The organism is uncultured Psychroserpens sp. (genome assembly GCF_947492715.1).
In the GTDB taxonomy this organism is placed as follows: domain Bacteria; phylum Bacteroidota; class Bacteroidia; order Flavobacteriales; family Flavobacteriaceae; genus Psychroserpens.
In genome coordinates this window covers 288,357-346,027 of record NZ_CANLNS010000003.1, presented here as the reverse complement: position 1 = coordinate 346,027, position 57,671 = coordinate 288,357, and the positions used below count along the sequence as shown (strand labels likewise).

At 32.1% G+C, this 57,671-nt stretch carries 53 protein-coding genes and 1 other RNA gene (2 of these 54 cut by a window edge); 47 read left to right on the top strand and 7 right to left on the bottom strand.

Annotated features, from left to right (window positions below):
* Positions 1-649: the beginning of a translational GTPase TypA gene (gene typA / locus Q0787_RS10925; RefSeq protein WP_298902664.1), read on the bottom strand. It extends 1,151 nt beyond the left edge of the window; 649 of the gene's 1,800 nt are visible here — the first part of the coding sequence; its start codon is at positions 647-649; its stop codon lies beyond the left edge, outside the window.
* A gap of 324 nt (positions 650-973) precedes the next feature.
* On the opposite strand from typA, the gene Q0787_RS10920 reads away from it, so the two are divergent.
* From Q0787_RS10920 to Q0787_RS10910, 3 genes are read left to right on the top strand one after another with little or no spacing between them, the layout of a single operon-like run.
* A complete protein-coding gene (locus tag Q0787_RS10920; protein WP_298902663.1) occupies positions 974-1,333 on the top strand; it encodes a hypothetical protein in 360 nt (119 codons plus the stop codon).
* Between the two features lie 48 nt (positions 1,334-1,381).
* Positions 1,382-2,200, top strand: a complete 819-nt coding sequence (gene kdsA, locus Q0787_RS10915) for a 3-deoxy-8-phosphooctulonate synthase (RefSeq protein WP_298902662.1) — start codon at positions 1,382-1,384, stop codon at positions 2,198-2,200.
* A gap of 3 nt (positions 2,201-2,203) precedes the next feature.
* Positions 2,204-2,677 (top strand): GNAT family N-acetyltransferase, encoded by a 474-nt coding sequence (locus Q0787_RS10910; protein WP_298902661.1) that lies wholly within the window; start codon positions 2,204-2,206, stop codon positions 2,675-2,677.
* Positions 2,678-2,726: 49 nt separating this feature from the next.
* Here Q0787_RS10910 and Q0787_RS10905 read toward each other — a convergent pair whose 3' ends face one another.
* Together Q0787_RS10905 and Q0787_RS10900 are read right to left on the bottom strand one after the other, a co-directional pair.
* Complete coding sequence (locus Q0787_RS10905) at positions 2,727-3,086, bottom strand: DUF1801 domain-containing protein (RefSeq protein ID WP_298902660.1); 360 nt, start codon at positions 3,084-3,086, stop codon at positions 2,727-2,729.
* A 6-nt stretch (positions 3,087-3,092) separates the two neighbouring features.
* On the bottom strand, positions 3,093-3,449 hold the full coding sequence (locus Q0787_RS10900; protein WP_298902659.1) for a hypothetical protein: 357 nt from the start codon (positions 3,447-3,449) through the stop codon (positions 3,093-3,095).
* Positions 3,450-3,498: 49 nt separating this feature from the next.
* Between Q0787_RS10900 and Q0787_RS10895 the strand changes: the two genes are divergently transcribed.
* From Q0787_RS10895 to Q0787_RS10840, 12 genes are all read left to right on the top strand, one after another.
* Positions 3,499-4,479 (top strand): transglutaminase domain-containing protein, encoded by a 981-nt coding sequence (locus Q0787_RS10895; RefSeq protein WP_298902658.1) that lies wholly within the window; start codon positions 3,499-3,501, stop codon positions 4,477-4,479.
* A 50-nt stretch (positions 4,480-4,529) separates the two neighbouring features.
* The gene (locus tag Q0787_RS10890; RefSeq protein WP_298902657.1) at positions 4,530-5,159 is read left to right on the top strand and encodes a hypothetical protein; all 630 of its coding nucleotides are present in this window, start codon (positions 4,530-4,532) and stop codon (positions 5,157-5,159) included.
* 45 nt (positions 5,160-5,204) lie between these two features.
* Complete coding sequence (locus Q0787_RS10885; protein WP_298902655.1) at positions 5,205-5,498, top strand: transcriptional regulator; 294 nt, start codon at positions 5,205-5,207, stop codon at positions 5,496-5,498.
* Positions 5,499-5,548: 50 nt separating this feature from the next.
* On the top strand, positions 5,549-6,313 hold the full coding sequence (locus Q0787_RS10880) for an oxygenase MpaB family protein (RefSeq protein WP_298902653.1): 765 nt from the start codon (positions 5,549-5,551) through the stop codon (positions 6,311-6,313).
* Positions 6,314-6,372: 59 nt separating this feature from the next.
* Positions 6,373-7,770: a DUF4173 domain-containing protein gene (locus tag Q0787_RS10875; RefSeq protein WP_298902651.1), complete on the top strand. Its 1,398-nt coding sequence runs from the start codon at positions 6,373-6,375 to the stop codon at positions 7,768-7,770.
* A 372-nt stretch (positions 7,771-8,142) separates the two neighbouring features.
* The gene (locus Q0787_RS10870) at positions 8,143-8,634 is read left to right on the top strand and encodes a Coq4 family protein (protein ID WP_298902650.1); all 492 of its coding nucleotides are present in this window, start codon (positions 8,143-8,145) and stop codon (positions 8,632-8,634) included.
* A gap of 1 nt (position 8,635) precedes the next feature.
* Entirely contained in the window at positions 8,636-8,926 is a 291-nt protein-coding gene (locus Q0787_RS10865; RefSeq protein WP_298902649.1) for a hypothetical protein, read from the top strand.
* 4 nt (positions 8,927-8,930) lie between these two features.
* Positions 8,931-9,560 (top strand): ElyC/SanA/YdcF family protein, encoded by a 630-nt coding sequence (locus Q0787_RS10860; RefSeq protein ID WP_298902647.1) that lies wholly within the window; start codon positions 8,931-8,933, stop codon positions 9,558-9,560.
* Positions 9,557-9,940 (top strand): DUF2809 domain-containing protein, encoded by a 384-nt coding sequence (locus Q0787_RS10855; protein ID WP_298902646.1) that lies wholly within the window; start codon positions 9,557-9,559, stop codon positions 9,938-9,940. The genes Q0787_RS10860 and Q0787_RS10855 overlap by 4 nt, the downstream gene beginning before the upstream one ends.
* Positions 9,928-10,605, top strand: coding sequence for a DUF1361 domain-containing protein (locus tag Q0787_RS10850; RefSeq protein WP_298902645.1), 678 nt, complete (start codon positions 9,928-9,930; stop codon positions 10,603-10,605). The genes Q0787_RS10855 and Q0787_RS10850 overlap by 13 nt, the downstream gene beginning before the upstream one ends.
* Positions 10,592-11,110, top strand: coding sequence for an exosortase K (gene xrtK / locus Q0787_RS10845; protein ID WP_298902643.1), 519 nt, complete (start codon positions 10,592-10,594; stop codon positions 11,108-11,110). Before Q0787_RS10850 ends, xrtK begins: the two co-directional genes overlap by 14 nt.
* Positions 11,094-13,904 carry an MSEP-CTERM sorting domain-containing protein gene (locus tag Q0787_RS10840; protein WP_298902642.1) on the top strand — a complete coding sequence of 937 codons (2,811 nt, stop codon included), beginning with the start codon at positions 11,094-11,096 and terminating at the stop codon, positions 13,902-13,904. The genes xrtK and Q0787_RS10840 overlap by 17 nt, the downstream gene beginning before the upstream one ends.
* 6 nt (positions 13,905-13,910) lie before the next feature.
* Here the strand turns inward: Q0787_RS10840 and Q0787_RS10835 are convergent, their stop codons facing one another.
* Positions 13,911-15,116: an NAD(P)-dependent oxidoreductase gene (locus Q0787_RS10835; protein ID WP_298902640.1), complete on the bottom strand. Its 1,206-nt coding sequence runs from the start codon at positions 15,114-15,116 to the stop codon at positions 13,911-13,913.
* Between the two features lie 217 nt (positions 15,117-15,333).
* On the opposite strand from Q0787_RS10835, the gene ssrA reads away from it, so the two are divergent.
* From ssrA to Q0787_RS10815, 4 genes are all read left to right on the top strand, one after another.
* Positions 15,334-15,728, top strand: a transfer-messenger RNA (tmRNA) gene (gene ssrA / locus Q0787_RS10830).
* 284 nt (positions 15,729-16,012) lie between these two features.
* The gene (locus Q0787_RS10825; RefSeq protein ID WP_298902638.1) at positions 16,013-16,879 is read left to right on the top strand and encodes a hypothetical protein; all 867 of its coding nucleotides are present in this window, start codon (positions 16,013-16,015) and stop codon (positions 16,877-16,879) included.
* Positions 16,880-17,040: 161 nt separating this feature from the next.
* Complete coding sequence (locus Q0787_RS10820) at positions 17,041-18,087, top strand: TlpA disulfide reductase family protein (protein ID WP_298902636.1); 1,047 nt, start codon at positions 17,041-17,043, stop codon at positions 18,085-18,087.
* Positions 18,088-18,263: 176 nt separating this feature from the next.
* Positions 18,264-19,508, top strand: a complete 1,245-nt coding sequence (locus Q0787_RS10815; RefSeq protein ID WP_298902635.1) for a hypothetical protein — start codon at positions 18,264-18,266, stop codon at positions 19,506-19,508.
* Between the two features lie 245 nt (positions 19,509-19,753).
* On the opposite strand, the gene Q0787_RS10810 is transcribed toward Q0787_RS10815, so the two are convergent.
* Both Q0787_RS10810 and Q0787_RS10805 read right to left on the bottom strand, forming a co-directional pair.
* On the bottom strand, positions 19,754-20,152 hold the full coding sequence (locus tag Q0787_RS10810) for a DUF6678 family protein (protein WP_298902633.1): 399 nt from the start codon (positions 20,150-20,152) through the stop codon (positions 19,754-19,756).
* A 29-nt stretch (positions 20,153-20,181) separates the two neighbouring features.
* Entirely contained in the window at positions 20,182-20,784 is a 603-nt protein-coding gene (locus tag Q0787_RS10805) for a hypothetical protein (protein WP_298902632.1), read from the bottom strand.
* A gap of 337 nt (positions 20,785-21,121) precedes the next feature.
* Between Q0787_RS10805 and Q0787_RS10800 the strand changes: the two genes are divergently transcribed.
* The 28 genes from Q0787_RS10800 to Q0787_RS10670 all read left to right on the top strand — a co-directional run bounded on the left by Q0787_RS10800 (position 21,122) and on the right by Q0787_RS10670 (position 57,660).
* Positions 21,122-21,817, top strand: coding sequence for a hypothetical protein (locus Q0787_RS10800; protein ID WP_298902631.1), 696 nt, complete (start codon positions 21,122-21,124; stop codon positions 21,815-21,817).
* Positions 21,818-21,957: 140 nt separating this feature from the next.
* Positions 21,958-22,956, top strand: a complete 999-nt coding sequence (locus tag Q0787_RS10795) for a helix-turn-helix domain-containing protein (protein WP_298902630.1) — start codon at positions 21,958-21,960, stop codon at positions 22,954-22,956.
* A gap of 409 nt (positions 22,957-23,365) precedes the next feature.
* Positions 23,366-25,687 carry a TonB-dependent receptor family protein gene (locus Q0787_RS10790; RefSeq protein WP_298902629.1) on the top strand — a complete coding sequence of 774 codons (2,322 nt, stop codon included), beginning with the start codon at positions 23,366-23,368 and terminating at the stop codon, positions 25,685-25,687.
* Positions 25,688-25,698: 11 nt separating this feature from the next.
* Positions 25,699-26,382 carry a hypothetical protein gene (locus Q0787_RS10785; protein WP_298902628.1) on the top strand — a complete coding sequence of 228 codons (684 nt, stop codon included), beginning with the start codon at positions 25,699-25,701 and terminating at the stop codon, positions 26,380-26,382.
* 7 nt (positions 26,383-26,389) lie between these two features.
* Complete coding sequence (locus Q0787_RS10780) at positions 26,390-27,397, top strand: sensor histidine kinase (RefSeq protein WP_298902627.1); 1,008 nt, start codon at positions 26,390-26,392, stop codon at positions 27,395-27,397.
* The gene (locus tag Q0787_RS10775) at positions 27,394-28,080 is read left to right on the top strand and encodes a LytTR family DNA-binding domain-containing protein (protein ID WP_298902626.1); all 687 of its coding nucleotides are present in this window, start codon (positions 27,394-27,396) and stop codon (positions 28,078-28,080) included. Before Q0787_RS10780 ends, Q0787_RS10775 begins: the two co-directional genes overlap by 4 nt.
* A gap of 240 nt (positions 28,081-28,320) precedes the next feature.
* Positions 28,321-28,725: a hypothetical protein gene (locus Q0787_RS10770; RefSeq protein ID WP_298902624.1), complete on the top strand. Its 405-nt coding sequence runs from the start codon at positions 28,321-28,323 to the stop codon at positions 28,723-28,725.
* A gap of 397 nt (positions 28,726-29,122) precedes the next feature.
* Positions 29,123-29,245: a hypothetical protein gene (locus Q0787_RS19360; protein ID WP_366915887.1), complete on the top strand. Its 123-nt coding sequence runs from the start codon at positions 29,123-29,125 to the stop codon at positions 29,243-29,245.
* A gap of 125 nt (positions 29,246-29,370) precedes the next feature.
* The gene (locus Q0787_RS10765) at positions 29,371-29,949 is read left to right on the top strand and encodes a hypothetical protein (protein ID WP_298902623.1); all 579 of its coding nucleotides are present in this window, start codon (positions 29,371-29,373) and stop codon (positions 29,947-29,949) included.
* Positions 29,950-30,109: 160 nt separating this feature from the next.
* Positions 30,110-32,692 carry a T9SS type A sorting domain-containing protein gene (locus tag Q0787_RS10760; protein ID WP_298902622.1) on the top strand — a complete coding sequence of 861 codons (2,583 nt, stop codon included), beginning with the start codon at positions 30,110-30,112 and terminating at the stop codon, positions 32,690-32,692.
* Positions 32,693-32,887: 195 nt separating this feature from the next.
* Positions 32,888-33,319, top strand: coding sequence for a hypothetical protein (locus Q0787_RS10755; RefSeq protein ID WP_298902621.1), 432 nt, complete (start codon positions 32,888-32,890; stop codon positions 33,317-33,319).
* Between the two features lie 486 nt (positions 33,320-33,805).
* Positions 33,806-34,021, top strand: a complete 216-nt coding sequence (locus tag Q0787_RS10750) for a hypothetical protein (RefSeq protein ID WP_298902620.1) — start codon at positions 33,806-33,808, stop codon at positions 34,019-34,021.
* Between the two features lie 418 nt (positions 34,022-34,439).
* A complete protein-coding gene (gene nrfH, locus Q0787_RS10745; RefSeq protein WP_298902618.1) occupies positions 34,440-35,036 on the top strand; it encodes a cytochrome c nitrite reductase small subunit in 597 nt (198 codons plus the stop codon).
* 14 nt (positions 35,037-35,050) lie between these two features.
* A complete protein-coding gene (gene nrfA, locus Q0787_RS10740) occupies positions 35,051-36,550 on the top strand; it encodes an ammonia-forming cytochrome c nitrite reductase (RefSeq protein ID WP_298902617.1) in 1,500 nt (499 codons plus the stop codon).
* 72 nt (positions 36,551-36,622) lie between these two features.
* Positions 36,623-39,760, top strand: a complete 3,138-nt coding sequence (gene ccsA / locus Q0787_RS10735) for a cytochrome c biogenesis protein CcsA (RefSeq protein WP_298902616.1) — start codon at positions 36,623-36,625, stop codon at positions 39,758-39,760.
* 411 nt (positions 39,761-40,171) lie between these two features.
* Complete coding sequence (locus Q0787_RS10730) at positions 40,172-40,834, top strand: succinate dehydrogenase cytochrome b subunit (RefSeq protein ID WP_298902614.1); 663 nt, start codon at positions 40,172-40,174, stop codon at positions 40,832-40,834.
* Between the two features lie 7 nt (positions 40,835-40,841).
* Positions 40,842-42,752 (top strand): fumarate reductase/succinate dehydrogenase flavoprotein subunit, encoded by a 1,911-nt coding sequence (locus Q0787_RS10725; protein WP_298902612.1) that lies wholly within the window; start codon positions 40,842-40,844, stop codon positions 42,750-42,752.
* A gap of 6 nt (positions 42,753-42,758) precedes the next feature.
* A complete protein-coding gene (locus tag Q0787_RS10720) occupies positions 42,759-43,502 on the top strand; it encodes a succinate dehydrogenase/fumarate reductase iron-sulfur subunit (RefSeq protein ID WP_298902611.1) in 744 nt (247 codons plus the stop codon).
* Between the two features lie 123 nt (positions 43,503-43,625).
* The gene (locus tag Q0787_RS10715) at positions 43,626-44,045 is read left to right on the top strand and encodes a hypothetical protein (protein ID WP_298902610.1); all 420 of its coding nucleotides are present in this window, start codon (positions 43,626-43,628) and stop codon (positions 44,043-44,045) included.
* Between the two features lie 16 nt (positions 44,046-44,061).
* On the top strand, positions 44,062-45,363 hold the full coding sequence (locus Q0787_RS10710; protein ID WP_298902609.1) for an anaerobic C4-dicarboxylate transporter: 1,302 nt from the start codon (positions 44,062-44,064) through the stop codon (positions 45,361-45,363).
* Between the two features lie 26 nt (positions 45,364-45,389).
* Positions 45,390-46,808 carry an aspartate ammonia-lyase gene (aspA, locus tag Q0787_RS10705; protein WP_366915886.1) on the top strand — a complete coding sequence of 473 codons (1,419 nt, stop codon included), beginning with the start codon at positions 45,390-45,392 and terminating at the stop codon, positions 46,806-46,808.
* A 23-nt stretch (positions 46,809-46,831) separates the two neighbouring features.
* A complete protein-coding gene (locus Q0787_RS10700; protein WP_298902608.1) occupies positions 46,832-47,971 on the top strand; it encodes a porin in 1,140 nt (379 codons plus the stop codon).
* Between the two features lie 177 nt (positions 47,972-48,148).
* Positions 48,149-49,642, top strand: a complete 1,494-nt coding sequence (locus Q0787_RS10695; protein WP_298902607.1) for a tetratricopeptide repeat protein — start codon at positions 48,149-48,151, stop codon at positions 49,640-49,642.
* A 104-nt stretch (positions 49,643-49,746) separates the two neighbouring features.
* Positions 49,747-52,071 (top strand): T9SS type A sorting domain-containing protein, encoded by a 2,325-nt coding sequence (locus Q0787_RS10690; RefSeq protein ID WP_298902606.1) that lies wholly within the window; start codon positions 49,747-49,749, stop codon positions 52,069-52,071.
* 107 nt (positions 52,072-52,178) lie between these two features.
* A complete protein-coding gene (locus Q0787_RS10685) occupies positions 52,179-53,480 on the top strand; it encodes a T9SS type A sorting domain-containing protein (RefSeq protein ID WP_298902604.1) in 1,302 nt (433 codons plus the stop codon).
* Between the two features lie 241 nt (positions 53,481-53,721).
* Positions 53,722-55,008 (top strand): acetyl-CoA hydrolase/transferase C-terminal domain-containing protein, encoded by a 1,287-nt coding sequence (locus tag Q0787_RS10680; RefSeq protein ID WP_298902603.1) that lies wholly within the window; start codon positions 53,722-53,724, stop codon positions 55,006-55,008.
* Between the two features lie 21 nt (positions 55,009-55,029).
* Complete coding sequence (locus tag Q0787_RS10675; RefSeq protein WP_298902602.1) at positions 55,030-56,850, top strand: pyruvate kinase; 1,821 nt, start codon at positions 55,030-55,032, stop codon at positions 56,848-56,850.
* A gap of 81 nt (positions 56,851-56,931) precedes the next feature.
* On the top strand, positions 56,932-57,660 hold the full coding sequence (locus tag Q0787_RS10670) for a hypothetical protein (protein WP_298902601.1): 729 nt from the start codon (positions 56,932-56,934) through the stop codon (positions 57,658-57,660).
* Positions 57,661-57,668: 8 nt separating this feature from the next.
* On the opposite strand, the gene Q0787_RS10665 is transcribed toward Q0787_RS10670, so the two are convergent.
* Positions 57,669-57,671, bottom strand: the 3' portion of a protein-coding gene (locus Q0787_RS10665; RefSeq protein WP_298902600.1) for a hypothetical protein. Its footprint extends 648 nt past the window's final position; the window shows 3 of its 651 coding nt (coding positions 649-651); the start codon falls outside the window, past its right edge; its stop codon occupies positions 57,669-57,671.

Here is a 57,671-nt window from a genome sequence, read left to right as displayed (position 1 = left end):
CAGTAAATGAAGAGAAATCTAAAGATGTAATTAACATTTGTGTTGTTCCTTCTTCAATTTTAGGTTCTGGAATGTGTTCAATAACCATATCCAAAAGTGGCTCGATATTTTCAGTTTCATTTTGCCAGTCATCACTCATCCAGTTGTTCTTTGCAGAACCATATACCGTTGGAAAATCTAACTGCCATTCTTCTGCACCTAATTCAAACATTAAATCAAATACCTTTTCATGAACTTCGTCTGGCGTACAATTTTCTTTATCAACCTTATTAATAACCACGCATGGTTTTAATCCTAAATCGATAGCTTTTTGCAATACAAAACGTGTTTGTGGCATTGGACCTTCAAAAGCATCAACCAATAACAAAACACCATCAGCCATATTTAATACACGCTCTACCTCTCCTCCAAAATCGGCGTGACCAGGCGTATCAATAATATTGATTTTTGTGTCCTTATATATTACAGATACATTTTTAGATGTAATAGTAATCCCTCGCTCTCGCTCTAAATCGTTATTATCTAAAATTAAATCTCCAGTATTTTCGTTCTCACGAAATAACTGGCAATGATACATGATTTTATCAACCAATGTTGTTTTTCCGTGATCGACGTGTGCAATAATTGCAATATTTTTAATTGTAGCCATAATGATGCCTTATTTTAAGCGTGCAAAGGTACGTTAAATTCCGCTTAAATACTCAATCTTAAGGAATAATTCGAAATCCACTATTTTTATTATTGACAGAAGTCGATAGAAGCACCTTAAATTTAGCTAAAACACTGATAATTAATACTATTGAATTTAGGCGTTTGCGTTGTTAAAATTTTCGAAACTTTAGTTAATTAAATGTTATTCTGATAAAAGAATATAATTTCAGTACGTATCTTACGTTATCAAATTGATTAATAGTAAATAGCCTCCCAAACCAACCAAAATATTGGGCGATTTACATCTGAAAAACTCTAACAGATGCAAACGATTAGCAAATATTCAAAATTTGTGCCTTACCTCTATTTTTTAGCGGTAATTGCCTATTGGTTCACCAACGTTAACAAAAGCGAAGGTCTTACAGCGTATCCTATTCTTTTATTTGGAATTCCATTTCTTTGGCAGTTAATTAAACCTAACAAAAGATTAAATTTCACCCTAGGAATTACATTTGTGTGCTTATCATCGTATTTAATTTTGGCTTACTTATCTGATATGTTCAATATTGTAAATGTGTCGAATCTTGCTAAACAATTTATGGTATATGGTGGAATATTTGTGATTGCTAACTTCATTATGGCCTTATGGATGATAAGAAATAGTCTTAATAGAAGCTTTTAAACCATTCGTGATTTGTATCTTTGCGCTGAAATTTGAAATTTTAAGCAGATGCAATTATCAGACGTTCCAAAACTGAAACACACTAATTCTAACAACTTTTTTTTACTTTGTGGTCCTTGTGCCATTGAAGGTGAAGACATGGCCTTACGCATTGCCGAAAAAGTGGTTACAATAACCGATAAATTAGAAATTCCTTATGTGTTTAAAGGAAGTTTCAAAAAGGCTAATAGAAGTAGGATAGATAGTTTTACAGGTATTGGAGACGACAAAGCACTTAAAATTCTTCAAAAAGTTTCTCAAACATTTGACATTCCAACTGTAACCGATATTCATGAAGCTTCAGATGCAGCTAAAGCAGCAGAATTTGTTGATGTGCTTCAAATTCCTGCGTTTTTAGTACGTCAAACAGATTTAGTAGTTGCAGCCGCTAAAACGGGCAAAGTAGTAAATCTTAAAAAAGGACAGTTTATGAGTCCTGAAGCTATGAAACATGCCGTTCAAAAAGTAAAAGATTCAGGGAGCAACAAAGCATGGATAACAGATCGCGGAACCATGTTTGGCTACCAGGATATGATTGTAGATTTTAGAGGTATTCCAACCATGAAAGCTATTGCTCCAACTGTTTTAGATGTTACACATTCATTACAACAGCCTAACCAAAGTGTTGGTGTAACAGGAGGTCGTCCAGATATGATAGAAACTATTGCCAGAGCTGGTGTTGTAAATGGCGTAGATGGTTTATTTATTGAAACCCATTTTGATCCAGCTAACGCTAAGAGTGATGGGGCTAACATGTTACATTTGGATAATTTAGAGCAACTATTAGCTAATCTTGTTGCCATTAGAAAAACGGTTAATCAATTATAGACCATGATAGACGATATTGAAATTAGAGAAGCAACTCTAGATGATATCCCAGAAATTACTGCAATTTTCAGAGACACTGTAAGAGCTGTTAACAGTAGAGATTACAATGAGAAACAAATTGAAGTTTGGTCGTCTGGCGCAGATGATATTGAAAAATGGGAAGAGCGTATTAAAAAATTCTACTTTCTCGTTGCCGAAGTTGGAACAACCATTGTTGGTTTCTCATATTTAACTAAAGGCTATTATTTAGATGGTCTATTTGTTCATAAAGACTTCCAAAGGCGTACCATTGCATCAAAACTACTGCGCATAATGGAATCTCGTGTGTCGTTAAATGGTTACGATACCATCAAATCTGATGTCAGTATAACGGCTCTTGAGTTTTTTGACTCTCACTTTTATGAAGTTGAAAAAAAGCAAAAGAAATCTCATAAAGGGCAAGTATTTGAAAATTATATCATCTACAAAGACCTATAGGACAATTCCAGTTACTAATTTAAGATTGTTTAAATAAAACCCTATAAAATCACTTCAAAAACGACTTGTTTTTATGGGTCTCAACCTCTTTTAAAATTCCAATAAAAATTATATCGTCAATGTCATCTAAAGTTTTATAACGCATAGATTTTACAACTTTACGATTTTCAGACACCATATATTCGGTGTATTTGGTTAAGTGCGCCGAATGCCAAAACCCAACATCCACATAGTCTTTACTTTGATTGAGATAGCAAATAGGACGTGTTCCAAGGTAATAACACGGAATACGCCATTTATATTTCATTTCAGCATTTGGAAACGTATGCTCAATGAGTATCTGCACATGCAAAAGAATCGATTTGTATGGCTCGGGTTGTTTAAGGATATACGCTTCGGCAGGATTCACATCAATTTAAAAAATTCGAAGAATTCCAACCACTAAAAGTCCAATACCAATAATGGCTTTAAATGGCATTAATTTATCAGACAATTTCTTCAAACTATCACCAAAGGCTGGTGCCTTACCAATAACATGTGTTAAGAGTAAAAACCCACCAACGATGCCAACAGTATTATAGATAGGAGCACTCCAAAACTTTAAAATAGCCAATACTATTAATCCACCTCCAATAACCGTTTGAAAAGGTGCTAAAACACCAGCAATTTTGTTAAAGAAGTTACTCTCTCCATCCCATTTATCTAAAGTTGCAAGCCCTAATAATAGTCCTCCAGAAATAAAGGCAATAGTCAATAAAAATCCAGTCATCATTTAAAAATATTAATTGTTATCCCATAAATATAATTATTATCTTTAGTTAATGAGATACATTTTTTTAACATTATCGTTGTTGATGACCACTTTTGTCTATTCGCAAAACTATGAATGGATAGATAACAAAGTAAAACAATACCCTAATTATGGTACTCTTGAAGTATTGGTTGACAGGGTTTCCAAAGACTTCAATACTGAAGAAGAAAAGGTAAGAGCCTATTATACTTGGATAGCACATAATATTACTTATGATCTTAATCGATACTATAGTTTTAATCCACCTGAAATGCGAATCACTTTTGACTCTGAGCGGCTCAATAGAAGTATTCAAAAGCAGCGCAACGCGAAATTGGTAAAAAGAATATTAACGTATAAAAAAGCAATGTGTATAGAATTTAGTACGTTGTTTAACGAACTCTGTTTACGCTCTGGAATTCAATCCCAAATTATAAAAGGCATTACTAAATTGTCTACGAACGAAATTAACACAACTCGAAACATAAAGAATCATGCTTGGAATGCTGTAAAAATCAACAATAAATGGCAACTTATAGACGTCACATGGTCTACAGGTTATGAAAATATGAAAACAAAATCTTGGATTCAGCGCTTTAATGATTTTTACTTTTTCACAGATCCTTATGAATTTTTAAGTTCTCACCTTCCCCAATATCAACATTTACAATTTGTATCGCATCCCATAAGTATAAAGTCATTCTTTGAAACACCAGTATTTTACTCTAAATATTTTGAAAGTGGCGTTAGAATCGCTAATAATCAAAAAGGCCTTATCGAATTGAAAGAGAAAAACAATACCATTACAATTGTGTTTAAAGAAAAAGCCAAGGCTTCAAAAATTTATTACAAATTTGAAAACAAAAAACACTCTAAAGAGCTGCACTTCAAAAAAAACAAACACAATCTTTATGTGGCTTCGCTAAATTACAAATCAAACACCTCCTCTTCAGATGTGCTGAGTCTTTATTTTGAAAACGAGAAGATTCTAGATTTTAAAATAGAAAAATAGTTGCGTATTTCGCTTTATTTTTTTTACTTTGTATTTCAAAGTACTTTATTATGGAATCAAAAGATTATCTTAAAGATATAAGTGATATTAAAACTATGATGAGCAAATCATCTCGTTTTTTATCCATTAGTGGTCTCTCTGGAATACTCGCAGGTATCTATGCATTGATAGGGGCTTACATAGGCTATGGCATCATTTACGCAGACAACATGGTAACTGTTGACGGATACAGAACCTTACTCATAACTGAGGAAAGCACGATGTACATTTTTCTGGTCGCTATCACTGTGGTTGTCATGTCTATACTTACAGGTATTGTTCTAAGCTATGCAAAAGCCAAGAAGCAAAACGAAAGTATGTGGGATTCAACATCAAAACGGCTGATTATTAATTTTTTAATCCCGTTGATTACTGGAGGCATCTTTATCATGTTGCTATTAGAAAAAAATGTATACGCCCTTGTTGCTCCTCTAACGATGATTTTTTACGGCTTAGCTTGCGTTAATGCCAGCAAGTATACTTTAGGATATATTAGATATTTAGGAATCACAATGATTATTATTGGATTAATCTCTACTTACTTTTTAGGCTATGGCTTGTTTTTTTGGGCCTTAGGATTTGGAGTTTGTCATATTTTCTATGGAACTATTATGCATTTTAAGTACGATAGAATGAAATAAGTTTTGCTTTGCATAACTTTGAATTATGAATCTGAAACCAGAAGCGTGAGTATAATTAACAACATAAACAAAGCATTTGACCATCGCATTAGATTAGGCATTATGTCTATTTTAATGGTTAATGAATATGCAGATTTCAATATGCTAAAAAACCTACTAGGCGCAACAGATGGAAACCTTGCAAGTCATACAAAAGCTTTAGAAAAAGCAGATTATATAAAAGTGGAAAAACAATTTATTGGTAGAAAACCAAATACGCGCTACTCTGCCACTAAATTAGGTAAAGCCGAATTTAAAAAACACATAGAAGCGCTCGAAAAATTAATTAATAAACAATAAAAAAATTTATAAATCTACTTTGAATTTCAAAGTAAAAAAACACAAACAAAATGGCATACTTTGTAGATAAAAACTCAATAGTTAGAGAAATTTGGGGCAAAAGCGACACCATACTCTTGGTTTTTGCAGGTGCTTCTGCCGAGTTTGCCCTCAATAAAGCCGTAGATTGGCTCTATTTTACCGGACAACTTCCCAAGGATCCCTTAGGACGTCTATTTTCTACGGTTTCTTACGCCCGAAAAATTGTTTTTTCTGAAAAAGAAAAGGCGCACAAAGCTATTGATACCATAACAAGCATACATCATGCTATAGAACAACAACGCGGGCAAGCCATTCCAAATTGGGCTTATAAAGATGTATTGTTCATGCTCATAGACTATTCGATTCGATCTTTCGAAATTTTAGAACGACCACTTGATATTCTAGAAAAGGAAGAGGTTTATAAGGTCTTTTATAAGGTAGGAAAGCGCATGAACATACAAGAATTACCCAAAGATTATGTGCATTTTAAACACATGCGCTCATTACATATTACGGAGAATTTGCATAATAGCAGCTATACGAAAGATCTCTATAAACAGTATAGGAAACATTTGGGGTTTATGAGATATAAACTGTTACTAGAGTCTCAGCGACTCATTTGCCCAAAAATGGTTAATGCTTATTTAAATAAGAGAAAAGCATCACTATTAAGACCTCTTATTTATCTATATAAATTATGTAGATCCATAAGGCTAGACGCCCTACTTAAAAACATGCTATTGCCATCAAATTATAAAAAAGAAATCAAATCATTAAACCATATAAACGCCTAGATAACGTCATTTTTTTTAATCTTAAACTTTGAAATTCAAAGTACTTTAAAACAAGCATTATGAAACATATAATAACCATTATTGCCTCCTTAGCATTCAGTACACTTTTTTATGAAAAGCATATAGGACTAAATCTTTCCATTTTTTCTATAATAACGATTGGTGTATTGGCATTTTACAATCTAAGCGCCTTTAAAAACAAACAAACGATACTGCATACGTTTATTTATTTGGTAACGGCTGTAATTGTATTCATGCAACACTCTTACCTTTCAATTATTGCCAATTGCGCCGCATTTTTCACCTTAATAGGTGTAGTTTCACAACGTGATACTTCGGTGTATATCTATTGGCTAAATGGTCTTTACACTTCTATTGCTGGATTTTTTCACAGAAATTTTGAAGCTAGCCAGACGAAAGAACAAGTTAAACCTAAAAAAGAAATAGATTGGATTCACCTCACTAAACTTGTTGGTATTCCGTTGGTGTTTATTATCGTTTTTGTAATGCTCTATAAAAATGGAAATCCAATGTTCAATAATTTAGTCTCTCAAATTAATTTCAACTTTATCAATATACAATGGGTACTATTTTCTGTTTTAGGCTATTATTTATTCAGCAACATTTCTAAACCTATTCAGGTAGAACAGGCAACCTTGGCCGATTTAAAAACAACTAACCATTTAAACAAATCAGAGCACATTTCCGAAGAAAAATTAAAAAAGGAAAAACAACTTGGAACCTTATTGCTTGGATTGCTAAATCTTTTAATTGTAATATATATCATTACCGATATTCTGTACTTAAAAACGCATGATATCACTAAAGCATCTACCCTTTCTTATCAAGTACACAATGGCATTAATACGCTTATCGCTTCTATTATTATTGCCATAATTATCATTCTATATTTCTTTAGAGGCGATCTCAATTTTTACGTCAATAATAAAAACCTTAAAGCCGTTACTTACCTCTGGATTATCTTAAACATTGTCCTTATTGCACTTATTGCTATCAAAAATCAAAATTATATTAGTTCATTTGGACTTACCTATAAACGTATTGGTGTACATGTTTATATTTTCCTTACCCTTATTGGCCTGGTTACGACATTTATTAAAGTCTTGAATATAAAAAACCTCATTTTCTTGTTTCGAAAAAATGCACAAATAGCCTTTGCTCTGTTGGTTATTTTAAGTGCCATAAATTGGGATTATACCATCACCAATTATAATCTTACAAAGGCAAAAGCATATGACATTGATTATCTCATAAAACTCACAAATAGGAATGCTGTTCTACTCCACAACAAAAAAGATGATATCATCATTTCAAATGCCAATAGACTTAGAATCGAAAATAAATACCGGAATTATCTAAGTACGGTGAGACAGCGGGATTGGCAAGAGTGGAGTTATGACAACATTGCATTAGACCATAATACTAGAACTAAATAATATGAATATTCGAAATAACCTTGCAAAATCTTGTGTTTTGGCAGCGCTTGTCTTTTGGATAATCACTGGATTAGGCTTTGAAGAAAGCAATATGGTTCTTCTTGTATTGGTGTCTTTTATACCCATATTTTTTATAGCGTCGCTAGTTATTTTAAGTACAATTTGCTCTGTGTTTTGGATAACAGAAAAAAACGGTTTAAGCAAAACACAAGTTTATAAAAGGTATTTCCCCTACTATGCTATTTTTACTTTTGGGATTGCGGCATTTGGAATCATATCTACCAATTTTAGCATTTTCAGCATCGCATTTTTTTCGTCCGCTTTTATAACCACAAGCCAATCATGGATTTGGTTTGCTAAAAACAAACAGGTATGAAAAACATACGAAAACAATTTATAGAATGGTTATTTGAGCACTCTCAAAACCTTTACACCAAACTATTTAAAAATCATGAAGCCTGGGGTATTTATAGGGCAGAACTCCTCAATTATCCTAAATCTTCATTTGGTAGACATCTAGGTGAGTTTTTAGACACTAACGATTTTGAACTCATTGCCAAAGTAGAACGCCATGATGCCTATCACACCTTAACAGGCTATGGCGTAACAGTAGAAGATGAAATTGCTTTACAATGCTTATGTTTTGGTAACGGAAAACGTAGTCCCTACCTCTATGGTGCCATGATTTTAGGCATTGTTATACTACCCGATTATTACAACTATTACTACCGCTCTTATCATATTGGAAAACAGGCTAACACGTTTCATCACTTTGATTACAAACACCTGCTTCATGTAGATATTAACGACTTAAGACAGGCTATTTTTTCGAGATCACAGCGTAAAACTCTTATACTCAATTAAAATGGATAGACTACAATTTGTGACAAAAGCAGCATTAACATTTTTTAGTATTGGAACCTTACTTTTAATACTACAACTTTGTTTTAAAACCGAATCTGGGATTGCAATAATTGACCTATACTATCTGTTATTTGCTATAGTGATCAATAGTCTGATCCTCTTGGTTTTGATTGGATACTTAATTATTAAAGACAATAAACTAAAAACTTTAAAATCTATAGGCATTTTAATCACTAATATACCCATCGCAGATGGTTATTTCTATGTGGTGATTTACTATAACTTATTTTAATATTATGAAGAAACTTAAACTTTTAGCGCTCCTCGCTGTATTTCTCTTATTTGGTCTCATTATCACCAACTATATGGTAAGTTATCAAGCTAAAGATTATATATATAAGTCGACAAGCTCTATACCAAAAAATAAAGTTGGTTTACTTCTTGGGACAGCTAAGTTTTTATCTAACGGAAATATCAACTTGTATTACAGTTATAGAATTAATGCTGCCGTAGCGCTATATAAGTCTGGTAAAATTGAATATATACTGATAAGTGGTGATAACGGAAGTAAAAGTTATGACGAACCTACAACATTTAAAACCGATTTGATTGCCAGAGGTATTCCCGAAAACAAAATATTTTTAGATTATGCTGGGTTCAGAACATTAGACTCTGTCATACGTGCCAAAGCAATTTTTGGTCAGGATTCTATAACAATTATATCTCAGCAATTTCATAACGAGCGTGCCATTTATCTCGCCAAACATAATGAGATTAATGCCGTTGCATTTAATGCTAAAAATGTTCAAGGGCGTTACGGACTTAAAGTACAGCTCAGAGAATATCTCGCACGAGCAAAAGCATCAATGGATGTATTGTTTAATGTAGAACCGAAATTTTTAGGACAACAAATAGAAATCAAATGACCATCAAATTCAACAAATCCTTTTTTGCATCCAGTCTGTTGCTATTTCTTGTAGAAGTATGTATAGCAATATTTTTATCTGAAGGTTTTATAAGACACACCTTTGGAGATTTCTTGGTGGTCATTTTGATCTATTGTTTTTTCCGCAGTTTCATTCAAACCAAACCCATCTATATCGCTATTGTCGTATTCTTTATTGCTTATACCATAGAGTTTTTACAACTTTTTAATCTGTTAGATTATTTAAACTTGAGGCATAGTGAATTAGCAGTTATCATACTTGGTAGCACTTTTGAAGTTACCGATCTTATTGCCTATACCTTGGGCATTCTAGTCATTTTATTAATCGACATAAATATTAAAAACTCATGGAATCTATAAAAACACTCATTTTTACCCGATTTAAGATCTTGTCTTTACTCACAATCTCAATGGCTTTGAGTATCGTTTTACTCATGATTAGAATGAAAATGCATCAGTCTTTTTATTTATTATTTTTAGTCTGGAATTTATTCTTAGCCATCATTCCATATGCCATTACAATTGGGCTTATAAGTACTCCTAAAACAAACAAATTGGTATTCGTAATATGGTTTAGCATTTGGTTGCTCTTCTTACCAAACGCACCTTATATTGTTACCGATTTACTGCACCTCATAAACTCTAAATCGCATTTAATGTGGTTAGATATTCTTGTGATTCTATCTTTCGCATTTAACGGATTGATTTTATTTTTCCTTTCACTGTCAGATATGGAAAAGCGTATAAAACAGTATGTGCCATCAAGGTATATCTTTCCTTTGATGCTTAGTATTTTTGGTCTCACTGCCTTTGGTATATACTTAGGGCGTTTTTTACGCTATAATTCATGGGAAATTATAAACGAACCATTGCAAATATTCTCGGATATTTTCAGAATTATATTGGAACCTAATACCGAAGCTTGGATTTTTACATTAACTTTTGCTTCCTTTTTAGCCATTTCTTATTGGATGCTCAAAGCATTTACAATACCAAAAATAGATCTCGCAGATGATAAAAAATAGTATGTATTACCTTATTGCTTTTGTTTTAGTGGTGATTCTAAAATTCATGTATGCTCATGCAGATAATGATATGGTTTTATTTATGCTAAAACCTATTAATGGTGTCGTCGAAACCATTGCAAATCAGAATGCCACTTACACAAGCGCTATTGGATTTTATTTTGAAAATTTAAACATCATTATAGACAAATCCTGCTCTGGAGTGAATTTCTGGCTTATTAGCTTTATGCTTTTCATGTTTTCATTATTAAAACATACACGCACTCTTTTTGAAAACATAATTGTCTTTCCTATCGCTTTTGCAGTTACTTATCTCTTAACCTTATTTGCAAATATATCTAGAATACTTATATCAATTTTCATTGAAAAAAACACAAGTTTTGACTATACATGGATGCATCAGGCCCAAGGTGTTTTTGTATACCTCACGTTTTTAATTCTGTTCTATTTACTAACCAATCATTTTATTTCTAAATCCAATATACGTCATGCGAAATTTGCTTAACCCAAAATGGCTATTAGCTATAAACACACTTCCAGTAGTGCTTCTAATACTAATTGTATATAGCGATTTTAGCATTATTAAAACCTTATTGTCTGAAGAAAATCTATCGTTGTGGAAAGGGTTTGGCCTAACCTTAATTATCTTAACCCTTTTACATTTAGGATATACAATTACATGTATTGTTAGGAAGCAAAATATCTCCATGTATTATGCTTATATAAGTTTGGTTGTTTATATCGCTTATATATACATCTATAGTTTATATACCCAAGACATATTGCCTTGGAGTATCCCACGATGGATGTTGTCTGGAGACATACTATTGTATGTTGGTACTTTTTTAATGCCTACGTTTGCACATTCCTTGTTTATTATTGTCATTAAATTAACATCAAAAGATAAAGATTATAAAGCTTGGCAGAATATTTTGGCTGCAGTAGCCATTCCCATAATTTGCTATCTTTTCTTCCAAATTATTTTACCACTATGGAATTTTACAACTTCGGGGTTTGGATCACACGTGATGGTCGTTTTATCTATTGTAGCTGTTATTTTATTCTTATTCTTCTTAATTCGAGGCATCTATATTCTAGCCACAAAAAAAGGAAAGGCTTGGAAAAAATATCAGTTCTTATGGAAAATACCCATAGCCATTCTTTTCCCTTTATTGGGACTTGCCGTTAACAGTGGATTTCTAATTGACCATTTTAGCGGTACACATACTGGTATTTTTGGAGATTTCAGTCATTACTGGTTTTATGTTTTGGCACTTGTAAATGGTATTTTAATTTGCTTACCTAGCGGCTCAAATACAACTCAAAGGCTTTTTTTATTTATTGCGCGTAGCATTACATTTGCCTATACGCTGTACTTTTTTATTGTATTCTTACCCTATTTACCACTTTCGGTATTTGCTATTATTGCCATTGGTGTAGGGTTTTTAATGCTAACGCCATTGGTACTTTTTGTTATTCACATCCAAGAATTAACCTCAGATTACAACTTTCTAAAAGCACACTTCTCGAAAGCTCTTCTCATAACTTTCGCCCTTTTAGGTTTCTTAGTCATTCCAGCATGCATTACAGCATCATACACCAAAGACAGAGTGGTTTTACATGAGGCGTTAGATTATCTCTATAGTCCAAATTATTCTGAGCGTTATGCTATTGACAAACAATCGCTGCAAAACACATTAAATGTGGTTCGTCATAATAAAGATCGAAATGATGATTTCTTTTCTTCGAGTCAGAAACCATATTTGTCTAAATTTTTTAATTGGATTGTTCTTGATAATTTAACGTTATCTGATGGCAAAATAAATACCATAGAGCGTGTCTTTTTTAACAAAGAATCTTTTGGTATTATGCCAGAAAACATAAGAAATACTGATGTAAGCATCACCAATGTTTCATCATCAAGCACCTATAATACTGTTGATAATACATGGACGAGCTGGATTGATTTAGAAATCACGAACGCCAATACCGAGCGTTTATTTTCAGAATATGCAACAACCATAGATTTGCCAAATGGTGCATGGATTAACAATTATTATCTCTATGTTGGAGATAGAAAGGAAATGGGCATTTTGGCCGAAAAGAAATCGGCTATGTGGGTGTTTTCACAAATACGAGGTGAAAATCGAGATCCAGGACTATTACATTATCTCACAGGTAACAAGGTTTCATTTAGAGTGTTTCCGTTTAGTGAAAGTGAGGTTAGGAAAACAGGAATTGAGTTTATTCATAAAGAACCTATGGTTATTGCTATTGACAGCCATAAAGTTCAATTAGGTGATTCACTAACTCAAAAAAGCGTAACATCTGTTGAACAAAATGATGTGGCTTACATATCTTCAAAAACAAAAGAGGGATTAACTACAGTAAAACGACAACCATATTACCATTTTATAGTTGATATTTCCGCAGAAAAACAAAACCTTATAGACAATTATATATCTACATTAGACTTGTTTTTAAAGAACGATGCGTTAAAGACTCCGCATAAAATAAGTTTCGCCAATACTTATACCAATACGATAGATTTAGATGACGACTGGAAAACAGCATTAAAAAACCAACAATTTGAAGGCGGTTTTTATCTCGAAAGAGCTATTAAAACTGTTTTTTATAACACGCAGCAACAGATATCTAATACGTATCCAATAATTATTGCTATTACTGATACAATGAACAGCTCGATTATTTCTAAAGACTTTAAGGATTTTAAATTTGCATTTCCTGAAAACAACCTCTTTTATCATCTTAATACAATGAGTTATCTCGCATCTCACGATTTGACTAAAAATCCGAAACAATGGATTGATGATGACACTACAGTACGACTTAACGATTCTGTATTGGCCTGGCCAAACGCAAACAAGACTTTAGCGTATTTACCCAATAACACCAAACCAGATGTTGTTTTAAAAACGTCTAATTTTCAATTGGATGAAGCTGAAATAGAGCCAAACAAATGGACATCTGGGTTAGTCATGGAAGGACAATTTAGATCAAATGTTTTACATCCTGAACATGCCGAACGCGATTGGCACAGCCTTGTAAAATATAGTTTTATGTCGCAAATAATGACACCACACACCTCTTATATTGTAGTTGAAAATGAAGCACAAAAGGCTATTTTAAAGAAAAAACAAGAGGCTGTACTTTCAGGTAAAAAATCATTAGACTTAAATGAAGATACGCAACGTATGTCTGAGCCAGAATTTTATGTATTACTTATTCTAGTGGGCCTATTTTTAGTGCTAAAGCAGAAAAAGTTCAGGTGGTTTTAATAGTTATTAATTACCATCTACATAATCTTGTAAGTACTTAAAGCGCTCTGTAAGTTGGCCATCTGGAGTTGTGATTTTAGCACGTTTCAAGATACCACGTTGGTCATCATTAAAAAATGCAGGAATGACATGTTCTAAAAACATCTCTCCAAAACCTTCACTAGCATCTTTAGGCAACTCGCAAGGCAAATTATCTACAGCCATCATAGTAATAGCGCCTTTAGCATCAAATGCGACCTCACTTTCTGACATCGGGTCATAACCATAAAATGGATCTGCTATAGTAGACGGTCTAATGGTACTTGCTACTGGACCATCAATATCACATGAAATATCGGCTACAAGATTAATTCTAAAATCTGGATGCTTGGCATCTTCTCGTGTAAAAATGAAAGGAGCGCCATCACCATAAAAATGACCTGCAATAAAAACGTCTGACTCTTTTGCGTAAGGCATAAAGTTGCTTTCGTAACCGCTTGGATCTTTATAGAAGGCATACTTATCTCCTACTTTCCCATCTTTACGTTTGGCATATTCCATAACATCTGCCATGACATAAACAGGTTCTGTAAATTGTGAGGTTAGATAGAGTGCATCACTCACTTGCTTTATTTGAAGGTGATCTAAAATCTCTTTGGCTCCTAGGGCTACTTTACCCGTTCCTGTTAAGACTATTTTTATATTTGGCAATGTGATCTTATCGAGTTCGGTCTTTACTTCGTCTAAGTCGGCTAAATGCTCCACCTTAGGTAGTTCGAACAATCCATCACGTAATCCTAAAGCTCTAAATCCGTTATAAGCACCTACCAAACCTGCATAACGTCCAAAACCTATAAGTCTTGCGCCACTTTGCTTAACAATGGTTTCGTGGTCATACATTTCGATATGCTTGTTAAGCATGTCTACTAAGAGCTTTCTATTGTAAGGTTGTTTTTTTATAGTATGGGAGAAGTAGAAATATTTTTTACTAGGAATAAGTGCATCTAATGGCACTTCTTTTACACCAATCATGACATCACAATCAGACACATCATCGGTAACAGTAAATCCTTGAGCGCGATAGGCATCATCTGAAAATACGCGAATATCTGATGATTCTACGACAAATTCTGCTTGCGGGAATTGTGCTCTGGCTTCGGCTAGTTTTTCTGGTGAAAATACAACACGTCGATCTGGTGGATTTTTACGTTCTTTAATAATAGCGAATTTCATAGTGTAAAGGAATTATGACATCAAAACTGACAAGTTTGCCAGAATTGGGATTGGTACAAAATTTGCACGAAAATAACAGTAAATGTAGGGTTATACAAACTTTTTGATAACTTTGCATGCTGCGTTAAGGATGGAACGGTTTGTTTGAGCTCCTCGTAGAGAGCGAGTAGTGAGAGCCTGACCTGAAAGGGAACGCCAACATAAATATTACTACAATGGGGTCGACTGGTTTTGACAGCGAGACTCATTAAACGGTAAGCACGTCGTGTAATGGCATTGAAACACGTTAAAGGCTAGACCAAATTTTAAACGGCGAGAATAACTACGCTTTAGCTGCATAATCTGAATTATAGTAAGATTAAGCCTCGTCCTACTAGGTAGGAAAGCTAAATGTCTCCAGAAAGCCTTGGTTAATGGCGTTCTATTTAGAGGCATCGTAAATATTAACTAAGATGATGTAGCGCTTTGATGCATTTTCGAGATTAAAAAGCTAAGTTGTAAGTAGGTTGTCTTTTGCCAGCTTACAGTCGAAAATCTAATAATAGAATAAGCGTGTAGAAAGCTCTTTAATAGCTTGTTTGGACGAGAGTTCGATTCTCTCCGACTCCACTATAAACGCTCTAAAGTGTTGATTTTAGAGCGTTTTATTTTAAAGGTGTAAAAAAAGGTGTAAGTAGCTTGTGTTTTATTCATGTTTTACAATGTATATTATTTTTGTAAGATGAATTAATCTAAGCTTGTATTACTCAGATAATATACAATGATATATTAAAACGATAACCTTTTATATTATTAGTTTTTTCATCTTAAAGCTTCAAGGAAGATAAATTTGTATTTAAACACATAATGTGGATATAATCAATAACTATATCCAATTGTTGGCAACCATTTGAAAAATGAAAGATAAATCTAAAGACATGACAGATGGACAAGCAAAGGATTTAATTCTAAAATCTATTATAAGAAAGGAAAATAACCTTACAACTTTGTATGGATTTCACTCAGAATTATTTCCGGAAAAATCAAAAAGTTATGTCAAATCACTTATAATTGAAATTGAGAAATCAGGTTTTGAATTAGCAAATTTCCATCACTCTTCTGCGGGAAACATACTTGTAACAAGAATAGGTATTATAGAACCTTTTTTGGAAAAAGGTGGATTTGAAAAAATTGAAAAGAAAGAGAAACGAAAAGAACAAAAGGAAAAATTTGATTTTAACATTTCAAAATGGAAATATCATACATTTTGGTGGTTTTTTGCTCTAGCTATTTTTGGTGGAGGATATAGTGCATATGATTTTATTAATGGTCTCAATAACAACGATAAAACAGAAGTAAATGTTAATGAAAATGTTCCAAATACTGAACAATCAACTAATTCTCAAAATGAAAAAAAATGGACTGATTCTAATGGAAATGTTTTCATCGAAGAAGGAAATGAAATTTCCATAATTCCTGCTAACTACAACAAAAACGGAAAAACATATAAAGTGTTTATTTACAATGAAACATCTGATGAAATTGGAATTATTGAAAACCTAAAAATAAGACCGAGTGAGTTCAAAATTTTTAACTTAAAAGACACAGACACGCTTGAGTTAGACAATGGAGTAAAATTCATGTTTGGAGAGACTTATGGGCTTGAGGTAGCAGACAAAAAATCTCAAGTTAACGGACTTGGAGGAAAATTTTTAGATGAATACAAAGTTCCTGACGAAGTTGAATGGGCTTTTGTAATAGTACCAGCTGGTAAAGGTGATTAAAAAAACAGTTGCCAACAACGTGTATAATTAATCGCTTGGTTTGTGTGTACTCGGAAAATCCTTCCAATTTTCCGATGGTTCGTTTTCTTTTATTAACTTAGTTCTTGTCTACGTAACTAACCATTCACAAACATGTTACCTACAAGCTGAAAAACCAACTTATGAAAAATATTTTCGCAATTCTAATTATCTGCCTTCTTATTAATTGCAAAGAAAACCCCAAAAAAGAAAGAACAAAAAAAGAATCATTTAGCCTTAAAGGAACAATAAATGGTGATTATTCAGACTATATATATTTGAATTATCGAAATGCAAAAGACAGTACAGAAGTCTTAAATAACAGTTTTGAATTTAAGGGTAAAGTTGACAAACCAATTCAAGGCTCATTAAACTTAAAACCGTATGCGAATATTGTTCCATTATATATCGAGAATAGTAAGATTACAATACAAGCCAATTATGAAGAGTTAATTCGAAATGAAAAAAAATACAACATACTCAAAATAAACAATATTGAAGGTTCTTATTCTGCTAAAATTCAAGAAGAATATAAAGAGTTTTATCAAGCTAATCAGAATAAAGAAAATTTCAGAGCTCTATTATTTGAAAAACTCACATCGTTCATTGAATTAAATAAAAATCATCCGATTAGTGGAACAATCTTAGGAGAAAATGCATTAATAGAACCTGTTTTAACAAAAAGGGAACTTATTGAACTGTACTCAAAAATCGATACAACTCAACAAAGTAAGGACGATTTGGAAATGTTTAAAATGGGAATCGCAAACCTTGAAAAATATGGAATAAATAAACCGTTCTTGAAATTTATTTTACCAAATAATAAAGACAAAGATATTGATATAACAACATTTTTAGGCAAAATAACATTGGTTGACTTTTGGGCTTCTTGGTGTGGACCTTGTAGAATAAAACATCCAGAACTGGTAAAACTCAAAAAGAAATTTGAAAATGTAAATTTTGATATCGTGAGCGTATCTATTGACGATAATAGAAAAAGCTGGATTAAAGCTATCGAAAAAGATAATCTGACTTGGACTAATTTAATTGACATTGACAAACAAGTAAACAATGAACTCGGAATAGAAGCAATTCCATTCAATTATTTGATAGACGAAAATGGAATTGTGATTGGGGTAAACTTATCACTTGAACAAATTGAAAATGAACTAAAAAAAGTCAGCAAGTAACATCGTGTATAATTAATGGCTTTGGTCATTGCTTATTTTTAAAATTCCTTCAAAACTTTCTCTGGCACATTTTTGTTTACTAAATTACTTACTTAAACGCGCAACTAAACATAAACAAGACCGATGGAATACATTGTTAAAACTCAAACATTAAAAATATTTATATAAATTATTAAATGAAACAATTGATTTCTATAATGCTTATTTTTCTTACTTGTTCTTTTTGTAATAATGAAGGAAAAATCGAGAATAAAAACAGAAACGAAGTTGGTTTTTCACTGAATCAGATAAATGCAAATACTAAAAACTCTCTTTTAGTAAATCATTTTGATCGTCAGAAACGAATCAATTTACTTATATCCTATAATTTTAAAAATGGAATATTACATTCAGTAGATACAATACATACATCTGAGAGAATAAAAAACAATGTTTTGGATAATAAGTATTTGCTAATTAATAATAAGAACATTATTAATATAAAATCAAAAAGTGAATTAAGTACTAGCAATCCACCTTTATATTTTATAAAAGGAGATTCTATCATATTTAAGTTAGATAAATCCGACAAAGAATTGGGTTTATACAATGTCGAAAAAAACACATACAAAGAATACCAAGACCCGTTTTTAAACACCAATGGTGTTATAAAATATTATTATTCAAACAAAGTTGATTATAGATTATTTGTTAAAAACCAAAAAAAACATAAATCAGGTACCGAAGCATTTACAACCCTAAATGAAATAGAAGAAGAAATACAAGCAACAAAGAGTTCAAAAAAATATGAGTATTTAAACGCTAATAATTTCGAATCTAAAGAGATTATGTTAGAAACACGTTCTGGAACTCTAAAAAAAGTTGTGGCAAATGCAGGCATTGGAACACTCTTACATGAAATGGCAAATGTAAGATTAGATGTTCCCATCATATGGATTGATAACGAAACATTTATTTACAGTTATATTCACAAGAATACTGCAAAGATTAAATCCATAAATATTAAAAACGGGAATCAACGTACAATCTGCCAAATTGATGAAATAAAGGTATCAATGCGTAACGCCTTTTTTTATAAAGATTTTCAGAATCATATAATTTATTCATGTGAAAAAGGAGACTTCAAAATTAATACTTTAGATAGGACGTATTCTGAATATCAATATATTGATCTTGGTTATGATTTTCAAAAACAAGTGAACGGAAGAACCGTTTTTTATAACAATAAAGTCATTGGGGAATTGCCGCAATACCAGCGTTCGTTTTCTTCAAATAATTATTTAGCTGTACACGATATTTCAAATAAATACAAGGCTGTTGATATTAGGATATGGAGTACTATACAAGAAAAATGGATCGACATAAAAAAATCAAATCAAATGATTTCAATGACTATAATTGGGTGGTTAGAGAATCCATAAAATAACGAAATACCAACAACGTGTATAATCTTTTAATTTTAGAGTTATTAACTAGAAAGAGCAAAAGAGCGAGTTAAAACTTCGACAACATTTACTATTCTTTCTCTTTTCCTACTTAAATATCGTTCAGTTCTTTTTTACAGTTAGTTTTTACATGAAGTATGGCATTATCATATAACCTTCAGTCGGGTTAATATTCGTTGATTTTCAATTTGTCAGTTGCTGTTATAAATTGTTGTGTAAGGTTATTTATATCCATACAATTTTAAAGTTTTATCACCTCTTTCCAAATCAAAAATTCCAATTTCATTAATCAAATTTTCAATTTCAGTAATATCTTGGCTATGTTCAGAAATTGTCTGTCGTGAAACTCGTCTATTTTTAATTATTAGCATTTTCTCAGGAAATTGAATCCATTCAATTTCATTGTATAAAATTGGTTCCATAAAATAAGGGGTGAAATCAACCATATCAAATTCAGTTTCCTCAATTTTTTCACGTCCAACTAGTTTAAACCTAATAAATACAGAATCAAATTCCTCAATTAGGTTTTCAAACAGTTTTTCCCATTTTGTATTATTCATGAATGAAGAAAAATTACTTTCACGAATTATGTTCTCAATATTCTTTTTAGTTAAATTCATTTTTTTCTTTTAAGACCAAATCAAGCTAATTACGCTATATAGTGTTTTGAGCTGACGTTTTCACTCAGTTTATATTTTTTTTGCGCTTCATTGGAGAATAAAATTGTAAGATGGTCAGCCCAATAATAATTATCAGATTCATCTTCCGTTATTTCAAATGTAGCAATCCAAACTTTATTTTTGCCGAATGTTAATTCCCAAGTTTGTGGCAATTTGATAACTGCATTTTTGCAGTTAATTACTTGATTATCTTTGTATTCGATTGTAATCCCGGAACTAATATCCCATAAAACACCGATTCCAGATATTTTTTCTCCAATCAATTTTTTCCAGTTTTCACTTTTAGAAACATTTAAGATTTTAAATCCTTCTTTTTCTTCATCTAATTTGTCAATAACTGCAAATCCAACACCATAACTATAAAATTCACTATCCCATAGTATCTGGATTAACTTTCCGTTTTCCAATCGAAATATCACACTCATATCTACGGAGTGGATATCAGCTGAAAAACTCCAAAATTCGGAGTCATCAGTTTCCCAATTAATTTCTTGATAATAAACTCCAGAAATTTTTTGTCCCATAAGTTCATTTTTTATTCTATCGTAATATTTTCTTTCCTTTTCAGTCATTCTTGATTGCTAACGATAATTTTGTTTACTCATATTTAAATATTGTTAGTTTTAGTTTTACTTCAAAGAATAAATCAATACCAGTAGTATCTTTTTGTATAAACCATCCGCCTTGAATAAAATGACAATGATATTCTATAAAGAAACCTTTTCCATTATAATTATGCAAAAGTGCAAATAACTATGCACAACTTAACTAGTACAACGTTGAGAATACTATAATTTCATGTGTATTCTAGTACGAATACTGTATACGAACGCTTTAACTATTTAGATTCTTGCGTGCTAAACTCTAATATTAGTGCTTTGCCTTTATAAACTTTAAATTTTTATAATTATGAAATTAAAAACAATCGCATTCGTATTTTTTTCTTTTGCCATTTTCAATTGTAATGCCCAGAGCAAAAAACTTATATCTTTTAGCTTTAAAAAGGGTGAAGTGATGGATATTATGTTGCTAACTACAGCTCCAGATTCTGAAACAAAATACGAAAGGTATAGAAAGATAATTTTTCCTGTGGCTTTTGAATATTCATACCAACCGCAAAATGGTTTTAGAATTTCAAAACTTACCCTTGGAACTCATCACCCTTCTAGTATTATATTTGGAAAATGGGAAAATAAACAAAAAAGAGAAGGTTTTTTGGCTAATATCTCTAAAAGAGTCCCAGGTTTCCATGAGCAACGCAGAGAATTATTCCCATATTTTGACCTCACTTATTACGAAGTACAAAAAGATTTAAATTTCTCAATAAATAGAGAGAAATATAATGTGGTAACTTCCTTTTGGAAGAATGATTCAAAAAAGTTTGAAAGATTCATATCAAAATGGGAAGGAGATATCAAAAAAGCTGGAGGTAAGATTATTTTACAATTAAATATAGGAAATTCCCCTACTGGATATGTATATAATCCAGATCAATTTTATATTATTGAATGGAATAATGAATCAGCTTTTGATGCTTTTGCTAAAACACATAAAATGTCAAGTTATGATGATTTAAAAAATGTACATCAATTTAAAATTGATTAATTTATATCTAAAAGAAATATTAGCAATTATCTATGCAAATACTACTCAATCAACTTATTTACTTTGGTTTTTTTCAAAGCATTATTTTATTATTAGTGTATCTTTTTTCGCCAAGAAAGAGAAGACATATAAATGGATATATGGCATTTTTAGTGGTTACACTTTTAATAGGTTTATTGGGTAGGACATTGCACAGTGCTGGAGTTTGGAACAGCAACTTTAGGCTCATTTCTTTTTCAGAATTTTCGGTATTATTATTTGGACCAACAGTGTACTTATTTACTTGCTCTATACTGTTAAAAAAGAAATACTCACATAAAGATTTAATTCATTATTTACCCGGATTAATATACTCTATTTTTATAGTTATTTATTTTATAATTCCTACAGATGCTGTTATAAGTGCAAGAATTAAAACTGGGGAATTATTTCGTATGATACATATTTGCTTGGGGTTTGGTTTAATGGTAAATACTATATATTGGATATTAAGTTGGAATGTTTTGAAAACCTTTTCAAGAGAAATAAAAAATGAGATCTCGTATGAGTTACACATACAATTTATTGTGAATTTTTTAAGAGTTATAGGAGGTTGCTTATTGTTTTGGATTGTCACCTATTTTATAAGCCTATCTGGTTTTCAAGATATAGAACGTATAATTCGTTCTTATATATGGGTTTTTTTAGCATTGATAATTCTTTTCATTACTTATTATGGAATGATTTCGCCAAGTGTCATGCAAGTTCTTCCAGAAAATCAATTAAAAAAATATACACAATCTAAATTGAGTTTCGAAGATATGGATCGTTTAAAAGAAGAGCTCGACCAAATTATGATTAATAAAAAACCATATTTGAACAATAAATTGCTTAAAACAGAACTTGCTCAACTCCTGGGTGTTAGCAACCCAGAACTAGCCAGATTACTTAACGAAAATATTGGCATGAATTTTTTTGAATATGTCAATTATTATCGCGTAAAAGAATTTGTTTTTTTAGCGAAATCAGATAAAGCCAAACAGCTAACTTTTTTTGGACTTGCTCAAGAAGCAGGATTCAATTCTAAAACTACTTTTAACAAGTCGTTTAAAAAACTTATGGGAACGTCGCCATCTGCTTATTTTAATAATAAACTGTAAAAGAAATAAGAGTTTAATAAATAATTATAGATAGAACAAGTAGCTTTCCAAAGAAGTAATTGGGGCTAAAGAATTTCAACCAAAAAGTATGATTTATGATAGAACTAATAAATCAATCGGATTTTGGTATAATAACATTAATGAGCATTTTAATTCACAAAATGTGGAATTTGGCTCTCTAAAATCATTTGGTAAAGCTAATACTGGGACAGCCCTACGGATTTCCCCTTTAGTTTGTTTTCTATTACTAACTTAGTTCTAGCTAACGCACAACTGTCTATACACGAACATTTCTAAAATACTACAAAAAAAATATTAAACTCCATTTAACAGGATAAAAAACAACGCTAACAGAATAAAATTTTACAATACATAATGATGCATCATATTTGTTTATATGATTATTTCTATGTTTAAAATACTAAAGATAATACCCTTATTTCTAATTACAGTTTCTTCTTATGCACAGCAAAGTAATACTTTTAAAGGTACTGTTCTAGACTCATCCACCCAAGAACTTATCCCATTTGCAACAGTAATAGCATATAATAACACCAAGCTAATTAATGGTGTCTCAACAGATAATTATGGAGAGTTTATTTTAAATACACGCCAACCAATTTCTCATTTAGAAATTACTTTTATTGGTTATAAGAATGAGATTATTAAGATTGAAGACATCGTAGACAGTAATTTCATTACAGTAAAATTAAAAACTTCGCTTGAGGAATTAGATGCCGTTGTTATAAATACTGAACAAACTACATCCAAGCTAAAACTTGATCGAAAAATAATTAATATTGGTAGAGATTTGCAACAAGCAGGCGCAACTGCATTGGAAGCTTTTGATCAAATCACAGAGATACAAACCGATCTTGGCACAGGTAGTTTAACACTACGTGGCAGCCAAAATGTGCGTTTATTAGTTAATGGCAAACCGTCTAGCCTAAGCCCTACAGAATTATTAGCGCAAATACCCTCTTCTACAATACTTCGGGTAGAATTGATTACCTCGCCATCTGCTAAAAACCAAGCAGACGGGCTTTCGGGCATTATTAATGTCATTCTTAAAAAGAACACTTTAAAAGGACTGAACTCAAATTTGAATGCTGGTTTTGGCACAAAACGGTACAACTATGGCTTAGACGGAAACTATAATTTTTCATTTCTGAATTTCAGATGGAATTTATCTCAGTCTGGCAGAGAAATGGATAGCAAACAACAAATTTCGCAAATTTATAACAATGGAAATACAAGAGATTTTTTTGCGCCACACGACTTTAGTGGTCTTGTAAGAAAAATAGACACAGGATTAGATCTTTTTATTGATGATCAAAATGAACTTTCAATCGGTTTTGATTATACAGATGATGCTCACAGTTTTTACAATGATACTTTTTATACTAACGTAATAGGAAGAGATGATTTTATCTATACTCGCAATTCATCTCACCATCACAAAACCACAAATATAAACGCCAATTATAGAACACAATTCAAAAAAGAAAATCACTTTTTAGAAATAGATTATCAGTTTTCTAAAAATAACAATCTGCTACCAGCTATAGATTTTGAAGAAGGTGTTTTATTATTTGAAGAAAAAAGAACAAATAACAATAAACTTAATGCATTAGCATTAGATTATTCTTTCCCTGTTACTGAAAATATTCTTATTGAAACAGGTGCATCTTGGAACAAAAGACTATTAGAAAGCTCTAATGTAGTAAGAACTGTAAATGAACCTGAAACTTTGGCCGTATTTAACTACGAAGAAATACTGCTCGGCATATACGGTTTAACCAATATAAAAACTGGCAAACTAACTTGGCAACTAGGATTAAGGTATGAAAACTTAACATCAAATTCTATTAACAATTCAAATAGTGAAACAACAGATTTAAAATTTTCAAACTTCTTTCCGTCACTACATGCCTCCTATACTATTAACGATGCAAACACTTTCAACTTAGGGTTTAGTCGACGCGTATCGAGACCAAATTTTAGAAATATCAACCCATTTCAATCTAGAAATCAATACTTTGAATGGGTTGCAAACCCTGCTCTAAAGCCCGAGTTTAGTTACAATTTTGAAACTAATTATCAATATCATGGTAATAAATTAACTGCTTCATTAGCGCTATTCTACAGACACAGAAAAGACGTGATAGAACGTTTGCAATCTATTGACTCTAATGGTGTATTAATGATTACGTTTGACAATATTGGAAAAAAACATTCCTATGGAATAGAAACAAGTACTACTTATAAATTAACTGATTTTTGGAACAGTCAACTCTCTGCAAACTATTATCACACCAATGTAAATCAAGATGTCCCTTTGACCTGGAATGAGCTATATTCTTCTAATTTAATCTTTAAAAACACCTTTAAAATCAATAGGTCTTTAGGTATAGATATTAGCTATAGGCATAATTTTAAAACTCAAAATGCCTTCAATTTCATTGAACCAAGAAGCCGTATTGATTTGGCAGCTCGCTTAAATCTTTTGGAAAACAGACTCAGTATAAGTTTACGTATTGTAGACCTATTAGATAATAATTTAATGCACAGAACTACTGCTACTCAAAATGTTATACAACATGAAGTCTGGCGCTTTCAATCACAAACTTTTGGATACCTCTTTAGCATGAATTATAAACTCTTTCAGAATAAACAAAAACTAAGAAATAGAAAAAATCGAAATTATAATTACGGCGGCACCACCGATTAAACCAATATATTATGAAAAAACAAATACTAAAACTAACGTTAATTATTACTATTGTATTTTTCAATTGCGAAAAAAGAGTTACAGAAGAAAAAATAACACCTCAAGAGCTAGTCAATTGGCAGACTTTAGATAAAGGCAAAACCACAATCAATGGAGACGAGCTTATCATAGAAGAAACTGAAGGCTCTGATGGTTTCTTTCTTATCAGTCCCAAATTATACCCGAAAGATTTTACTTTAAAATACAAAGTAAAAGCACTATCAGAATCAACAGTATTAATAAATTTATTTTCAGTATTACAAGACGGTGATAATAAAACTTTTAAATTACCTGATGTAAACGCGACACCAAGAGAAGTATGGGATTGGCGTACTACACTAAAACATTACAATCTTACCTACAATAATCGTTCACATGGAAACACTCCTTTTTTCTTTAAAAACACAGCACCAAATTCTATAGCTTCTAGAGAAAAATTAGATGAAAATATTTTTGAAATTGAAAAGTGGTATGATGTAGAAGTTGGCAAAAAAGATAACAAAGTTTGGTTTAAATTAAATAACAAAACCTATTTTGACTTTGAAGATACTACACCTCTCGAAGGCGGACGATTAATTTTCAGAATAAGTGGCACTACAGGAGATAAAGTTATATTTGCTAAAGCAGCAATTAAAAATATTGTTATTTCATACTAACGTGCTTTTGAAAAAGAAAAAAATCATATCTCTAGAACCTTACATTCACATCATTTTATGGTGCGCTGTTTTGTTTTATCCTTACATAAAATATATGGGACGAGAAAATGGATATGCAATGTCTTTTTTACATGAATTAAATTCACTTTTTTTTAAAATTACAATCTCCTACACATTATATTTTTGGTTCTTTCCTTTAAAAAATAAATCCAAGTATTTACTCATAATCTTTGGACTTTTTGTTATAAACATTATAGCTTATTATTACACTGATGATCTTTTTCATCCAGGACATGATGAATACTGGGTACACTTTGCTTCTAGCGCACTAACATATACTGGTTTTGGTGTTGTCTTTTATCTTATATATGCCTTGAAAAAAGCATACTATTCAGAACTAAAAATAAATCAGCTAGAAAAAGAAAAAAAGATTTCAGAAATAAAAGCACTAAAAGCAACTATTAATCCTCACTTTTTATTTAATACTCTAAACACTATATATGCAAATGCCTTAAAAAAAGATGAAAAAACACCTTATTTAATTTTAAAATTATCGGATAATTTTAGATACTTAATAAACGATGCGCAGAAAGATCTCATATTAATAGAAAAGGATATCGAACATTTAAAAGGTTATATAAACCTACAAAATGAAAGATTAGTCAATAAGGTTTTTGCTAATTTTAATGACAATATTGATAATGGCTCTCAACAAATTCCACCACTACTTTTAATTAGTTTTGTTGAAAATGCTTTTAAATACACAAGTCTATTAAAAGGTAAAAACCACCTAATTAACATTAAAATTAGACTCTTAAATAACGAACTGTTTTTTTATTGTGAAAACCCTTATAGCGAAGAATCTTCAGAGAACATTGAGGCTAATTGGAAGGAAAGTGGAATTGGAATTACAAACTCAAAACAACGTTTAAATAATTTGTATCCAAAAAAACACAGTTTAAATATCACAAAAAGCAATGGCTTATTTAAAGTAAAATTAAAAATATTATTATGATTAAATGTCTTATTCTTGAAGATGAATCATCGGCATTAGAACTGTTAAAAAGTTACATTGAAAAAACACCTTTTTTAGAATGTATTGGTAGTTTTGAAAGTGGTTTAGATATATCCACAGAGGTTTTGCATAAAACAGATGTTTTATTTTTAGATATTCAACTCCCTGAGTTAAACGGTCTTTTGTTTTTAAGAACATTAGTTAATCCACCAATAGTAATTGTTACTTCTGCTTTTCCAAACTATGCACTTGACGCTTTTGAAGAAGCTGTAACAGATTATCTATTAAAACCTTTTTCTTATGAACGTTTTTATAAATCTGTATCTCGGGTTAGATATACTATTAACAAAAAGGAAGTTTCAAAAACAAACCAAATATTACTATATACAAACAAAACAACATTTAAGGTAAATCTTGATGATATATTGTATCTAAAAGCAGAGATAGATTATGTTCATGTTATAACTAATAAGCGCAACATACTTATTTTAGACAGCTTAAATCATTGGTCAGAACGTCTTAAAACTTATAATTTTTATCGTATACATCGTTCTTATATTATTAACCATAATCATATTGAAAAAATAAAAGGCAACCAGGTTTTTATTAATAATAAGCCACTCCCTATTGGAAGAACTTATAAAGCAGACTTTATTAATAAATTTAAAAAAAATAGTATTTAAGAGGGTGAATAATAACCCTGTTCACTTACAGCTATTAGATTTTTATTCATCTTTTATATATAGTTAACACCGCATTAACAACAATTTTAAATACATGTTCATTTTTAAATTACAATTAAAACATAAATGAATTTTAAAAAGCAAATAATAACCCTTACACTATTAATGGTATTAATTAATAGTTGTATAAGTTATAGGAATGATTTTGGGCGTAAACGATTTAACTGCTGCAAACTCACAATGAAGCGAAATACCAATAAAGAAGTCTATAAGATTATTGATACTACCAAACTATACAAATTAACGTCAATCCTAAATATAACAGACAGTACTTATTTGAAAGAATTTAATAAAACATACCTAAAATTCTATGCTGACGGCAAAGTAGGTAAGTTTCATGATTATGATGATACTAATGTAAATTCTTTAAATCCAGAAAAAGCTACTTTAGGGGTTTACAGATATTCAAAAGGAAAATTAACAATACAAACCTATTTACAAACTGCGCAAGGAGGAGGATTCATAAAAGATAAATTAAATAAAAATACAGCCGATTTTCTAGAATTTGGCGACGAGGAATCAAGTTGGAAATACGTCAAGGTTGATATCCCTAAAGAATTTTTAATTTATAAGCCTGATTGGTAGTATATATCTATTTTGAGTGTTTGCACTTTTTTTAAACAAATCTATATTATAACAGAAATATAAGAGTTACTTATATGGCAGGATTCAAAAGTCTTTATTAAACCATTTGCCTGCGAAAAAGTCGTCTTTGTCATCAGTTAAAGGTTGTTTGCATATTTTTTTTAAGAATCAATTTAATAAAAAATACTTTTGTTAGTGTAAAGCAATGATATTCCAATCCAGGTTAAATTAAATATTTATGAATCGCAAATGTATACTCATGATAATGGATCTCATACCAGAGAACTTCTTGAAACCTACATTGAAAATTTTTAAATGCGCAAGAGGTTTTTAGTACATTCTTTATGTAGAAAGTTTTAGAGATTATATTAAAATCCATTTACAAACAGATACATTGATGATAAAGGAAAGTATTTCCGCTTTTGTAGAACGCCTTGACAATAGACTTATATGGGTTCTCTGCTCATACATAGTAAATAACGATATGATAACCGTTTACACAAAAATGATATTGAAATAGAACGTATAGAGATACCTATAGGTAACAATTACAAAGGTAGCATGAAACCGTTTTTAAAATCAGTAAGTACTGCGCATTAAAATAAACCTATAAAAAAATTATTTAAACTTAAACTTAAATTAAAAATGAAAAAAATAGCACTATTATGCCTTCTAGCACTTATCATTGGATCTTGCCAAACAGAACCATTAATTGATGACATACAAACAAATCAAAATGTTGATATTTTAGATAAAAAAATATCCCAAGATTTTCCTGAAACCATGTCTCTAGAAGCATATGCAGAACTTATCCAGTCTTTTATAGAACGCCCAACCGAAAGCAATATTATTGATGTTGGTCCTCTCAATGAAACGGAATGTTACGTTACAAATAGAAATGGAATTATTCAATACTATAATTATAATGAAGAATTACAATTATTTGAAGCAATTGATAATTTTTCTGGGAGAACGATAGATTATACAAATGAATCTAATAAGCTTCCTTCATATTTAATTTGTCTTAAAATCAGCGGCGTTGGCGGTTGTTGGACTGCAGTTAGATTCCATCCATACAATGCTCTTTTTTTCCCTTTCACTCCTTGGTGGACTGTTTCAGTTATGACGACTTGTAATTATTATAATGAAGGGGAAACTACTACAATTAGTTACTATCCTGGAGGATTAACTGCTGCCTTAGCAATTTGTGCGATTACTATATGAAAAGAAAAATTTTAACTATTAATATACCACAACCAGAAATGTAAGTTAAATAATTTCTTATCGGGCCATTGAAATTTATATCTGAATTAAAAGTATTGTATAAGTTATTTTAAAATCAGTAAACTCATAATCCTAAATATATTAAACTAAATGAAAAATCATGAAATATAGATTCCCTTTTCTTCTACTAGCAATTCTAACTACTTTTTATAGCAGATCCCAAAATGGGAGTAATAATAATGTTTGGGAAAATGTAGATTACAACTCCGAAAGATTTAGCGGTCCTAATGGAAGTTCAGGTGTAATAAATAATGAGGAGGAGGTAACAATTATTAGGGAGTTTTCAGATGGAAAAACACTTCTTGTTGGTGGTTTTGCAAACTATAATAATTATGTTTCACCTCGATTAGTGAAGTTAGATGAAGATGGAAAATTTGATAGCAGCTTCGTTTCTCCATATCTAGGAGGTTGGATAAATGGCGCCGTTATACTTCAAAATGGAAATATAATGTTAACAGGTTCGATTACTATGACTTGTTCTCAAGAAAGCAACGGCGAATGTAGTGGCAATGTTATTATTTTAGATCCAAATGGTAATGTTATATTCTACGCATCAGATATTTCTATTACCTCTAGCTCTTCACGTGGTGATTCTTTTCTTCTTCCAGATGGAAAAGTCCTTGTAAATGCTAACTTCTCCGACACTGGAGCAAATTATGATGCAAGATCTTTGGTTAGGTTAAATAGTGATGGTTCTGTAGATTATAGTTTTGCAGATTACCAAACAGGTATTTATTCTACTTTAGCAGATATTAGAGCCATCGATATTCAAAGTGATGGAAAAATAATTGTAGCAGGAAACTTTTCTTTAAACTATAGTGGAACTGCAATTGAAAATATCATGAGATTAAATACAGATGGTTCTTACGATAGTACTTTCTCTTCAAATAGTAATGCTAATATTCAATATATTATAAACGCAGTTAAAGTATCAAATGATGATAAAATAATGGTTGGAGGCTCTTTTTATAATTATAATGATGTACCATTTGCCAGTAAATTAGTACGGTTAAATCCTGATGGCACATTAGACAATAATACGTTCACTTCTCCTTTTGGCAATACTAACGCTGGTACTGTTTATGATTTAGTTATACAAAATGATGAAAAAATAATTGCTGTTGGCAATACCAATAAAACATTTGACTCACAAAATGTAAAAAAAATAATGCGTTTTAATACTGATGGCACATTAGATACTAGTTATAAACACTCTAATCAAATAGGTAATAATACTTCCATAGTTTACAATGTAACTTTACTTCAAAATAATAAAATAATCTTTGGTGGCAATTTTGATAATTTTCAATATAGCGATAGAAAAAAGTATGTTAGTAGAGTAACTAGTGATGGTGTTATAGATGCTAGTTTTAATCCTGCTATTGGTTTTAATGATAACGTTAGAGTTATTAAAACACTATCAGATGGAAGTTTATTGGTTGGTGGTGATTTTAACGAGTATGGAAGTCATACTATACACGGAATTGCTAAAATAAATCCAAACGGTGATATTGATGAAAGCTTCAATCTTGGAGCAGATTTGCAAGGTGCTAAAATAGCAGATATACATATCCTTCCAGATGATAAAGTATTAATAGGCGGTTTTGATATTAATACAATTCAAAATTTTGAAATCCATGGTCTCTTTAGGTTAAATAGTGATTTAACTTTAGACACAAGTTTTAATAGCAATATGCAATTAGATAATTATGTCACTGATATTGATGTTCAAAACAATGGTAAAATTATCGTAATAGGTAATGTGCCTAATAACAGATATAATAGTGATGGCAGTCCCGACTTATCTTTTAATCTTCCTGAGGGCATTGGAGGAAGTTTAAACAATGTTTTGATTCTGAATAATCAAAAAATAATTTTGGTTGGTTTTTTTACCTTCTACGTAGATAATGTGGAGGTAACTAACGATATTATAAGATTAAATACAGATGGTAGTTACGATAGTAGCTTCTTAACAGGAACAGGATCAAGTAATCATTTGAATGCGTTAATAGAAAGATCTGATGGAAAAATACTCGTTTGCGGAAATACAACTTCTTATAATGGTATTAATGTGGGAGATATCTTTTTATTAGAAGCCAATGGCGTATTAGATACATCATTTTCCACCGAAGCTGAAACATTTGCAGAAATATCAACAATGAAACTTCTACCTAACAATAAAATTCTGGTTGGTGGTGACTTTAGTTCTATTGATTCTCATCCTACAAAGGCGTTAGCATTGCTAAACTCTGACGGAACAACTGATACAACTTTTTCAGTAATTAGCGTAAATGGTTCCTCTGGGGATATTAATACGATTGAAATAGATTCGGAAAACAAATTAATTGTTGGAGGTGGCTTTACAGAATTTAATAATAAACATAAAGGTTTTATAAACAGAGTAGATATAGATGATATGAATCTGTCTTTAAGTGAAATCCATTTAAATGAAAAAACAAGAATATTTCCTAATCCGGTGAAATCCAAATTGACAATTGAGGCTAAAACAAATATGAAAACTATAAGTATTTATGACATAAATGGAAGGCTTATAAGAATGGAAGAGTTACCAACTCCTAAATTAGAATATAAATTAAACGTGAATTACTTACCCACAGGAGTGTATATATTAAATATAGAATCTGAAAATTTGAAAGTGAGAAGAAAATTCATAAAGGTTTAAAGTATTTTGTTGTATCTGTTAATCCCAGATTCTGAGATAATGGATAAATTTAAAATATACGGTTTGAATAATAATTGACTTTGAAAATGTATGACTCTTAAACATTATATTCTTTAACTCAAAGATATAATTCCTATAAACTAGTGCACATAGATGCCACAGAACCAAAACTAAAACATATAAATAATTAAACATATGAAATTTAAAAATACACTTTTATTACTCACAGCTCTTTTTTGTTTTACTAACATGAATGCACAAAAAATAAAATTAAAAAAAGGATTTGTCTTAGTTGACGGAGAGAAAAAATTCGAATATGAAAAAGGAGATGGCGGAACTGAATTATCTTTATTTACATTGGGAAAAGAAACTGAAATTCTTTTCATGTTAAAAAATAAAAATGAAACCGTAGGATATTTAGATGATGATTTTAAGCAAATCACTTTTATTAATGAAAAGCAAAAATTGGAAACAGCGACCTACAGAAGCTATCCTCATAAATGGTTTATTAAAAAATTGATAAAGGAAAAAGTTTTAGAATTAGATGGAAAAATTAATTCTAAAAAACTTAATATATTCTTTTCCAAATATGATGAAAATATAACCAATAGAACGATCCGAAATTAAAATCACAGTCAACAACGGACAGAAAACATAGTTTTCATAAATTAAATGAAATAGTTCAACAAGTTCAATTGATGCTCAAATTTAGCTAGAGACTTATGCTAATGTTATTACTTTTTTTATTTAATCAAATTTTTTAAATCATTATCAAAATAGTTCGACTTTTGTTCCTTTGACTCCACAATTAAGCGTAGCTTAATAACAGCTTTACGCATAAAAAGCGCAACAAGTCTACTTGATTGCGCTTTGTTGTTTAAAGCTGTAAAACATAGTCTCTTTAAGATACATTTACAGTATGGGAGTGAAAGTGAACAGCGAAGCTAATCTCTCCGACTCCACAATTAACCCTTGTATTTACAGTAAATACAAGGGTTTTTTATTTAGGTATCAGTCATAACTTTTTTTAGGGCTCATTTTAGCCATAAGGCAAATTTTATAAAAGGAAATTCCTAATGTACTTTTATTGAAAAATATTATTAATAATTAGATATGACAACAATTACAAGTATTAAAGAAGACATTATAGAAGTATTGCGAGATGAAAAAACTAGAACATTCCAAATTGATGAGCAATATTTAAATGAAATTAGTTTGTGGCCTAACGGTATTAAAGTCAAAATTAAATTTGACAATACCTCACAAAAATATATTATCACACCAATTAACTGGATTCAAAATTCTGTAAATAGCATAAAGTTGTATTAGTAGTTTTACTAAGCAAATAAACAGTCAAGTGATATTAAATAAACAAATGTCTAAGCTCATCAAAACAAAAAAAGAGTTAAAACAAAACTCCAAACAACAAGGTATAAATTTAATTGCTCGTTTTGTGTACTCGGAAAATCCTTTAGCTGATTCATGCTCATTTTCCTTTACTAATTTAATTCCAGCCAACTCAACTTTCCACATACAAAACCGTTGGTAAATATTTTAGAAAAAGATCTCATTTACACTAAAATTCTATTGAAAAATGTATCTTTAAACGTTGGTTATTCACAATTATTGCTTCATAAGGTATGAGCTCAATAAAAAACAGAATACGAAATAGCAATGCTAATAATTGAGCTTGGGTTCAATTAAAAGTTACACCGACATTACTTAACAATGCAATAAAACAATAGGATTGATATTTAAGTTCAACATCTTGCCAAAAAACTCTAAATGGAGAAAAACAGCTATGTTCTTTATTGCTGTCGTTATTGGTTTGGGTTTATTTATGGCAAGAGAATCTAAAATAGCCTCCTATTTATCAGATGACCCTCAGGCTTGTGTTAATTGCCATGTTATGACATCCGTTTATAATAGCTGGATGCATAGTTCACACCGCGAATGGGCAAATTGCAATGATTGCCATGTGCCTCATGATAACGTCATCAATAAGTATTATTTCAAAGCCAAAGACGGCTTATATCACGCCTCAGTTTTTACAGCAAGAGCAGAGCCTGATGTTATTGAAATGAAAGAAGCGTCTCAAGAAGTTGTTCAAAACAATTGCATTCGTTGCCATGTTCAACAAGTCACACAAGCCAAATATGATGGTTGGTTAGAAGGTCATAATGAAAATAGAACGGGTCGCCAATGCTGGAGTTGTCATAAAATGATTCCGCATGGTAAAGTACATGGTCTAACTACAATAAAGTTTAACCTAGCGCCTTTACCAACAGATCAAGAAGAAATCGTCATTCCGTCTTGGATGGAAGAACAACTTAAAAAAGAATAATAAAACACTATAACATGAAAAATAAAGTATTATTCATTGTAACCATTATTGTCGTTTTCTTACTTGGGCTTTTGGCTTCAAGTATTGTCAATAGAAAATCAGAGGCCAAGTATCAATATGTTCCTAAAGTAAACATTGCTGAAAATGAGCCTAGAAATGAGGTTTGGGGCGAAAATTTCCCACTAGAATATCAATCCTCATTACAAACATTAGACACATCATTTGCTTCCTATCAAGGCGGTTCTCGTATGCGGGATGTCCTTGAAGAAGATCCCCGCTTAGTCATTTTGTTTGCAGGTTATGGGTTTTCTAAAGATTATAACCAAGGTCGTGGTCATGCCTATGCTATTGATGATATTCATAACACGTTAAGAACTGGAGGTCCAGAAGGCAAAGGAGATGGTCCAATGCCTGCTACATGTTGGACGTGTAAAAGTCCTGATGTGCCACGTTTGATGAATGAGATTGGAATTGCAGAATTTTATAGTGGAAAATGGGCAGATAAAGGAGAACAAGTTGTAAACCCTATTGGTTGTGCAGATTGTCACGATCCTAACAGTATGAAATTACGCATTACGCGTCCTGCCTTAGTTGAAGCCTTTGATGCTATGGGAAAAGACATCAATCAAGCGACACACAATGAAATGCGTTCTCTAGTTTGCGCACAGTGTCATGTCGAATACTACTTTGATAAAAAGCTCCCAGGTAAAGAAGGTGTACCGTATCTAAAATTCCCTTGGAAAGATGGCTTCACTGTTGAAGCAATGGAGAACTATTATGACAACATAGAGTTTTCTGATTGGACACACAAAATAAGTAAAACACCAATGCTCAAAGCTCAACATCCAGGTTATGAAACCTTCGTAACAGGAGTCCACGCAGACAGAGGAGTATCTTGTGCAGATTGTCATATGCCTTATAAAAGTGAAGGCGGTCAGAAATTTACAGATCATCATATTCAATCCCCTTTAAATAACACATCTAATGCTTGTCAAGTATGTCATAGAGAAGAATCAAAAAATCTTATTGCAAACGTCTATGAAAGACAGCGCAAAGCATCTGAAAATCGTATTAAATTAGAAAACTTATTGGTGAGTGCTCATTTAGAGGCCGCTAAATGTTGGGAATTAGGTGCGACAGAAACACAAATGAAACCGATCTTGACTGATATTCGTCATGCGCAATGGCGTTGGGATTACTCAGCTGCAGCACATGGAGCCTCTTTTCATTCACCAGTTGAAACTGCTCGCGTTATTGGAAGCGGATTAGTCATCGCACAAGAAGCTCGTGTAAAACTCGCACGAATGTTAGCAAGTCTTGGTCATAATAAACCAATTGAGATGCCAGATATTAGCACCAAAGAAAAGGCACAAGAATTTATTGGGTTAGATATCGAAAAATTAAGAGCTGAAAAAGACACATTTAAAAAGAACCTATTGCCAAAATGGCTTGAAGAAGCAAAAGCGCGTGAAGCAACTTATCAAACTAAAAATGTAGTAACAGCTACTAATTAACTAAAACAAATCTCTTATTGTAAAAATACCTTTCTATACTTATGAGAAGGTATTTTTTTTAAACTAACTTAAATGAATAAACTCTTTCGACTGCTTGCCTCACCAATTCTGGCTATTGTATTACTTTTTACGTTTGCAATAGCGATGGCTGTAGCAACATTCGTAGAAAATGATTTTGGTACTGCAACCGCTTGGAAATTAATTTATGATGCTTGGTGGTTTGAATTAGTTATGGCTGGTTTAGGTGTTTGTTTCATAATGAACATATATAAGTACAAACTTTGGCGCTTAGAGAAATGGCCCTTATTAACGTTTCACCTTGCCTTCGTTATCATTCTTATTGGAGCCAGTATTACACGTTACAATTCTTACGGTGGTATTATGCGTATTCGAGAAGGGGCTTCCTCAAATGTTATTATTTCTGATGCCAATTTCCTCCATGTGCACCTTACTGATGGAAACACAACAAAATCAGTAAAAAAGCGACTGAGTTTTTCGACTTTAAGTGATAATGATTTTAGTATTCAAACAGAGTTTAATAATAAATCTGTTGCTGTGTCGTACAAAGATTTTATAGCGGATGCTATTCCGCAAATAAAAGAAAACCAACCTAACGGAAAGCCCATGCTTCAAATGGTGGTTTCGGCAGGAAATGGAAGAGAAACGGTCTTTCTAGAAAAAGGTGAAATTGAAGCTATTGGGCAACATCAGCATAAAGTTGGTTTTGAAGTTGATGCACCCGATGTTATAAATATCATAGAAAAAGACGGTGTATTTAGTATGCTTTCACCTAGAAACTTAAGCTCTTTTGTCATGGCAACCGAAACCGCAAGCACTATCAAAAAAGACAGTTTGCACACCATGTCATTACGAACATTGTATCGCGATGGTGATGCGTCTTTTGTACCATTATCCTACCATCCAAAAGCAACGATTGGTTTGGTTAGCGAGGCTGAAAAGCCAAAAGATAACGATGAGTTAAAAGACGATGCCTTAGTTGTAAATGTAAACGTAAATGATACGGAGAAAGAGTCGACCTTATTATACAGACAAGGTTTTCTACCAACAACGCATGATGTCGATATAGATAACATAAAAATCTCATTGTCTTATGGCGCTGAACCTGTAATCACGCCCTTTTCTATTCATTTAGACGATTTTCAATTGGAACGTTACCCTGGTTCTACAAGTCCGTCTGCTTATGCGAGTGAGGTCAAAGTGATCGATAATAATACTGAAACACCGCATCGTATATTCATGAATAACGTTTTGGACTATAAAGGTTATCGTTTTTTTCAAGCGAGTTATGACACTGATGAATTAGGAACTGTATTAGCTGTGAACCATGACGCCATAGGTACAAATGTGACGTATTTAGGGTACTTTTTAATGATGATAGGCATGTTTTTTACGCTCTTCGGAAAAACATCAAGGTTCACTTTAATCAATAAGAAGTTAAAAAAATTGAAAAGCGCCTCTCTACTTCTATTCATTTTAAGTATTTCAAATGTTGCGCTTTCTCAAACTGAAAAACCTGAAATTCCAGAAGTTACTATTGAAATCATAAATCAACAAACTGTTGATAAGCAACATGCTGAATTATTTGGCCGCTTAATGGTACAAGATTTAGATGGACGTATAAAACCTTTGAATACGCTAGCTTCCGAATTTTTAAGAAAGCTCTCTCGCAAGCCCTACTTCAAATTCACTAAAGAAGGAAAAAGTGTTCGATTAGATGCTAATCAAGCATTTTTGGCGATGCAGTCTTCTGCAAATGTTTGGCAATTTATTCCGATTATAAAAGTTGATGCTCAAAAAGGAGGAGAGCTCTTTAAAGGTTTAGATATAAGTGAAGATGGATTAGTATCCTTTATTGGGTTATTAGATGACAAAGGAAAATACATATTAGGTAAGGTCGTTGAACAAGCGAATAAAAAGAAACCTGCCGAACGAAGTGAATTTGATAAAGAGGTTATTAAAGTTGACGAGCGTTTTAATATTTTGTTTAATGTCTTTTCTGGCAACTACTTAAAAGTGTTTCCAAATAGTAATGATGATAATAATACATGGCATAGTCAAACACATCACTTTAAGGATTTTCCAGAGGAAGATGGACAATTCGCTCAACAAATCATTCCGAATTATTTTAAAGATGTTAACGACAAAAACTGGATAGATGCTAGCGAAAAACTAAGCTATATTAAAACGTTCCAAGATGTTTTAGGAAAAGACATTATTCCGAATAGAAAACGTATTGAAGCCGAATTATGGTACAATCAACTCAATCTAAATTTCTGGCTTTTTCAAGTGTTCTTTACTTTAGGAGCCATTCTTTTAGTACTATCAATCATCAAAATTTTTAGTCAGAAAAAGGGAATCGAATTTGTTTGGAACACCTTCATAATATTAACTCTTATTAGTTTTATCATATTCACAGGAAATATCATTTTGCGTTGGTATGTTGCACAACATGCCCCTTGGAGTAATGGTTATGAAATGCTTGTTTTTGTGGCTTGGGTTTTACTGCTCTGTGGGTTCTTAACGTTCAGAAAATCTGATTTTGCGTTACCGTTGTCTACTTTGTTTTCTGGAGCGCTTTTATTTGTAAGCTATTTGGATTGGCTAAGTCCAGAGATTACCAACTTAATGCCTGTCTTAAAATCATTTTGGTTAAAAGTGCATGTAGCAACAATTGTGAGTAGTTATGCGCCTTTAGCCTTATCTGCTGTTTTAGGATTTATGGCCTTATTACTTTTTATTTTTAGAACAGAAAAAACAAAAGAAGTTATTAATATTCGCATTAAAGAATTGACGTATATCAACGAAATTTCAATGACGATTGGCTTATTTGTTTTAGCAGTAGGCACATTTTTAGGAGGCATTTGGGCTAATGAAAGTTGGGGGCGTTATTGGGCTTGGGATCCAAAAGAAACTTGGGCACTTATTAGTATAATTGTGTATGCCATAGTTTTGCATTTGCGTTTTATTCCAGCATTAAAAAGCCGTTATGTATTAAATGTTGCAAGCGTATTTGCGTTTGGTTCTATTATTATGACATCTTTTGGTGTAAACTATTACCTATCTGGTTTACATAGTTATGCAGCTGGTGACCCAGTTCCTGTACCTAAATTTATTTATGTGCTAATTGCGATAGTGATTATTGTTTCGGTTTTAGCGTATTTTAGAAAGAAAGCGTTCAAAAAATCTTGATGTAAGTATTCATTTTAAAATTCTTTGTACTTCTCTTTGATTCGTTTTCTTTATCAATATTTCTAATGAAATTATTATTAACTACTGATAGAGCAATTTAACGCCAAATAAAGCATATATTTTGAAGAATTTAAATTTTATAGAAAAATGATTTTTATCATATCCTCCAAGGTTTTATCATACGAACTTTGCATAAGATATTATAAGAAGCCGTTTTATTTAAATATAAAATAATGGAAATTTTACAAATTTGTTTGAAATTATTAATCCTTATAACACCATTAGTTAGTATTGGTTTATATGGATTAATAAAAGTAAATAAAGACTTAAAGAAGTAATGTTTTTTCACTAAATTAGTAGGTAATATTCTAAGATTTAGAAGAAGTATCCAATCAATCAAAATTAACTTCGATGAATCCACTCTTTTTTAGAAAAACAATTATTGCTGCGACAGGTCTTTTTCTGTGTGTGTTTTTGATTGTGCATCTCTCGGCAAATTGTATTTTACTATTACCAGAGGATATTGCCAGAGATCTATATAATTCTTATTCAACAACTTTAAGAGAAAGTCCTTTAATTAAAATCATAGCTTACGTTTTATATGTATCTATTATCCTTCACGCATTTTATGCTTTATTAATAACGCTTAGAAATCGCAAAGCTAAGCCCCAAAAATATGTTGTCAATCACTCAAACGAGAATAGTACCTGGACATCTCAAAACATGGGATTGATCGGTACACTAATATTACTCTTTATTATTGTGCATTTAGCAAATTTCTGGGCACGAATTAAACTCGGTATGGGTGAAGACGTTCGGTTAGATCACATGGGTAATAAAGATGTTTATGAAGTGACATATAGCTTATTTCAAAACATCTATTTTGTGATTTTCTATACCTTAATTTCTATTCCTCTGGCATTACATTTACATCACGGCTTAAAAAGCGCCTTCAAAACCTTAGGGTTTTATCATAAGAAGGGCTTAAAAATTTTAGCAAAAATATCCTTGATATATGCAATTATAATGGGTGTCGGTTTTGGGATTATTCCTTTTATCGTTTATTTCAAATAACTAGAAGATGACATTAGATTCAAAAATTCCAGAAGGAAAACTCGAAGATAAATGGCGTAACTACCAAGTTAAGTCCCGATTAATAAATCCTGCGAACAAGAAAAAACTCAATATCATTGTTGTTGGTTCTGGGTTATCTGGTGCTGGAGCAGCGTCTACTCTAGCTGAATTAGGTTATGATGTGAAGTGCTTCTGTTATCAAGATTCTGCCAGACGCGCCCATTCTGTAGCAGCTCAAGGCGGAATAAATGCAGCTAAGAACTATCAACATGATGGCGATAGTGTGTATCGTATGTTTTACGACACATTAAAAGGTGGTGACTTTAGGTCACGTGAAGCCAACACTTATCGATTAGCAGAATTATCTGCTCCACTCATTGACCATTTTGTACAGCAAGGTGTGCCTTTTGCAAGAGAATATGGAGGCACCTTGGTCAATCGGAGTTTTGGTGGTGTACAAGTCCAACGTACGTTTTATGCTCGTGGGCAAACAGGACAACAATTGCTTTTAGCGGCTTATTCTCAATTATATAAAATGGTTCGTGCTAAAAAAGTGGAAATGTTTCCGCGAAGTGAAATGTTAGACTTAGTTGTTATTGACGGAAAAGCAAAAGGTATTATTGTGAGGGATTTAGTCACTGGAGAGTTAAAACGTTTTGCTGCTGATGCTGTTGTGCTAGCAACAGGAGGCTATTCCCGTGTATTTAGACTATCAACTTTAGCTATTGGTTGCAATGGAAGTGCATTATGGAAAGCACATAAAAAAGGCGCATTATTTGGAGCGCCAAGTTTTACTCAAATTCATCCCACAGCATTGCCGCAATCTAGCGAAGCCCAATCCAAACTTACTTTGATGTCTGAATCACTTCGTAACGATGGGCGTATTTGGGTTCCAAAACAAAAGGATGACTTACGAAAAGCAAACGAAATACCTGAAGATCAACGCGATTATTACTTAGAGCGACGTTATCCAAGTTATGGAAATCTTGCACCTCGTGATATTGCATCACGCGCAGCAAAAGAGCGTATAGATGCTGGTTTTGGCGTGGGAAAACTAAAAAACGCAGTGTATCTAGATTTTAAACATGCTATTGAAAAATTCGGGTTAGAAACTATAAAAGATCGTTATGGTAACCTATTTACCATGTATGAAAAAATAACAGGAATAAACGCTTATAAAGAGCCAATGCAAATCTCACCTGCAGCGCATTTCTCAATGGGTGGACTATGGGTAGATTACGAATTAATGACAACCATTCCTGGATTATATGCCATTGGAGAATGTAATTTTTCTGATCATGGCGCAAATAGATTAGGTGCTAACTCATTATTACAAGCAAGTGTTGACGGTTATTTTATATTACCAAATACAATTAACAATTACTTAGCTTCCGAAATAAAAACAGATCACCCAACTACAGATCATCCAGAATTTGAAAAATCAGAAAAAGAAACCAAAGCGCATATAGAACAAATTCTAACTATAAATGGAACAAAGACAGTCGATCATTTTCATAGAGAGCTAGGCAAAGTCATGTGGCAAGAATGTGCCATGAGCCGAAATAAATCTGGATTAGAAAAAGCAATCACTCAAATCAAAACAATTAGAGATCAATTTTGGAGTGATGTGAAAGTTACAGGTCATGATAAGGAAATGAATACTGAACTTGAAAAAGCATTACGCTTGGCCGATTTCATTGAGTTAGGAATTTTAATGTGTACAGACGCTTTAGAACGTGAAGAATCATGTGGTGCACACTTTAGAGAAGAGTTTCAAACTGAAGATGGTGAAGCTGTACGTGTAGATAAAGACTATAGTTATGTTTCAGCTTGGGAATATGATAATGGTAATTTCAATTTACACAAGGAAGAATTAGAATTTGAATTTGTTAAACCTTCTGTGAGAAGCTATAAGTAAAATACTATGAAAGTAACATTTAAAATTTGGAGGCAGGAAGGTCCTAAAGATAAAGGAGCCATAAGAGATTATGAAGTAGATGGTTTAACTGAAGAGATGTCTTTTTTAGAAGCTCTAGATCATTTAAATGAATTGCTTGTTCTTAAAGATGAGAAAGTAATAGCTTTTGAATATGATTGCCGAGAAGGTATTTGTGGACAATGCGGAGTATTTATTAATGGTCGTGCTCATGGCCCTCATGATAATATAACTACCTGTCAATTACACATGCGTAGTTTTAATGATGGAGATACTATTGTTGTTGAACCATGGAGAGCAGCGTCATTTCCAGTAATTAAAGATTTAGTAGTAGACCGTTCTTCATTAGATAGAATTATTGAACAGGGCGCTTTTATAAGTGCAAAAACAGGAACAGCACCAGAAGCAAATGCAATTCCAATACCAAAAGAAATATCAGGTAGAGCAATGGATGCAGCAGCCTGTATTGGTTGTGGCGCTTGTGTAGCAACTTGTAAAAATTCATCTGCTGCGTTATTTACTTCAGCAAAAATAAATCATTTAAATACATTGCCTCAAGGTAAAGCAGAAGAACATAAACGTGTGGCAGAAATGACATTTCAAATGGAAATTGAAGGCTTCGGAAGTTGTACCTTTACTGGTGCATGTGAAGTAGAATGTCCTGAAGGTATTTCAATAATTAATATTGCCGAAATGAATGCTAGAGTTACAAAGTCTAGGATTTTTGGGTAATGAATATCTGACTGCAAAATAATGTTAAAGTTTTGAAAACATGACGTTTATCATCATTAATAGTAAAGTCTATTTTGAACTTTGCAAGAGTAATTAAATAAATAGTAATCAATTTTTAATCTAATGGATTTAAAGAAAATTTTTATCATCGTAATCAGTTGTTTTTGTTTTCAAACTGTTATAGCACAAGAATTAACTGAAGAACAAAAAGAACGTCTAGAATACAGAGTAGATGTTTTTTTATCAGACAATGAAGAAATACAGGCTTTGTGGTATGAAGACCTTATGGACAGAATGAAACTTGAGGGTGACACAAGAGTCGTTTATCATAATGTAGTAAAGTATCATGCTTACAAAATGAAGCGTTTGGATAATCCGAATATTAAATTATCAAAAAAACAGATAAAATCGGAAATCCAAAAACAAGTAAAGTTATTAAATGAAGATGTTAAAGAGATTCTTGATAGTGATCAGTTAAAGCTTCACAAAGCTGGTTGGAATGCCATACTAAAAGCGATCACAAAAAAAATAAATGATAACTAATTAAAAACAGATAATTATGATTTGGATAGAATTATTAGTCGTTCTCTTTTTTATCTTCCTGGGATCTAAAATGGGAGGCATTGGTATTGGGTATGCTGGTGGTGCTGGTGTTGTTGTACTCACACTTATCTTTGGATTAAAAGCAGGCTCCGTACCTGTAGATGTTATATTAATTATTATGGCAGTCATCTCTGCGATAGCAGCGATGCAAAAAGCTGGTGGACTGGATTATTTAGTTCATTTATCTGAAAAAATATTGCGCAAAAACCCTAAGCGCGTTACGTTTATTGCGCCTACTGTTACGTACTGGATGACTTTATTAGCGGGAACGGGGCATACTGCTTACGCAGCACTTCCTGTAATTACAGAGGTTGCAAAAGAAGGTGGTGTGAGACCATCAAAACCTTTAAGTATTTCTGTTGTGGCATCTCAAATTGCGATCACAGCTTCACCCATTTCAGCGGCAGTTGTCATATTTGCTAGTTTTTTAGAACCTTTGGGCGTTTCATACTTACAACTACTCGCTGTAGCAATTCCATCTACAATCTTGGCATGTTTAGTAGGTGCAATAGTTGCTAACAAATTAGGAAAACCATTAGCCGAAGACCCAGAGTATCAAAGACGTGTTGCTGCTGGATTAGTAAAAGCGAAAAGTCAAGAAAACTATAAAGACTCAAAAGAAGCAAAACGGTCTGTCGGCATTTTTTTAGTAGCAATTATATTAATTGTTACATATGCAAGTATGATTTCTAAAAAAGTTGGTCTTATAGAGAACCCTATGATTGGTAGAAACGAAGCTATTATGGCTGTAATGCTATTAGCTGCAACAGTAATCGCTTTAGTTTGCAAAATAAAAATGAATGACATTACAAGTATGTCTACTTTTAAATCAGGTATGAGTGCTGCTATTTGTGTTCTTGGTGTGGCTTGGTTAGGTGATACTTTTGTTAGCAATCATATAGAAGAAATTAAGAGCGCAGCTGGTGGTGTTTTAAACGAATATTCTTGGATGTTGGCTGTTGTTTTATTCTTTGCTAGTATGTTATTATACTCGCAAGCCGCAACAACAACCGCGTTAATGCCTGCAGCTTTAGCTTTAGGGGTTAGCCCTATAGCTGCTATTGCTTCTTTTGCAGCAGTAAGTGCATTATTCGTATTACCAACTTATCCTACACTATTAGCCGCAGTTGAAATGGATGATACTGGAACCACAAAAATAGGTAAGTATGTATTTAACCACTCATTCATAATACCTGGCGTCGTCACAATAGTATCTAGTGTCATCTTCGGATTTATATTAGGAGGTTTAATTTTATAAACAATCATCACAAAAAACAAAACATCATGAAAACAAGAAAAGAAACAGACCTTTTAGGAGACTTAGAAATTTATGACGAATTATATTATGGTGTTCATACGCAAAGGGCAATTAACAACTTTAAAATTTCTGGCTCTAAAATTGGTGATTTTCCAATTTTTGTTAAAGGCCTAGTTCTAACCAAAAAAGCATGCGCAGCTGCTAATAAAGAAATTGGAACTATTCCATCAGACAAGGCAGATATGATTATTCAAGCTTGTGATCACATACTTGATAACTTAAGAAAATATGCACAATTTTTCCCTTCAGATGTATTTCAAGGAGGTGCTGGAACTTCAGTAAATATGAATGCTAATGAAGTTATTGCAAATGTAGGTCTTGAACTAAATGGTCATGAAAAAGGAAGTTATGACATTTTACATCCTAACGACCATGTAAATAAGTCTCAATCTACAAATGATGCATATCCAACAGGCTTTAGAGTTGCTGTTTATTATTATATGAATCAGTTGTTAGAACGTATTAACCTTTTAACATCGAGTTTAGATAAAAAAGCCGCAGAATTCAAGAAAGTTCTTAAAATGGGAAGAACACAATTACAAGATGCTGTACCAATGTCTTTAGGTGACGAATTTGGGGCTTGGTCTGCAAATTTAAAAGAAGAAACAAAGAATCTAAAACACTGTCGTGATCTTATTTTAGAAGTTAATTTAGGCGCAACTGCTATTGGTACAGGTGTAAATGCACCAGATGGCTTTACACAATTATCTATAGGATATTTACAACAATACACTAAGGCAAGTTTTGTTCCTGCAGAAAATTTAATTGAAGCCACTTCAGATTGTGGTGCTTATGTTATGATTTCTGGAGCATTAAAACGTACCAGTGTTAAGCTATCTAAGATTTGTAACGATTTAAGATTATTATCTTCAGGACCACGTTGTGGGTTCAATGAAATCAATCTACCAGAAATGCAAGCAGGTTCTTCAATTATGCCTGCCAAAGTAAATCCGGTAATACCTGAAGTTGTTAATCAAGTTTGTTTTAAAATTATTGGTAATGATGTCACAATTTCTTTTGCTGCAGAAGCTGGACAATTACAATTGAATGTTATGGAACCAGTAATTGCACAATGCATGTTTGAGTCTGTAGAATTACTATCAAATGCTTGCATTACACTTGCTGAAAAATGTGTAGATGGAATAACTGCAAATGAAGAGCATACCAAACAAATGGTGTTTAATTCAGTAGGTATAATTACATTTTTGAATCCATATATAGGTCATCATATGGGTGATATTTTAGGCAAAGAAGCTGTAGAAACTGGTAAAACAATTCGTGAATTAGTGCTTGAGAAAGAATTACTTTCTGAAGAAAAGTTAGATGAAATCTTAAGTGTAGATAATTTAATGAATCCTAAATACACGGCAGCATTACATAAATAATTTGTTAATCAAAAATTATCGAAATGAAAACTCATTTTAACATATTCACGAAAATGACATTATTGTTGGTGTTATGTTCCATTCCTTGTCATACATATGGGCAAGAAAATAATAAAAAAGAAACTGAAACTAATACAAATTGGATAGAAGAAATAACCTCTCGAGTAACACCTTACGGAAGTATAAGACTAGGTGCTGGTTTTGCGGATGAAGGTGAGATAGGAGTTTCAAATAATGCACCACGAATAGGTTTAAAATTTAATCATCGACTCTCCCAAAATGAAGATGATAATTTTAATATTATTGGGCGTGTCGAATTTGGATTGAATTTAACCTCTAGAGATGACACTGTCCAATTTGCTGTTGATGCAGATGAAGGTATAGCTCAAGTGGGAGATGCCGTTTTTACAAGAATTGGTTATGCAGGGGTTTCTTATAAAGAGTTCTCTCTTATTTTTGGAAAAAACAATTCTATATATTATAGCCTAGCTGCAAGTGAATTGGATAATTTTCTAGCTTTTGGTGGAACTGGATTAGGTGTATGGAACATCTCTGATGGTGGCATTTCTGGAACAGGTAGAGCAAATCAAGTATTACAACTAAACTATAAAAAAGAGGGGTTGAGTCTTGCTGCGCAAGCACAAACTCGAAACATTTCTGAAAATAGTGAAAGTATTGACACCTATGGATTTGGAGCCAATTACAAAATAAAGGGGTTTGCTATAGGTATAGCTTATAACAAAGTAAATGACGGTGTAGAAGACCCTGAACCCAACCAAGCAAAAGTAGATGATGAAGCCTTTATTACTGCGGCTTCTTTTGAAAAAAATCGTTTTAGAGTAGCCTTGTCTTATGGTATCTTTAAGAACCATCATAGAACAGGAGATATGTTCTACGACAGTAAAGGCATAGAGTTTTATTCACGTTATAAGTTTTCTACTAATATGAGATGGCATGTAGCAGCTGGATTTAGTTCATTAAAACCAGACTCAGGACAAAATTTAGGTGATTTCGATACTAAATTTGGGATCACAGAGATAGGGTATAATTTCAAAAAATCAAGCCATATTTTTATCAGTACTAAACAGGATTTTAGTAAAAATAGCTCAGGCGAAGATAGAAGTCAAAATATTTATGGTGTTGGGATTCGCTTTGCCTTTTAAAAACTTTCAAAAACTATATTAATAAAGATGTAACTTTGTTTTTAATCTCTGATTAACATTTCTATGACATTCATTATGAGGTTCTATCTTTTTTTAGTATTTACTTTATCTTCAGCGATAATAAGTTTAAAGGCGCAAGAAGAAGCCAATCTAATTATTAAAGATGGCGTAAATGCTATGGTAGAAAAGGATTACTCAAAATCTCTTGAACTACTCAACCAAGCCAAAGAATTGGCAATTAAAAATCAATGGTACGAACAACAATTTCTAGCCATTAATAATATTGGTGCCAATTATTATAATATGCTCGATTATGGCAAGGCTCTAGAATATTATTTGGAAGCATATACCATTGCAATTAAAGACTTAGAACCTCAGCAAGAAATGATTGTTCTAAATAATATTGCAATTCTCTATTCTAAGGAAGAAAAGTTCGATAAATCTGAAGAGTATTTTCTCAAGGCATATGACATCGCTAAAAAAAATAATGCAGCTGTTAATTTAAGTATTTATGCTATTAATCTAGCCTCTGTTGCAAACAAAAAAAATGAATTATCTAAAGCGAGATCATTTTTAGATGAAGCCATTAATTTGTCCCAAGAATCTCCTGATTTTTTATTAGAAGCTAAAGCCTTGTTAGTAGAGAATTATTTATTAAGAGATAATACTGAAAGTTCAAAAAAATTAGCTTTTGAATTACTACCACAATTAAATGATGTTACTAATTCTGAACTTAAAAACAATTTATTATTATTGATTTCTAGGGCTTTTGCAAAGGAAAACCATATAGAAGATGCTATTACTTATGCCGAAATGTCTGTGGAAGCTAGTATCACTTTAGAAAGTAAAATAAATGCTTTCGAACAACTTTCTAATTTGCTAACCAAAAATGAATCCTATATGGCAGCTTTAAATATAAAAGATTCATTGATTATTGCTAAAGAGAAATTAAATACCATAAATGATGGTCAATTATTTGAAAGAAGTAAAGAAAAATTTGAAATTGAAAATTACAAAAAAGAGCTAAGTGATCAGCAACAAGAAATTAAAAAAGAGAGAAAGACCTTCTATACAATTTTGGGCGCAGCTTTATTATTGTTCCTTCTAATTATTTGGGCTTTAAGAAACCAAGTTTTAAAAAATAAACAGCGTAAAATTCTTGAAAAAAGAAATCAAGAAATTCTGACTTTAGAATTAGAGAAAGAAAAAAATGAAAATTTATTACTCGAAAAGCAACTAAAAAGCGAAATTGAGTCCAAAAACAGAAAACTCTCGGCAAAGGCGCTTTTCTTATCAGATAGAAATAAGCTTGTTACAACTATTATTTCTGAATTAGAAGCAAACAATACCTTGGAACATTCTTCAACGATTAAACAGCATATTAAAAACCTAAAGAGCTACTTAAAAACAGATGAAGAATGGGACAGCTTTATTAAGCATTTTGAAGAAGTGAACCAAGGATTTTTAAGTAACCTTAAAAGAAAGCATACTTCAATTAATGCTAATGATATTCGGTTCATTTCTTATGTATATATGGACCTTTCTCCAAAAGAGATTGCTACAGTTTTTAATATCACTCCCGAAGCTTGTAGAAAACGAAAAGAGCGTATTTCAAAAAAACTTGGATTAGGTGAAAGTAACGATCTCTACCACTATTTAGCTTCCCTATAAAGTATTGTCACGTTATTCTAATAAAATGTCACACTATTTCGGTCTACATTTTTGCTAGATATTTTGGTTTTTAGAAAGATTTGTCAAAATCTAAATTAATTACCATGAAAACAACTTTACAATCATTATTTACACTAATATTAATTATTAGCTGCACTTATAGCTCATTTGCTCAAATTAGCTATGAAGGAAGCACCACATACGGAAGGTTAGACGATGTAACCTATGACCTTAATACAGAAAATACATTATATGCAGTTACACTTGGAAACCATCTAATGAAGTCTATTGACAATGGTATTAATTGGGAAATCATGTATTCGTTTCCTGAGAGTGGTACTCAAATTAGTGACTTAAGATTAATGGAGAACGACACCCTTAGTTTTATTATTAAAAACTCTGGTCAGAACGCAAATAATACTATTTATTTTTTTGATTTAAACACTCAAAATATATCACAACAGATTACAGCACCTAACCCTGGTCTATCAGATCAACAATGGGTTACATCCTATGATATTTATAATCAAGACCCAAACATTATCTTGTTTGCTCAAGGGTTTAATTATCAAAACATAAATTATGTAAAAGTGTTTTACACTACTAACGCTGGAAATACTTGGTCTGAAATATATTTTAATACTAATTATGATTCTGTATTTGTTAATAATGTTGCTATTAACCCAAATAATCCTGACAGTTTATATATTTCGAGAACTTATGGCCCAAATGGAGTTGATGGTGGCTTATTTGTATCAAATGATGCTGGTGGAACATGGACTGAAAAATTAACAGGTATTGTATTGAGTCCAATTACTTTTAATCCTCAAAATGCATCTGAAATGTTATTAGGAACTTCTTCATCGTTTGGTGGTGGAGATCAGAACTTATACCATTCTTTAGATAATGGTGACACTTGGCAACCTATGACAATAACATGGACCAATCTATATGACTGGGCTGAGGACGACATCACCCGAATAGAATATGATCCAACCGATAGCAATAAGATAATCGTACTAGACACCAATGAAATGATTATATCAAATGATGGAGGTGCAACATGGACTAACCATGTTTACCCGCTCAATGATGACTTCACTGAGAACCCAGACTCTTATTTTTATGGACTTAATGTGTCCTTCAATCCTTTCAATAGCAATGAATTGATGGTCAATGCTAACTATCATCCCTTTAAATCGACTGATGGTGGTGTCACTTTAGAAAAATTAGAGAATCCTTTCTTTCTTTCTAATAAAGTAGCAGTCTCTGAAATTGGATCTGAAAATTTATATTATGGTGTACAAGGTGGTTTAGTACATAAAGACATGACTACAAATTTAGAAACAGCACATAATATCATACCAATTAACATTGGAAATATTGGTAATGGAAATACGTATTTTATAGATAGAACTATGGAGGGAAGAGTATATAGTTTTACAAGTGGTGGCTTTGGCAATACATTACTCAATGTGAGTAATGAATTTGGAGCAAATCCATTTCCTATTTACGGTGTACAATTTGACAATCTCCTTAGTACTACTACAGATCCATCTAATAATAATATTGTTTGGGCGTCTTTTCAAAACTCAGGAACCTATAAAATTGATTTTTCAGATCCAATGAGTCCTACACCTACACAAATTACACTTCCTGAAAGTGGATTACATTGGTCAACAGCTTTTGATAGCCAGAATCCTAATACTGTATTCGTTTCAGTGAGTACAAACTTTTACAAATCTTCAGACAATGGTATTACTTGGGAATTGAAGAGCGACGGAATTTCTTTAACACCAAATAGTGATGCTATTTTAGATATTAAACAAAATCCAAATAATAACCAAGAAATCGTAATTGCAACAACTCAAGGTATATATAAAACAACCGACTATGCTGAAAACTGGACACAAGTTTACTCAGGTGATAATGTTACTTCTATTAAATATTCTGGCACTAATCATCTTGCCGCTTCAATATATTCATCCCCAACAACTGAAGCGCAAGTTTTAGTTAGTTTAGATAATGCGGACACATGGATTGAAATTCCTGTTCAAGCCATTGAAAATGTCGGTTCTCAGAGTATGGACTTTATTTTTGATAACAATTCTATTGTGGTATATATAGCAACTCCCGATCTTGGAATTATGACCTATAATATTGATACAAATACCTTATCAACTCCAGATCATGAATACAGTGAATTAGATATTAAAATGTATCCAAATCCTGCAAAAAACATTTTAAATATTCAAATCCCAGAACATTTAAATATTGATAACGTGAGTATATTTTCAGCAACAGGTCAAAAAGTCAATGACTATAACACACTTCAAAATATAAACGTGTCTTCCCTATCAACTGGGTTATACTTTGTACGTATCCAAAGCGGAAAAACGGTTTGGATAAAAAGACTTAGCAAACTCTAATCTTAACCTTCTATATAAAAGTATAGACAATCATATTCTTATTTCATTTGGAACTAATTGTATAATTGATTAGCACCTTATTTTTTTAACTACTAAATCTTATTTAAATGAAAAGAAACATACTTGTCATTAGTAGAATTGTAACTTTTATCATAATTCTATTTATGTATTCGAACAACTGTAGCGCACAGTTAATTATTCTTGAGCCTGGATTAATATTAACAGATGTTAGCAACGATGGCTCCATTGCTGTAGGGCATAACAATATGGAAAATTTTATATGGACTGAAGCTAATGGCGTTACCTTTATTGGAGGTGTAGAACCATCATTTTATGGTGGGCAAACTAAAATTAATGGAAATGGATCTTTAGTTGCAGCTACTCGTATTAATCCAAGTAATAATCTTGGAGAACTAAGCTCGTATGATATAACAAATCAGACGTGGACATCACACGGTTCTTTAGGTTCCTCGTCTCAAGGTTCTGCAAGTTCTGCCTGGGCAATCTCATCAGATGGATCCACAATTGTTGGATTAGGTTGGGTCAATGCTGGATCGGCACATGCCATAAAATGGACTGAGGTTAGTGGCATAGAAGATCTTGGAAGTACAGTATCTGGTCAAAGTACAAGAGCGAATGCCGTCAATAATGATGGTAGCGTAATTGGTGGATGGCAAGATAATTCAGATGGAATTCGGCAAGGCGCTATATGGACCAATGGCGTTCAGACCTTATTAACCCATTCTAATAATGACCCTGCTGCTGAGGTAGGCACTTTGTCTGATGATGGTCTTTGGGCAGGTGGCGGTGGACAAGGATCTGCAAATAATTTTCAGGCTTGGAAATGGAGCCAATCAACAGGAATTATTAATATTGGGCCTTCTCCAGTAAATGGATGGAGAGGAACCACAACTGGCTTATCATCCGATGGTGAAATAGCAGTTGGTTATTACAGACAATGGCCAGGACCAGCAGCTTTCGGAAGAGGTTTTATACATACAGAAAGTGAAGGATTGGTGGACCTTACCGATTATGCTATTTCATTAGATATAGATGTTCAGGGTGCAATTTTAGCACTACCTTTAGGGTTGTCTGATGATGGCTCTACCATAGTTGGAGTGACAAATAACGGAAGTGGATTTATTTTTAGATTACCTCTACTTGGAGTTGAAGATCATGTATTTGATAGTTTTTCATTTTATCCAAACCCAGTAACAAACGTTTTGACTTTTCTAAACCCAGAAGGTATAAAAATAGATACCGTAAGTATACTTTCTGTAACAGGTCAAAAAATAAATGAGTTTGATACGCTTCAAAACATCAATGTATCTTCACTCTCAACTGGATTATACTTTATACGCATTCAAAGTGGAAAGAACGTCTACATAAAGCAATTTAGCAAACTCTAACTCTCTAATTTTTTTTATAAATTATAGATAATCCCTTTAATTTATTTGAGCTGGCATCAATTTTAATTGGTGCCAGTTTTGTATTTAATAAATTATTATGATTCAATTTTCTAAATGGTTAATATTAAAGTAAATTTAAAGAATAGATTATTTTAATATCATTTTGAATAATTAGGAAGATTGAAATTTAATTCTCTAATTAAGAAAAGTGGTTTCAATTATCGTTTTAAAAAATATTCCTATGAGTTATAATTCATTAAAAATAGTTGATATTGACACCTCAGTTTCCATTGTGAAATCTGGAAATCGTGTTTTTTTTCAAGGAGCAGCTATGACACCCAATTTATTAATAGATGCACTATGTAATTGTTACAATGAACTGAAGAATGTAGAAATTTTACAAATTCATACTGACGGCGAAGCAAAATACATGGAAGCCCCTTATAGTGAATCTTTCAACCTGTGCAGTTGTTTTGTTGGTGGTAACGTTAGAAAAGGAGTTAACTCAAATAATGGTGATTATATTCCTATTTTTTTAAGTGAAATTCATTGGTTATTCCGAAGAGACATCTTGCCCATAGATGTTGCTTTCATTCAAGTCTCTCCTCCAGACAAACATGGGTATTGCTCGTTAGGGGTTTCTGTAGATATTACAATTCCAGCAATTGAAAAAGCCAAAACAGTTGTCGCTTTAGTAAACCCAAAAGTACCAAGAACTCATGGTGATGGGATTATTCATATTAGTAATATTAATTATGCCGTAGAAGTTGATACACCTATACATCAATCCATAATATCTGAGCCTTCATTTATTGAGACACAAATAGGCAAACATGTTGCTGATTTGATAGAAGATGGTGCTACGCTACAAATGGGTATCGGTAATATTCCCAATGCTGTATTGAATAATTTAACGAACCATAAACGTTTAGGTATTCATACTGAAATGTTTTCGGATGGCGTACTTCCATTAATAGAAAAAGGTATTATAACTGGTGAAGACAAAAAAGTAAAACCCGGAAAAATACTAACTACGTTCGCTGTTGGCTCACAAAAACTATATGATTATATAGATGACAATCCTGTGGTTCATTTTAAAGAAGCATCTCATACTAATGATACTTCGATAATAAAATTGAATCCTAAAGTAACAGCTATAAACAGTGCCATTGAAATAGATTTCACTGGACAAATTTGTGCAGACACTATAGGTGCTTATCAATATTCTGGTGTTGGTGGGCAAATGGATTTTATACGAGGTGCCGCATTATCAAATGATGGTAAAGCAATTATAGCAATGCCTTCTACGACAAAAAAAGGGGACTCTAAAATTGTACCATATTTAAAACACGGAGCGGGTGTAACAACAACTCGAGCTCACGTGCATTATGTCGCCACAGAATATGGTGTTGTAGATTTATTCGGGAGAAGTTTAAAACAACGGGCTAAAGCGCTTATTAATATTGCACATCCAGACCATAGAGAAACATTAGATCGTGAAATGCACAATAGATTTAAATTAATATAACTTAACATTTATAATTAAAAAATGAACGTTAATCCTAATAAGATAAACAAACTTATAGTACAAATTGAATCTCTTATTCAAACTCTTATTCATGAAGAACAGCGCTTTAAAGATCCTTTTAAATCTGCTCACGTCTACTATTTAGAGAGTGCCAGAAATTTAGTCCATTACAACAGTCTTAGGAAAGTAGATTTAAGATCCCTTCAAAAAAAATTGCAGAATTTAGGTCTTTCGCGATTAGCAAAAGCAGAAGGGCATATTATGTCTAGTTTGATAAAAACTAGATTTGTTCTCTATAAACTATTGGATGAGCAACCGCCAAATACAATTAAACCTGGATTATCAATTAAAAATGGAAAACGTTTATTAAACAAGCATTCAAAAGAACTTTTAGGATTTCGGTCTAAAGGGAGACGCGTCAGAATAATGGTAACTCAGCCAACGCAGGCTGCCTATGATTATGATATGGTTCATAAAATGGTTGATTTAGGAATGAACTGCGCTAGAATTAATTGTGCGCATGACGGACCAGAAGTTTGGCAAAAAATTATAAACAATATAAAAAAGGCATCTAAAGCTCATGGTAAAACCATAAAAATAACAATGGACTTAGCAGGGCCAAAAATTAGAACTGGCCATATTACTCCTGGTCCAAAAATCAAAAAATTCTCACCTAAAAGAGATGGATCAGGCAAAATAACTAATCCTGCTATAATTGAACTCATTCCGATCATAATGGAAAATTCAGAGTACAACTCATTACCTATTTCCGAAGAATGGCTAAATAAGTTAGAGAAGGATGATGTTTTATTTTTAAAAGATTCGAGAGGCAAGCATAGAGAACTCAAAGTCATAGAAGCATCAAAAAATAAGGCAACTGTTCATTGTTACGAAACGTTATACATAGAAACAGGAACATTAATTTGTTGTAATAGATCTGGCATGTTGGATACTCCTGTTGGAGAATTACCTTCAATTGAGCAACACATATTATTAAAGACAAATGATAGTCTTATCATTACAAAAGAAAACGTTCTTGGTAATCCTGCTGTATATGACGATGAAGGAAAGTTAATCGAAAATGCTCATATCTCTTGTCAAACTCCAGAAGTGTTTAATCGTATCAAAGAAGGTGACATCATTCTATTTGATGATGGCAAAATTGAAGGCCGCATAGATACGATTCTTGATGACCGTATGGAAATACAGATTACAAGAGCAAAAGATACAGGCTCTAAGTTAAAAGCCGAAAAAGGAATGAACTTTCCAACAACTAATCTTGGTATTAGTGGTTTGACAGAAAAAGATAAGATTGATTTAGAGTTTGTAGCTAAGAATGCTGATGTCGTTAATTTTTCTTTCGTCAATTCTAAAGAAGACGTTGAAGAATTACTTGTGGAATTAGAAAAATGGAATGCCACTAATTCTTTAAGCATTATCTTAAAAATTGAAACGCGGTTTGCCTTTGATAATCTTGTAGAGATATTATTAACTGCCATGAAGGTGAAACAAATTGGCGTTATGATCGCAAGAGGAGATTTGGCCGTTGAAACTGGCTGGGAAAATATTGGTAGAATTCAAGAGGAAATATTAGCACTATGTAGTGCTGCTCATATCCCAGTAGTTTGGGCAACGCAAGTATTAGAAAACTTCGCAAAAAAAGGATTACCATCTAGGTCAGAAATCACTGATGCAGTATACTCACTTCAAGCTGAATGTATTATGTTAAACAAAGGACCTTATATGGGTGATGTTCTCCAATTATTAACCAAAATTCTATCAAACATGGAACATTATCATGAAAAAAATGAAGTCATGCTTCCTAAGATGGAAAAAGCTTAACTTGTCTAACTCATAACTATATCACTCAATTTTTGTTCAGAAAAACCAACACCTAAAGCACTGTCGTCAAACCTTATAAAAATGAAACCTAATACATATATTTATTTACTCACTTCCGCTTTAATCCTGATTTCACATAGTAGTTTTGCTCAAGATGAAGATTTAGACATTGTAAAAAACTATATAAGCGTTGATCCAATACTTCCACTTTTCGGAACATTTCAAGCAAATTATGAACGTGGCATAGGAGCTAATACATCTTTGGGTGTGTCTTTTGGATATAAAGGGTCTTCTGGCGTATTTGAGGTTACTCAAATAAGTTTTGATCGCTTTGATTCTAATGACTTGAATTTTTCAGGGTTTAAGATTATTCCTGAATTTCGATGGTATTTTCAAAAACGTAAATCAGGTCTCAATGGTTTGTATTTAGGTGCTTATTTTAAATATCAAGACGCAAGTGCAGATTTAGGAGGCGTATATAGATCTAGAAATGATGAAGTCAGTGAAATTTTAATTGATGCAAACTTAAAATCTTCTGTTTTTGGAATAGAACTTGGATATAAATGGCAGCTAAAAAAAGGTTTTTTTATTGACTTAATTTTTGCAGGCCCTGGATTTAGTACTAATAGAATTACCTTAACAGAAATAAGTGCTGTACCTCAAGCATTTTACGATGATTTATCAGAAGCATTGCAAGATATAGGCATCATAGATTTTATTGATCCCGATTTTAGAGTTAATGGTAATCAAGAAACTAAAATTACGCTTCCTGCTTGGCGCTATGGAATAAAACTAGGCTATGCTTTCTAATGAGAAAATTA

What these genes read in the sequence shown, in the direction of transcription:
- Q0787_RS10800 (WP_298902631.1), top strand. Translation starts at nt 21,122, where the DNA reads ATGAAATTAAAAACAATCGCATTCGTATTTTTTTCTTTTGCCATTTTC.
- xrtK (WP_298902643.1), top strand. Translation starts at nt 10,592, where the DNA reads ATGATAAAAAATAGTATGTATTACCTTATTGCTTTTGTTTTAGTGGTG.
- Q0787_RS10690 (WP_298902606.1), top strand. Translation starts at nt 49,747, where the DNA reads ATGAAAACAACTTTACAATCATTATTTACACTAATATTAATTATTAGC.
- Q0787_RS10765 (WP_298902623.1), top strand. Translation starts at nt 29,371, where the DNA reads ATGAAAAAAATAGCACTATTATGCCTTCTAGCACTTATCATTGGATCT.
- Q0787_RS10750 (WP_298902620.1), top strand. Translation starts at nt 33,806, where the DNA reads ATGACAACAATTACAAGTATTAAAGAAGACATTATAGAAGTATTGCGA.
- Q0787_RS10840 (WP_298902642.1), top strand. Translation starts at nt 11,094, where the DNA reads ATGCGAAATTTGCTTAACCCAAAATGGCTATTAGCTATAAACACACTT.
- Q0787_RS10870 (WP_298902650.1), top strand. Translation starts at nt 8,143, where the DNA reads ATGAAAAACATACGAAAACAATTTATAGAATGGTTATTTGAGCACTCT.
- Q0787_RS10770 (WP_298902624.1), top strand. Translation starts at nt 28,321, where the DNA reads ATGAAGCGAAATACCAATAAAGAAGTCTATAAGATTATTGATACTACC.
- Q0787_RS10820 (WP_298902636.1), top strand. Translation starts at nt 17,041, where the DNA reads ATGAAAAATATTTTCGCAATTCTAATTATCTGCCTTCTTATTAATTGC.
- Q0787_RS10790 (WP_298902629.1), top strand. Translation starts at nt 23,366, where the DNA reads ATGTTTAAAATACTAAAGATAATACCCTTATTTCTAATTACAGTTTCT.
- Q0787_RS10795 (WP_298902630.1), top strand. Translation starts at nt 21,958, where the DNA reads ATGGCATTTTTAGTGGTTACACTTTTAATAGGTTTATTGGGTAGGACA.
- ccsA (WP_298902616.1), top strand. Translation starts at nt 36,623, where the DNA reads ATGAATAAACTCTTTCGACTGCTTGCCTCACCAATTCTGGCTATTGTA.
- Q0787_RS10835 (WP_298902640.1), bottom strand. Translation starts at nt 15,116, where the DNA reads ATGAAATTCGCTATTATTAAAGAACGTAAAAATCCACCAGATCGACGT.
- Q0787_RS10880 (WP_298902653.1), top strand. Translation starts at nt 5,549, where the DNA reads ATGGCATACTTTGTAGATAAAAACTCAATAGTTAGAGAAATTTGGGGC.
- Q0787_RS10805 (WP_298902632.1), bottom strand. Translation starts at nt 20,784, where the DNA reads ATGACTGAAAAGGAAAGAAAATATTACGATAGAATAAAAAATGAACTT.
- Q0787_RS10695 (WP_298902607.1), top strand. Translation starts at nt 48,149, where the DNA reads ATGGTAGAAAAGGATTACTCAAAATCTCTTGAACTACTCAACCAAGCC.
- Q0787_RS10785 (WP_298902628.1), top strand. Translation starts at nt 25,699, where the DNA reads ATGAAAAAACAAATACTAAAACTAACGTTAATTATTACTATTGTATTT.
- Q0787_RS10755 (WP_298902621.1), top strand. Translation starts at nt 32,888, where the DNA reads ATGAAATTTAAAAATACACTTTTATTACTCACAGCTCTTTTTTGTTTT.
- Q0787_RS10875 (WP_298902651.1), top strand. Translation starts at nt 6,373, where the DNA reads ATGAAACATATAATAACCATTATTGCCTCCTTAGCATTCAGTACACTT.
- Q0787_RS10860 (WP_298902647.1), top strand. Translation starts at nt 8,931, where the DNA reads ATGAAGAAACTTAAACTTTTAGCGCTCCTCGCTGTATTTCTCTTATTT.
- Q0787_RS10900 (WP_298902659.1), bottom strand. Translation starts at nt 3,449, where the DNA reads ATGATGACTGGATTTTTATTGACTATTGCCTTTATTTCTGGAGGACTA.
- Q0787_RS10730 (WP_298902614.1), top strand. Translation starts at nt 40,172, where the DNA reads ATGAATCCACTCTTTTTTAGAAAAACAATTATTGCTGCGACAGGTCTT.
- Q0787_RS10850 (WP_298902645.1), top strand. Translation starts at nt 9,928, where the DNA reads ATGGAATCTATAAAAACACTCATTTTTACCCGATTTAAGATCTTGTCT.
- Q0787_RS10700 (WP_298902608.1), top strand. Translation starts at nt 46,832, where the DNA reads ATGAAAACTCATTTTAACATATTCACGAAAATGACATTATTGTTGGTG.
- Q0787_RS10865 (WP_298902649.1), top strand. Translation starts at nt 8,636, where the DNA reads ATGGATAGACTACAATTTGTGACAAAAGCAGCATTAACATTTTTTAGT.
- Q0787_RS10810 (WP_298902633.1), bottom strand. Translation starts at nt 20,152, where the DNA reads ATGAATTTAACTAAAAAGAATATTGAGAACATAATTCGTGAAAGTAAT.
- Q0787_RS10775 (WP_298902626.1), top strand. Translation starts at nt 27,394, where the DNA reads ATGATTAAATGTCTTATTCTTGAAGATGAATCATCGGCATTAGAACTG.
- Q0787_RS10680 (WP_298902603.1), top strand. Translation starts at nt 53,722, where the DNA reads ATGAGTTATAATTCATTAAAAATAGTTGATATTGACACCTCAGTTTCC.
- Q0787_RS10685 (WP_298902604.1), top strand. Translation starts at nt 52,179, where the DNA reads ATGAAAAGAAACATACTTGTCATTAGTAGAATTGTAACTTTTATCATA.
- Q0787_RS10715 (WP_298902610.1), top strand. Translation starts at nt 43,626, where the DNA reads ATGGATTTAAAGAAAATTTTTATCATCGTAATCAGTTGTTTTTGTTTT.
- Q0787_RS10675 (WP_298902602.1), top strand. Translation starts at nt 55,030, where the DNA reads ATGAACGTTAATCCTAATAAGATAAACAAACTTATAGTACAAATTGAA.
- Q0787_RS10710 (WP_298902609.1), top strand. Translation starts at nt 44,062, where the DNA reads ATGATTTGGATAGAATTATTAGTCGTTCTCTTTTTTATCTTCCTGGGA.
- Q0787_RS10910 (WP_298902661.1), top strand. Translation starts at nt 2,204, where the DNA reads ATGATAGACGATATTGAAATTAGAGAAGCAACTCTAGATGATATCCCA.
- Q0787_RS10670 (WP_298902601.1), top strand. Translation starts at nt 56,932, where the DNA reads ATGAAACCTAATACATATATTTATTTACTCACTTCCGCTTTAATCCTG.
- Q0787_RS10725 (WP_298902612.1), top strand. Translation starts at nt 40,842, where the DNA reads ATGACATTAGATTCAAAAATTCCAGAAGGAAAACTCGAAGATAAATGG.
- Q0787_RS10720 (WP_298902611.1), top strand. Translation starts at nt 42,759, where the DNA reads ATGAAAGTAACATTTAAAATTTGGAGGCAGGAAGGTCCTAAAGATAAA.
- Q0787_RS19360 (WP_366915887.1), top strand. Translation starts at nt 29,123, where the DNA reads ATGATAAAGGAAAGTATTTCCGCTTTTGTAGAACGCCTTGACAATAGA.
- kdsA (WP_298902662.1), top strand. Translation starts at nt 1,382, where the DNA reads ATGCAATTATCAGACGTTCCAAAACTGAAACACACTAATTCTAACAAC.
- Q0787_RS10890 (WP_298902657.1), top strand. Translation starts at nt 4,530, where the DNA reads ATGGAATCAAAAGATTATCTTAAAGATATAAGTGATATTAAAACTATG.
- Q0787_RS10815 (WP_298902635.1), top strand. Translation starts at nt 18,264, where the DNA reads ATGAAACAATTGATTTCTATAATGCTTATTTTTCTTACTTGTTCTTTT.
- Q0787_RS10760 (WP_298902622.1), top strand. Translation starts at nt 30,110, where the DNA reads ATGAAATATAGATTCCCTTTTCTTCTACTAGCAATTCTAACTACTTTT.
- Q0787_RS10825 (WP_298902638.1), top strand. Translation starts at nt 16,013, where the DNA reads ATGAAAGATAAATCTAAAGACATGACAGATGGACAAGCAAAGGATTTA.
- nrfA (WP_298902617.1), top strand. Translation starts at nt 35,051, where the DNA reads ATGAAAAATAAAGTATTATTCATTGTAACCATTATTGTCGTTTTCTTA.
- Q0787_RS10855 (WP_298902646.1), top strand. Translation starts at nt 9,557, where the DNA reads ATGACCATCAAATTCAACAAATCCTTTTTTGCATCCAGTCTGTTGCTA.
- Q0787_RS10895 (WP_298902658.1), top strand. Translation starts at nt 3,499, where the DNA reads ATGAGATACATTTTTTTAACATTATCGTTGTTGATGACCACTTTTGTC.
- aspA (WP_366915886.1), top strand. Translation starts at nt 45,390, where the DNA reads ATGAAAACAAGAAAAGAAACAGACCTTTTAGGAGACTTAGAAATTTAT.
- Q0787_RS10920 (WP_298902663.1), top strand. Translation starts at nt 974, where the DNA reads ATGCAAACGATTAGCAAATATTCAAAATTTGTGCCTTACCTCTATTTT.